Source organism: Aeromonas sp. 6P, from assembly GCF_051919525.1.
Taxonomy (GTDB): domain Bacteria; phylum Pseudomonadota; class Gammaproteobacteria; order Enterobacterales; family Aeromonadaceae; genus Aeromonas; species Aeromonas veronii.
This window is the reverse complement of record NZ_JBQBEO010000002.1, coordinates 182,672-239,649: the sequence shown is the minus strand read 5'-3', so window position 1 is coordinate 239,649 and position 56,978 is coordinate 182,672. Positions and strand designations below refer to the sequence as shown.

53 protein-coding genes, 1 tRNA gene and 3 pseudogenes (1 of these 57 cut by a window edge) are annotated in these 56,978 nt (G+C 58.7%); 23 read left to right on the top strand and 34 right to left on the bottom strand.

Annotation, left to right across the window (positions count from 1 at the left end; translation table 11 throughout):
- Positions 1–112: 112 nt before the first annotated feature.
- The 6 genes from ACTG2J_RS01165 to yqhD form a co-directional block, all read right to left on the bottom strand.
- Positions 113–1,414, bottom strand: a complete 1,302-nt coding sequence (locus tag ACTG2J_RS01165; RefSeq protein ID WP_439997093.1) for an L-cysteine desulfidase family protein — start codon at positions 1,412–1,414, stop codon at positions 113–115.
- Positions 1,415–1,435: 21 nt separating this feature from the next.
- A complete protein-coding gene (locus tag ACTG2J_RS01160) occupies positions 1,436–2,104 on the bottom strand; it encodes a helix-turn-helix transcriptional regulator (RefSeq protein ID WP_439974522.1) in 669 nt (222 codons plus the stop codon).
- Between the two features lie 147 nt (positions 2,105–2,251).
- Complete coding sequence (locus ACTG2J_RS01155) at positions 2,252–3,031, bottom strand: substrate-binding periplasmic protein (protein WP_439974523.1); 780 nt, start codon at positions 3,029–3,031, stop codon at positions 2,252–2,254.
- 98 nt (positions 3,032–3,129) lie between these two features.
- Positions 3,130–4,614 carry a Re/Si-specific NAD(P)(+) transhydrogenase subunit beta gene (gene pntB, locus ACTG2J_RS01150; RefSeq protein ID WP_005339759.1) on the bottom strand — a complete coding sequence of 495 codons (1,485 nt, stop codon included), beginning with the start codon at positions 4,612–4,614 and terminating at the stop codon, positions 3,130–3,132.
- A gap of 11 nt (positions 4,615–4,625) precedes the next feature.
- A complete protein-coding gene (pntA, locus tag ACTG2J_RS01145; protein WP_421322318.1) occupies positions 4,626–6,152 on the bottom strand; it encodes a Re/Si-specific NAD(P)(+) transhydrogenase subunit alpha in 1,527 nt (508 codons plus the stop codon).
- Positions 6,153–6,659: 507 nt separating this feature from the next.
- Complete coding sequence (gene yqhD / locus ACTG2J_RS01140) at positions 6,660–7,823, bottom strand: alcohol dehydrogenase (protein WP_439997092.1); 1,164 nt, start codon at positions 7,821–7,823, stop codon at positions 6,660–6,662.
- Between the two features lie 157 nt (positions 7,824–7,980).
- Between yqhD and ACTG2J_RS01135 the strand changes: the two genes are divergently transcribed.
- Both ACTG2J_RS01135 and ACTG2J_RS01130 read left to right on the top strand, forming a co-directional pair.
- Entirely contained in the window at positions 7,981–8,883 is a 903-nt protein-coding gene (locus tag ACTG2J_RS01135; protein WP_439997091.1) for an AraC family transcriptional regulator, read from the top strand.
- A gap of 17 nt (positions 8,884–8,900) precedes the next feature.
- Positions 8,901–9,413 carry a lipocalin family protein gene (locus ACTG2J_RS01130; RefSeq protein ID WP_421299429.1) on the top strand — a complete coding sequence of 171 codons (513 nt, stop codon included), beginning with the start codon at positions 8,901–8,903 and terminating at the stop codon, positions 9,411–9,413.
- A gap of 65 nt (positions 9,414–9,478) precedes the next feature.
- Here ACTG2J_RS01130 and ACTG2J_RS01125 read toward each other — a convergent pair whose 3' ends face one another.
- Together ACTG2J_RS01125 and ACTG2J_RS01120 are read right to left on the bottom strand one after the other, a co-directional pair.
- Positions 9,479–11,371, bottom strand: a complete 1,893-nt coding sequence (locus ACTG2J_RS01125; protein ID WP_439997090.1) for a methyl-accepting chemotaxis protein — start codon at positions 11,369–11,371, stop codon at positions 9,479–9,481.
- 207 nt (positions 11,372–11,578) lie between these two features.
- Positions 11,579–12,076, bottom strand: a complete 498-nt coding sequence (locus ACTG2J_RS01120; protein WP_201990916.1) for a lactoylglutathione lyase family protein — start codon at positions 12,074–12,076, stop codon at positions 11,579–11,581.
- Positions 12,077–12,176: 100 nt separating this feature from the next.
- On the opposite strand from ACTG2J_RS01120, the gene ACTG2J_RS01115 reads away from it, so the two are divergent.
- Positions 12,177–13,049, top strand: a complete 873-nt coding sequence (locus tag ACTG2J_RS01115) for a LysR family transcriptional regulator (RefSeq protein ID WP_439997089.1) — start codon at positions 12,177–12,179, stop codon at positions 13,047–13,049.
- 145 nt (positions 13,050–13,194) lie between these two features.
- Here ACTG2J_RS01115 and ACTG2J_RS01110 read toward each other — a convergent pair.
- A tRNA-Trp gene (locus ACTG2J_RS01110) sits at positions 13,195–13,271 on the bottom strand.
- A gap of 201 nt (positions 13,272–13,472) precedes the next feature.
- Between ACTG2J_RS01110 and ACTG2J_RS01105 the strand changes: the two genes are divergently transcribed.
- The 5 genes from ACTG2J_RS01105 (at position 13,473) to ACTG2J_RS01085 (ending at position 16,382) form a co-directional block, all read left to right on the top strand.
- Entirely contained in the window at positions 13,473–14,015 is a 543-nt protein-coding gene (locus tag ACTG2J_RS01105) for a hypothetical protein (RefSeq protein ID WP_416004445.1), read from the top strand.
- Between the two features lie 99 nt (positions 14,016–14,114).
- A complete protein-coding gene (locus tag ACTG2J_RS01100) occupies positions 14,115–14,309 on the top strand; it encodes a hypothetical protein (protein ID WP_133249581.1) in 195 nt (64 codons plus the stop codon).
- Positions 14,290–15,210 carry an aspartate carbamoyltransferase gene (pyrB, locus tag ACTG2J_RS01095; RefSeq protein WP_005339735.1) on the top strand — a complete coding sequence of 307 codons (921 nt, stop codon included), beginning with the start codon at positions 14,290–14,292 and terminating at the stop codon, positions 15,208–15,210. Before ACTG2J_RS01100 ends, pyrB begins: the two co-directional genes overlap by 20 nt.
- A 15-nt stretch (positions 15,211–15,225) precedes the next feature.
- Positions 15,226–15,690, top strand: coding sequence for an aspartate carbamoyltransferase regulatory subunit (gene pyrI / locus ACTG2J_RS01090; RefSeq protein WP_416004444.1), 465 nt, complete (start codon positions 15,226–15,228; stop codon positions 15,688–15,690).
- Between the two features lie 200 nt (positions 15,691–15,890).
- A complete protein-coding gene (locus ACTG2J_RS01085; RefSeq protein ID WP_005339728.1) occupies positions 15,891–16,382 on the top strand; it encodes an arginine repressor in 492 nt (163 codons plus the stop codon).
- 131 nt (positions 16,383–16,513) lie between these two features.
- Here ACTG2J_RS01085 and ACTG2J_RS01080 read toward each other — a convergent pair whose 3' ends face one another.
- The 4 genes from ACTG2J_RS01080 to arcA form a co-directional block, all read right to left on the bottom strand.
- Positions 16,514–17,920 (bottom strand): YfcC family protein, encoded by a 1,407-nt coding sequence (locus ACTG2J_RS01080; protein ID WP_005339725.1) that lies wholly within the window; start codon positions 17,918–17,920, stop codon positions 16,514–16,516.
- Between the two features lie 123 nt (positions 17,921–18,043).
- Positions 18,044–19,048 carry an ornithine carbamoyltransferase gene (gene argF / locus ACTG2J_RS01075; protein ID WP_005339721.1) on the bottom strand — a complete coding sequence of 335 codons (1,005 nt, stop codon included), beginning with the start codon at positions 19,046–19,048 and terminating at the stop codon, positions 18,044–18,046.
- A 79-nt stretch (positions 19,049–19,127) separates the two neighbouring features.
- On the bottom strand, positions 19,128–20,054 hold the full coding sequence (arcC, locus tag ACTG2J_RS01070; protein ID WP_005339719.1) for a carbamate kinase: 927 nt from the start codon (positions 20,052–20,054) through the stop codon (positions 19,128–19,130).
- Between the two features lie 62 nt (positions 20,055–20,116).
- Positions 20,117–21,337: an arginine deiminase gene (arcA, locus tag ACTG2J_RS01065; protein WP_005339718.1), complete on the bottom strand. Its 1,221-nt coding sequence runs from the start codon at positions 21,335–21,337 to the stop codon at positions 20,117–20,119.
- A gap of 747 nt (positions 21,338–22,084) precedes the next feature.
- Between arcA and ACTG2J_RS01060 the strand changes: the two genes are divergently transcribed.
- From ACTG2J_RS01060 to ACTG2J_RS01050, 3 genes and pseudogenes are all read left to right on the top strand, one after another.
- Positions 22,085–22,261: a hypothetical protein gene (locus tag ACTG2J_RS01060; protein WP_005339717.1), complete on the top strand. Its 177-nt coding sequence runs from the start codon at positions 22,085–22,087 to the stop codon at positions 22,259–22,261.
- Positions 22,262–22,358: 97 nt separating this feature from the next.
- Positions 22,359–23,007: pseudogene (locus tag ACTG2J_RS01055) on the top strand (AAA family ATPase).
- 1 nt (position 23,008) lies between these two features.
- Positions 23,009–23,377, top strand: coding sequence for a hypothetical protein (locus tag ACTG2J_RS01050; protein WP_005339715.1), 369 nt, complete (start codon positions 23,009–23,011; stop codon positions 23,375–23,377).
- Between the two features lie 736 nt (positions 23,378–24,113).
- On the opposite strand, the gene hemN is transcribed toward ACTG2J_RS01050, so the two are convergent.
- The 4 genes from hemN to ACTG2J_RS01030 all read right to left on the bottom strand — a co-directional run bounded on the left by hemN (position 24,114) and on the right by ACTG2J_RS01030 (position 28,013).
- Positions 24,114–25,487 (bottom strand): oxygen-independent coproporphyrinogen III oxidase, encoded by a 1,374-nt coding sequence (gene hemN, locus ACTG2J_RS01045; RefSeq protein ID WP_113740325.1) that lies wholly within the window; start codon positions 25,485–25,487, stop codon positions 24,114–24,116.
- A gap of 31 nt (positions 25,488–25,518) precedes the next feature.
- Positions 25,519–25,959 (bottom strand): DUF2489 domain-containing protein, encoded by a 441-nt coding sequence (locus ACTG2J_RS01040; RefSeq protein WP_005339712.1) that lies wholly within the window; start codon positions 25,957–25,959, stop codon positions 25,519–25,521.
- Positions 25,960–25,970: 11 nt separating this feature from the next.
- Positions 25,971–26,558 carry a Der GTPase-activating protein YihI gene (gene yihI / locus ACTG2J_RS01035; protein ID WP_101530323.1) on the bottom strand — a complete coding sequence of 196 codons (588 nt, stop codon included), beginning with the start codon at positions 26,556–26,558 and terminating at the stop codon, positions 25,971–25,973.
- 837 nt (positions 26,559–27,395) lie between these two features.
- On the bottom strand, positions 27,396–28,013 hold the full coding sequence (locus ACTG2J_RS01030; RefSeq protein WP_005339710.1) for a c-type cytochrome: 618 nt from the start codon (positions 28,011–28,013) through the stop codon (positions 27,396–27,398).
- 142 nt (positions 28,014–28,155) lie between these two features.
- On the opposite strand from ACTG2J_RS01030, the gene yihA reads away from it, so the two are divergent.
- Positions 28,156–28,812, top strand: a complete 657-nt coding sequence (gene yihA / locus ACTG2J_RS01025) for a ribosome biogenesis GTP-binding protein YihA/YsxC (RefSeq protein ID WP_042657324.1) — start codon at positions 28,156–28,158, stop codon at positions 28,810–28,812.
- A 776-nt stretch (positions 28,813–29,588) separates the two neighbouring features.
- Here yihA and ACTG2J_RS01020 read toward each other — a convergent pair.
- From ACTG2J_RS01020 to ACTG2J_RS00980, 9 genes and pseudogenes are all read right to left on the bottom strand, one after another.
- Positions 29,589–29,849 (bottom strand): DUF1488 domain-containing protein, encoded by a 261-nt coding sequence (locus ACTG2J_RS01020; RefSeq protein WP_019445781.1) that lies wholly within the window; start codon positions 29,847–29,849, stop codon positions 29,589–29,591.
- Positions 29,846–30,667: a shikimate dehydrogenase gene (aroE, locus tag ACTG2J_RS01015; protein ID WP_439997088.1), complete on the bottom strand. Its 822-nt coding sequence runs from the start codon at positions 30,665–30,667 to the stop codon at positions 29,846–29,848. The genes ACTG2J_RS01020 and aroE overlap by 4 nt, the downstream gene beginning before the upstream one ends.
- Positions 30,668–30,770: 103 nt before the next feature.
- On the bottom strand, positions 30,771–31,679 hold the full coding sequence (hemF, locus tag ACTG2J_RS01010; RefSeq protein WP_376868928.1) for an oxygen-dependent coproporphyrinogen oxidase: 909 nt from the start codon (positions 31,677–31,679) through the stop codon (positions 30,771–30,773).
- Between the two features lie 112 nt (positions 31,680–31,791).
- Positions 31,792–32,352 carry a Sua5/YciO/YrdC/YwlC family protein gene (locus ACTG2J_RS01005; protein WP_019445779.1) on the bottom strand — a complete coding sequence of 187 codons (561 nt, stop codon included), beginning with the start codon at positions 32,350–32,352 and terminating at the stop codon, positions 31,792–31,794.
- A gap of 135 nt (positions 32,353–32,487) precedes the next feature.
- Positions 32,488–32,991 (bottom strand): 5-(carboxyamino)imidazole ribonucleotide mutase, encoded by a 504-nt coding sequence (gene purE / locus ACTG2J_RS01000; protein ID WP_005339704.1) that lies wholly within the window; start codon positions 32,989–32,991, stop codon positions 32,488–32,490.
- Positions 32,992–33,065: 74 nt separating this feature from the next.
- Positions 33,066–33,623, bottom strand: coding sequence for a DNA topoisomerase family protein (locus ACTG2J_RS00995; RefSeq protein ID WP_064338964.1), 558 nt, complete (start codon positions 33,621–33,623; stop codon positions 33,066–33,068).
- 55 nt (positions 33,624–33,678) lie between these two features.
- Positions 33,679–34,152: a DUF494 family protein gene (locus ACTG2J_RS00990; protein WP_005339699.1), complete on the bottom strand. Its 474-nt coding sequence runs from the start codon at positions 34,150–34,152 to the stop codon at positions 33,679–33,681.
- Positions 34,145–35,259: pseudogene (gene dprA, locus ACTG2J_RS00985) on the bottom strand (DNA-processing protein DprA). The gene ACTG2J_RS00990 and the pseudogene dprA overlap by 8 nt, the downstream one beginning before the upstream one ends.
- A gap of 1 nt (position 35,260) precedes the next feature.
- Positions 35,261–36,352 carry a LysM peptidoglycan-binding domain-containing protein gene (locus ACTG2J_RS00980; protein ID WP_257686828.1) on the bottom strand — a complete coding sequence of 364 codons (1,092 nt, stop codon included), beginning with the start codon at positions 36,350–36,352 and terminating at the stop codon, positions 35,261–35,263.
- Positions 36,353–36,460: 108 nt separating this feature from the next.
- On the opposite strand from ACTG2J_RS00980, the gene def reads away from it, so the two are divergent.
- From def to ACTG2J_RS00955, 5 genes are all read left to right on the top strand, one after another.
- The gene (gene def / locus ACTG2J_RS00975) at positions 36,461–36,973 is read left to right on the top strand and encodes a peptide deformylase (RefSeq protein ID WP_005357510.1); all 513 of its coding nucleotides are present in this window, start codon (positions 36,461–36,463) and stop codon (positions 36,971–36,973) included.
- A gap of 12 nt (positions 36,974–36,985) precedes the next feature.
- Positions 36,986–37,930, top strand: coding sequence for a methionyl-tRNA formyltransferase (fmt, locus tag ACTG2J_RS00970; RefSeq protein WP_179902770.1), 945 nt, complete (start codon positions 36,986–36,988; stop codon positions 37,928–37,930).
- A 60-nt stretch (positions 37,931–37,990) separates the two neighbouring features.
- Positions 37,991–39,283, top strand: a complete 1,293-nt coding sequence (rsmB, locus tag ACTG2J_RS00965; RefSeq protein ID WP_005356215.1) for a 16S rRNA (cytosine(967)-C(5))-methyltransferase RsmB — start codon at positions 37,991–37,993, stop codon at positions 39,281–39,283.
- 87 nt (positions 39,284–39,370) lie between these two features.
- Entirely contained in the window at positions 39,371–40,747 is a 1,377-nt protein-coding gene (gene trkA / locus ACTG2J_RS00960; protein WP_005339689.1) for a Trk system potassium transporter TrkA, read from the top strand.
- 96 nt (positions 40,748–40,843) lie between these two features.
- Positions 40,844–42,286 carry a TrkH family potassium uptake protein gene (locus ACTG2J_RS00955; protein WP_005341967.1) on the top strand — a complete coding sequence of 481 codons (1,443 nt, stop codon included), beginning with the start codon at positions 40,844–40,846 and terminating at the stop codon, positions 42,284–42,286.
- A 241-nt stretch (positions 42,287–42,527) separates the two neighbouring features.
- Here the strand turns inward: ACTG2J_RS00955 and typA are convergent, their stop codons facing one another.
- A complete protein-coding gene (typA, locus tag ACTG2J_RS00950; RefSeq protein ID WP_005339679.1) occupies positions 42,528–44,339 on the bottom strand; it encodes a translational GTPase TypA in 1,812 nt (603 codons plus the stop codon).
- 351 nt (positions 44,340–44,690) lie between these two features.
- Between typA and glnA the strand changes: the two genes are divergently transcribed.
- From glnA to add, 5 genes and pseudogenes are all read left to right on the top strand, one after another.
- Positions 44,691–46,100 carry a glutamate--ammonia ligase gene (gene glnA, locus ACTG2J_RS00945; RefSeq protein ID WP_005339672.1) on the top strand — a complete coding sequence of 470 codons (1,410 nt, stop codon included), beginning with the start codon at positions 44,691–44,693 and terminating at the stop codon, positions 46,098–46,100.
- Between the two features lie 115 nt (positions 46,101–46,215).
- Positions 46,216–46,794 carry a DUF4124 domain-containing protein gene (locus ACTG2J_RS00940; protein ID WP_005339670.1) on the top strand — a complete coding sequence of 193 codons (579 nt, stop codon included), beginning with the start codon at positions 46,216–46,218 and terminating at the stop codon, positions 46,792–46,794.
- A gap of 86 nt (positions 46,795–46,880) precedes the next feature.
- A complete protein-coding gene (glnL, locus tag ACTG2J_RS00935; protein ID WP_139444367.1) occupies positions 46,881–47,936 on the top strand; it encodes a nitrogen regulation protein NR(II) in 1,056 nt (351 codons plus the stop codon).
- A gap of 9 nt (positions 47,937–47,945) precedes the next feature.
- Positions 47,946–49,365, top strand: a pseudogene (gene glnG, locus ACTG2J_RS00930) (nitrogen regulation protein NR(I)).
- A 141-nt stretch (positions 49,366–49,506) separates the two neighbouring features.
- Positions 49,507–50,508 carry an adenosine deaminase gene (gene add, locus ACTG2J_RS00925; RefSeq protein ID WP_257686829.1) on the top strand — a complete coding sequence of 334 codons (1,002 nt, stop codon included), beginning with the start codon at positions 49,507–49,509 and terminating at the stop codon, positions 50,506–50,508.
- Positions 50,509–50,658: 150 nt separating this feature from the next.
- Here add and rmuC read toward each other — a convergent pair whose 3' ends face one another.
- Together rmuC and ACTG2J_RS00915 are read right to left on the bottom strand one after the other, a co-directional pair.
- Positions 50,659–51,999, bottom strand: a complete 1,341-nt coding sequence (gene rmuC / locus ACTG2J_RS00920) for a DNA recombination protein RmuC (RefSeq protein WP_257686830.1) — start codon at positions 51,997–51,999, stop codon at positions 50,659–50,661.
- Positions 51,996–52,211: a hypothetical protein gene (locus tag ACTG2J_RS00915; protein ID WP_103250690.1), complete on the bottom strand. Its 216-nt coding sequence runs from the start codon at positions 52,209–52,211 to the stop codon at positions 51,996–51,998. Before ACTG2J_RS00915 ends, rmuC begins: the two co-directional genes overlap by 4 nt.
- A 140-nt stretch (positions 52,212–52,351) precedes the next feature.
- Between ACTG2J_RS00915 and ACTG2J_RS00910 the strand changes: the two genes are divergently transcribed.
- The gene (locus tag ACTG2J_RS00910) at positions 52,352–52,873 is read left to right on the top strand and encodes a ferredoxin-type protein NapF (protein WP_005339657.1); all 522 of its coding nucleotides are present in this window, start codon (positions 52,352–52,354) and stop codon (positions 52,871–52,873) included.
- Between the two features lie 72 nt (positions 52,874–52,945).
- Here the strand turns inward: ACTG2J_RS00910 and ACTG2J_RS00905 are convergent, their stop codons facing one another.
- The 5 genes from ACTG2J_RS00905 to ACTG2J_RS00885 all read right to left on the bottom strand — a co-directional run.
- The gene (locus ACTG2J_RS00905; protein ID WP_005339654.1) at positions 52,946–53,398 is read right to left on the bottom strand and encodes an Rrf2 family transcriptional regulator; all 453 of its coding nucleotides are present in this window, start codon (positions 53,396–53,398) and stop codon (positions 52,946–52,948) included.
- A 344-nt stretch (positions 53,399–53,742) separates the two neighbouring features.
- Entirely contained in the window at positions 53,743–54,582 is an 840-nt protein-coding gene (locus ACTG2J_RS00900) for a PfkB family carbohydrate kinase (protein WP_335820205.1), read from the bottom strand.
- A 106-nt stretch (positions 54,583–54,688) separates the two neighbouring features.
- The gene (locus tag ACTG2J_RS00895) at positions 54,689–55,660 is read right to left on the bottom strand and encodes a LysR substrate-binding domain-containing protein (RefSeq protein WP_005356189.1); all 972 of its coding nucleotides are present in this window, start codon (positions 55,658–55,660) and stop codon (positions 54,689–54,691) included.
- Between the two features lie 183 nt (positions 55,661–55,843).
- Positions 55,844–56,572: a glutamine amidotransferase-related protein gene (locus ACTG2J_RS00890; RefSeq protein ID WP_069527013.1), complete on the bottom strand. Its 729-nt coding sequence runs from the start codon at positions 56,570–56,572 to the stop codon at positions 55,844–55,846.
- 83 nt (positions 56,573–56,655) lie between these two features.
- Positions 56,656–56,978 carry the end of a CoA-acylating methylmalonate-semialdehyde dehydrogenase gene (locus ACTG2J_RS00885; RefSeq protein ID WP_439997087.1) on the bottom strand. The gene runs 1,174 nt beyond the window's last position, so the window shows 323 of its 1,497 coding nt (coding positions 1,175–1,497); the start codon falls outside the window, past its right edge; it ends in the stop codon at positions 56,656–56,658.

The following is a 56,978-nucleotide window of genomic DNA, read 5'->3' as shown; positions in this document are numbered from 1 at the left end:
GGCTTGCGCCCGAGAAACAAGAGCAAGCGCCATGCTTGCCCTGGCAACCGTGTCAGACGGTCTGCGCCGTCGTGACAAGAACAAGGGGGTCTATCGCCCCCTTGTCACAGATTCACTGCTTCTGCTGTTTCGCTCGCATGATGTTGATGATTTCGATATCCGTGTCCAGCATCCCCTGTTTGGAGAGCTGCCCCAGGTTGGCGATGGTCTGATCCACGTCGTCAGAGACGATCCCCTCGCTCTGGGGAATACGGAGATTGTTGATGGCCATCAGCGACGACTTCACCGCCGCCGAGGTGGAGGTGGAGACCTTCATGGAGCAGGCACTGCCGGCGCCATCGCAGATGATGCCGGAGACATCGCCAATCATGTTGTTGATGCAGTGGCTGATCTGCTCGAACTGGCCGCCCAGCAGCCAGGTGATGGCAGCCCCCGACCCCATGGCGGCGGTGCTGGCGGCGCACAGGGCCGACAACTTGTTCTGATAGGTCTTGATGTAGATGGCCACCAGATGACTCATCACCAGGGCGCGGGTGAGCTGCTCGTCGCTCGCCTTGAGGAAGCGGGCGGCGGCGACCACCGGCATGGTGGCGGCGATGCCCTGGTTGCCGGAGCCCGAGTTGGACATGGCGGGCAGCATGGCGCCATCCATCCGCGCATCGGAGGCGGCGGAAGAGAGGCGCATCGCCAGCGTCATCAGATCGTCGGAGAGCAGCTTGCGCTCCACCTGCTCGGTGAGGATCTTGCCGATGCGCAGGCCGTAGCCCTGCAACCCTTCGTCCGCCAGCGCCTGATTCATGGTGGCGGCCTCGCGGATGAAGTCGATCTCGGCAAGGGGCACCTGCAGGGCAAAGTCGACGATCTCGCGCAGGCTCATAGTGGGCTTGTCGGCCTTGGCGGGCTGGATCTGCACGCCCGGGGCGCTGTCTTGCGCCATCAGCACCTCGCCATCCTTCTCCATCAGGATGATGCGGGTGTGGTCGGTGCAGATCACCACCCGGGCGCTATGGCCCTCCACTTCGGCCAGCACCTCGGCGTAGAGCACGTCCGGCACATCCTTCACATCCACCTTGATCACCGGCAGCAGCGCCTTGGCCGCTTCCACCAGTTCTGGTGTGAGGGTCTTGAGCACCTCCAGCCCGGCATCGGGATTGCCGCCGGTGATGCCGACCGCAGCGGCCACCGGCAGACCGATCATGCCGGTGCCCGGCACCCCGACCCCCATGCCGTTCTTGAACAGATTGCCACTGACCCAGACGCTGATGCGGGTCGGGGTCTCCCCCAGCAGCTTGCGGCAGTTTGCCGCTGCCAGCGCCACCGACATCGGCTCGGTACAGCCCAGGGCCGGCACCACTTCACGCTTGAGCAGGGTAATAAAGTCGGTCCATTGTGCTTTCATCGCAGTGTTTCTCATGTTCAGGGTGCCCGCAGGCAGTTATTGCTTGTTCAGATCCGCTTTGTGATTACGGATATGCAGATAAACAGTATGACGGGAGATGCCGAGCATCCGGGCAACCAGCTGGGCCGCCTCCTTGATCTCGAAGATCCCCATGTCGAAGAGCCGGGTCACTATCTCCTTGTTGCGCACCGTGCAGGAGAGCGAATCGTCCCGATCCACCTTCTCAATCACTTGAGTCACCAGATCATCCACCGAGCTGGCAAAGGTCTCGTTGTTGAGCGGCGCCGGTGCCGCTGGCAGCGCAAAAGTATCGAGCAGGCTGCCAAGGGAGGTATCCAGACTGAAGTTCACGTAGAGCATGCCGATGGGCTTGCCCTGCCGGTTGCTGATGGTGATGGAGGAGGACTTCATCAGCGTCCCGTCGCGGGTACGGCTGAAGTAGCTGCTCCACTGGCTGCCCGCCTCCCCCTGCAAGCGGTTGAGGGCAAAGTCGGTGACCGGCGCCCCCTCCCGACGACCGGTGACATGGCCGTTGGCAATCTTGATGACCGATGCATCCAGCGTATCGAACGCATGCAACACCACCTCGCACCCCGCGCCAAACAGCGCGGCCAGCGCCTCGACTGCGGGCTCGAAACTGGCGATCAGATGACGTTCTTCATCCGTTAACGAATTGATCTGGTCAGTGGTGGCTGCTGTGGACATATATGAGTAACTTTGAGTAAACCGCAGTTGATTCTACTATCAACAAGATCAACTAATGTTGAGCGGCATCCCCTTTTTGTTCGCCATTATGCCCACCTTTTAACAAAGTGCGACAAATTGTGAAGCGGCGCACAGCAGGGCGGCAACTCAGTGGTGATAGCGGGCCAGCAGCTGCTTGTAGGCGGGGGTCTGTTTGAACGCCTTGAGGGCAGAGGAGAAGCGGATAGCCAGCTGGTCGTGGCCGGGCTTGTGGGTAAACGCGAGGAAGTTGCGGTTGTCGTCGGTCAGCAGGCGCGAGCCGTGGTTCACCTGATCCTGCAACCCCTGAGTGTGCAGCAAGTAGCGACCGACCCGCTCGTTGAGCACCACCCCGTCCAGACGACCGGCCATCATCAGATGCAGCTGTTTGATGGCATTCCCCTCCCCCGTCATCGGCATCCGGAGCACCTCGGGATCGGTCAGAAAATCGGGGCTGTAGGCATAATCTTCCTGAATACCTATCCGCAGACCCTTGAGGTCGGAGAGCTGCTTGAAATCCACCGGACGAGCCGTCGGATAGAAGAGCACCTCGCCGCTGTAAGAGAGCGGCTCTTCGGGGTAGTGGAGCCAGTGCTGGCGGGAAGGTTCAAAGAAGACATCGAGCACCGCATCCCCCTGCCTGAGACGGGCCTGCTGCAGAACCCGCTTCCAGGGCAGCACCCTGATTTCAGTGCGATAACCCATCTGGCGCAACACGGCGCAGGCCAGATCGAGATCGGCGCCGGCCAGCTCGCCATTGTCACCACGCATCACATAAGGGGGCCACAGCTCGGTCAGCAGCGTCAGTGTCGGCGGCTCGTCCGCTGCTACGGCCGAACCAGCACCAAACAGGGAGACGAGCAGCCAGCCGTACAACCCGATCCTTCGCCAACCCTGACACCACATCATGGAGATCCCTCATGGTCCGTATGGATTGAGGATATACAAGGGATGAGCAATAAAAAAGGAGGCCGAAGCCTCCTTGATATCCACTCTCTGAATGGCACTTACAGTGCTTTCAGGATTGCCTCGACGCTGGCCTTGGCATCGCCAAACAGCATCTGGGTATTTTCCTTGAAGAACAGCGGGTTCTGGACACCGGCGTAGCCAGTGTTCATGGAGCGTTTGAAGCCGATGACGTTCTGCGCTTTCCACACTTCCAGTACCGGCATACCGGCGATCGGGCTGCCCGGATCTTCCATAGCGGCCGGGTTGACGGTGTCGTTGGCACCAATCACCAGCACGGTATCGGTATCGGCGAAGTCGTCGTTGATCTCGTCCATTTCCAGCACGATGTCATACGGGACTTTCGCCTCCGCCAGCAGCACGTTCATGTGGCCAGGCAGACGACCGGCAACCGGGTGGATACCGAAGCGCACCTTGACGCCACGATCACGCAGCTTCTGGGTGATTTCAGCCACCGGATACTGGGCCTGAGCCACCGCCATGCCGTAGCCCGGGGTGATGATGACGGAGCTGGAGTTCTTCAGCAGGTCAGCAACTTCCTCGGCGCTGGTTTCGCGGTATTCGCCCATCTCCTGATCAGCCGTGGAGGCCACGCCATCGGAGCCGAAGCCACCGGCGATCACGGAGATGAAGGAGCGGTTCATCGCCTTGCACATGATGTAAGAGAGGATCGCACCGGAGGAACCTACCAGAGCACCGGTGACGATCAGCAGGTCGTTGGAGAGCATGAAGCCCGCAGCTGCTGCTGCCCAACCGGAGTAGGAGTTCAGCATGGAGACCACGACCGGCATGTCGGCGCCACCGATGGAGGCAACCAGATGCCAGCCGAAGGCGAAGGCGATCAGGGTCATCACCAGCAGGGCGAAGGTAGAGCCGCCCGCGTTGACAAAGTAGACCATCAGCGCCAGAGAAGCGACCACGGCCAGCAGGTTCAGCTTGTGGCGGTGTGGCAGCATCAGCGGCTTGGAGGAGATCAGACCGCGCAGTTTGCCGAAGGCAACCACGGAACCGGTAAAGGTTACGGCACCGATGAAGACGCCCAGGAAGATCTCGACCAAGTGGATGTTCAGCATGGCGCCGGTCAGGTGCTCGACCTGAGCAACGCTGTTGGCCTGCTCGAACGCCGCACGGGCGGCTGCCAGGGTGGCATCCAGATTGGAACCGACGGAGACGACCACCTCAGCAGGTGCAGAGGGGTGCAGATCGATGAAGCTGTTGAAGCCCACCAGCACTGCCGCCATACCCACGAAGCTGTGCAGCACGGCCACCAGCTCGGGCATCTCGGTCATTTCGACCTTGAGTGCCAGACGCACGCCGATGGCACCGCCGATCACCATGGCCAGAATGATCCAGTGAACACCACTGGTCTCCGGGTTGAATACGGTGGCGAGCAGGGCGATAGCCATACCCGCAATACCGAACAAGTTGCCATGCTTGGCCGTTTCTTGCTTCGACAGTCCCGCGAGACTGAGGATGAAGAGCACGGCGGCAACGATATAGGATGCTGTTACCAGTCCTTGAGACACGTTAAACCCCCTTAATCCTTACGGAACATCTTCAGCATGCGCTGAGTGACGGTGAAGCCGCCGAAGATGTTGATACTGGCAATCAGCACGGCGATGAAGGCCAATGCGGTAACCAGAGTCGACCCTTGCCCGATCTGCAGCAGGGCACCGACCACGATAATGCCGGAGATGGCATTGGTGACCGACATCAGCGGCGTGTGCAGGGCGTGCGATACGTTCCACACCACGTAGTAACCGACCACACAGGCCAGGATGAATACGGTGAAGTGGGAGAGGAAGGCTGCCGGGGCAACGGAGGCGATCCAGCCGAAGGCGGCGATGCTGAGGGCACCGAACACGAACTTCTTGTTGGAAGGCTTGGCCTCTTCCTTCTTGGCTGCCGGTTTGGCGGCGGCCGGTTTCTGCGGGGCGGCAGAGACGGAGATGGCGGGCGGCGGGAAGGTCACTTCACCGGCCTGGATCACCGTCATGTTGCGCTGAACCACGTCCTCGAAGTCGATGGCGACGTTGCCGTCCTTCTCCTTGCACATCAGCTTCATCAGGTTGACCAGGTTGGTACCGTAGAGCTGGGAGGACTGGGCAGGCAGACGACCCGGCAGATCGGTGTAACCGATCACCTTGACGCCGTTGGCGGTGACATGCAGTTCACCCGGCACTGTGTATTCACAGTTGCCGCCAGCCTGAGCGGCCATGTCCACGATGACGGAGCCCGGCTTCATGCTGTCGACCATCTCTTTGGTGATCAGCTTGGGAGCCGGCTTGCCCGGGATCAGGGCGGTGGTGATGATGATGTCCACCTCTTTGGCCTGCTGGGCGAACAGCTCCATCTCGGCCTTGATGAACTCATCAGACATGACTTTGGCGTAACCATCACTGGATGCGCCGTCTTCGCCACCGAAGTCCAGCTTGAGGAATTCCCCACCCATGGATTCGATCTGCTCGGCCACTTCCAGACGGGTATCGAACGCACGCACGATGGCACCGAGGGAACCGGCCGTACCGATGGCAGCCAGACCGGCAACACCGGCACCAATCACCAGTACCTTGGCAGGCGGCACTTTACCGGCTGCGGTGATTTGACCGGTGAAGAAGCGACCGAACTGGTGCGCAGCTTCAACCACGGCGCGATAGCCACCGATGTTGGCCATGGAGGAGAGGGCATCGAGGGACTGGGCACGGGAGATCCGCGGCACCATATCCATCGCCATCACATTGATGTTGCGCTCGGACAGCTTCTTGACCAGCTCAGGGTTCTGGGCAGGCCAGATGAAGCTCACCAGAGTGGCGCCATCTTTAATTTGTGCGATCTCGGCATCGGTCGGCGCATTGACCTTGAAGATAAGGTCGGCTTGCCAGACATTCGGCACCACGCTGGCACCGGCAGCCTCGAAGGCGGCATCATCGAAGCTGGCCGACAGGCCTGCGCCGGTCTCGATGGCGACCTCGAAGCCGAGCTTTTTCAGCTGCTCGACGGTAGCCGGGGTCGCTGCGACCCGGGTCTCACCGGCGAGACTCTCTCTCGGTATTCCAATCTGCATGACTATTCCCTGATGGTTAATAAACAATCGCTGCCCAGTGTCTCACTTCTGACGAAACAAGACATGACCAAAGTGCAGGTCCAGGGCTCTTTGTTATGAAAATCAGTAGGCTTTACCTCAACCTCCTGTCATGGTCAGGCCCCCGCTTTTCAGGCGCGAAGGTGATTAGTATCAAATTTTGGAGTTTTATTACAACCGCAGTCCCGACGGCACTCGTACAGAATTCAGCCCATCCCTGGCTACGATTAAAAAAAACAAACCAAATTAGAGGCTTATACCAGTAAAAACGGCTGAAAAAAGTGATCCAACCAGTCAAAAAAAATGTTTTACCGGCCCTCTATCTTAGCGTTTTTTGTTCTTACGAAATCCGCTTTCGTCTCACTTCTCGCAGCGAAACGCCGAAAAGTAACATTTTCCCAACAAAAGCGGGGCCGCTCAGCCGCCAGATGGCGGGAGAGGGCCCCGGCAATTCAATCGTTTCGCCCGTTTGGCACCGATTGGCGGCCCTTACCAGGCCGCTTCATAAATATGCTGGCTCTGCACCAGATCGATATCGCCGTGCTCGCCCAGACGGGTCATGCCGTGCTCACCCAGCTTGCCGATCAGAGTGTCGATACCCAGATCTTTCAGACCGTAGTCGCGCAGTCGGGTCTTGACCCCCATCCGCTCGAAGAAGTCGCGGGTCGCGGCGATGGCATCATCGATGCGCTCCGCTTCGCTGCCGCTGTTCAAGCCCCACACCCGCTCTGCGTATTGCAGCAGCTTGGCATGTTTCTGTTTGCGCTTGGCCTGCAGCAGGGCAGGCAGCACCACCGCCAGAGTCTGGGCGTGGTCGAGGCCGTGCAGGGCAGTCAGCTCGTGACCCAGCATGTGGGTGGCCCAATCCTGCGGCACACCGGCGCCGATCAGGCCGTTCAACGCCATGGTGGCGCTCCACATGATGTTGGCGCGCACCTCGTAGTTGTGCGGCTCGGCCAGCGCCTTGGGGCCCTCTTCGATCAGGGTCAGCAGCAAGCCTTCGGCGAAGCGATCCTGCACCTTGGCATTGACCGGATAGGTGAGGTACTGCTCCACGGTATGGACGAACGCATCCACCACTCCATTCGCCACCTGACGCTCGGGCAGGGTGTAGGTGAGCACCGGATCCAGCACGGCGAAGCGCGGCATCACGAACTGCGAGAAGAAGTGCACCTTGTCGCCACTGCTGCGACGGGTGATGACGGCGCCCATGTTCATTTCGGAACCGGTCGCCGGCAGGGTCAGCACGGAACCGAGCGGGATGGCGGAACGCACTTCTCTGCCGACGGTCTCGAGAATGTGCCAGGGATCCTTGGCCAGATCGTAGTGCGCGGCAGCGGCGATAAACTTGGTACCATCGAGCACGGAACCACCGCCAACGGCGAGCAGGAAGTCGACCCGCTCGGCACGGGCCAGCTCCACTGCACCCATCAGGGTCTCGTAGGCCGGGTTCGGCTCGATGCCGCCAAATTCAAACAGGGTCATGCCAGCCAGCTCGTTGCGGATCTGCTCCAGCAAGCCGCTGCGTACCACGCTGCCGCCGCCATAGGTGATCATGACGCGGGCATCGCTCGGGAGCTGCTCGCGCAACTGGGCGATCTGCCCTTGGCCGAACAGGATTTTGGTCGGGGTATGGAGAGTAAAGTTGTTCATCGACATTGCCTTCTTCTGATAGTCAGGGCGGCCTGGCCGCGAAATCGTGATTGCATTTTTCTCCAGAATACCCCTACCATCAAGACAACATCCTGCTTGATTCTTGCCTATTTCTACAAAGCAGCAAAAACCGGAACTATCGAATCAAAGAGCACCCATGCAAAACCGTTACAGCGACCTCGCCGCCAGATTGACCCGCCACGTCACTGCACCCGGCATCACCCCATCACCGGTGAAACAGGTCAACCTCATCTATACCACCGAGCACCATGGCCGCACCCCGGTGCTCTACCAACCGCGGATGATCGTAATCCTGCAGGGGCACAAGGTGGGTTATCTGGCGGATCAGGTGTTTCGCTACGACCCCAACCACTATCTGCTGATGACCCTGCCGCTCCCCTGCGAGTGCGAGTGCTTCGCCTCCCCCGAGCAGCCGCTTATCGGTTTTACCATCGAGATCGATCTGGTCACCCTGCAAGAGCTGCTGCTGGAGCTTGGCGATGCCCTGCCCGCCCCCGCGCCGCAAAAGAGCGGCGTCCACTCGGTCCCCCTGTCCGAAACCATGTTCTGCGCTGCCGAGCGACTGATCGAGCTGATGGACAACCCGCTGCACGCCAGGGTGCTGGGGCCGCAGACGGTGCGGGAGATGCTGTTCCACGCCCTCACCGAGGGGGGCGGCCCGGCGCTGCAAGCGCTCGCCAATCGCCACAACCATGTGGGCCAGATCGCCCGGGTGCTGCATATGATAGAGTCCCGTTATGCCGACAACCTCACCATGGAGGAGCTGGCGCGGGAGGTGAACATGAGCGTCTCCGCCTTTCACCACCACTTCAAGGCGGTCACTGCCACCTCGCCGCTGCAGTACATCAAGTCGTTTCGCCTGCACAAGGCCCGAATGATGATGCTGCACGACGGCATCAAGGCGGGCACCGCGGCATCCAGAGTCGGTTACGAGAGCAACTCCCAGTTCAGTCGGGAGTACAAGCGCTTCTTCGGCAGCACGCCGACGGATCAGGCCTCCCGCTTCCGGGATGGCCAGCTGCGCATCATCGAGGGATAACAAGAGAGGGATTACTTATGCGTTCACTGCTTTGCCTTTTCACCGCTTTACTGCTGACGGCCTGTACCGGGATTGCCGATGGCATCCGCCCCGTTACCGGCTTCCAGCTCGATCGTTATCTCGGTACCTGGTACGAAATCGCCCGCCTCGACCACAGCTTCGAGCGGGGGCTGGAGCAGGTGAGCGCCACCTACAGCCTGCGGGACGATGGCGGCGTCAAGGTGCTCAACCGCGGCAAACAGAGCGATGGCAGCTGGCGCGAAGCCGAGGGCAAGGCCTACTTCGTCGGCAACCCGGACGAGGCGCGGCTCAAGGTGAGTTTCTTCGGCCCCTTCTACGGCGGCTACAACGTCATCGACCTCGACCCCGATTACCAGCTCTCGCTGGTGACCAGCTACAACCACGACTACCTCTGGCTCCTCTCCCGCTCACCCAACCCGCCCAAGGCGAAGGTGGATGCGCTGGTCGCCAAAGCGAAGTCGCTGGGCTTTGCCACCGACCAGCTGATTTGGGTCAAGCAGAACCCTTAAGCCAGTCGTGAAATAACAAAGGGCAGCCCGCGGGCTGCCCTTTTTCATGGAGAGTTGGTGGAGGATCAGAGCCGGAAGCGGCCGATCTCCTGCTCCAGCCGCTCGGTCAGCGACTTGAGTTCGGCCGCCTGCGCCGCCTCGTTGCCCGCCTGCTCGGCCAGCTCTTGCGAGACGTGGCGGATATTCTCGGTATTGCGGCTGATCTCGCCGGTCACCGAGGTCTGCTCTTCGGCAGCCGCCGCGATCTGGGTCGCCATGTCGCTGATGGAGCCGATCGCTTCGTTGATCCGGGCAAGGCTCTGGTTGGCCGCTTCCGCATCCTCGACGCTGGTACCCGCCAGCTGACGGCTGGTCTCCATGCCACCCACGGCGCGACGGGTGGTCTGCTGCAGGGTCTCGATCATCTGCTGGATCTCGTCGGTAGAGTCGTGGGTACGGCGCGACAGCACCCGCACCTCGTCCGCCACTACCGCGAAGCCGCGGCCCTGCTCACCGGCCCGGGCCGCCTCGATGGCGGCGTTGAGCGCCAGCAGATTGGTCTGCTCGGCGATGCCGCTGATGGTCGCCAGAATGCCGCTGATCTTCTGGGCATGGCTGTCGAGCTCATTGATGATCTGGCTGGCATCGGCCACTTCGTCCGCCAGACCGGTAATGCTGCGCTGACTCTGGCCAACCTGGGATTGGCCGGCGACCGCCAGTGCGACCGCATCGGTGGCGGTGGTGGCGGCAAACTCGGCGTTGCCGGCGATCTCCTGGGTAGCGGAAGCCATCTCGGTCACCGCGGTCGCCACCATCACGATCTCGTCCTGCTGCTGGCGCACCCGCTGACTGCGAGCCTGCGCCCCGGCCGCCTGGGCGCGAGACTGTGCCGCCAGCTCGACGGTCACATCCCGCAACCGGCTGACGATACCGTGCAGCCGCGCCACGAACTGGTTGAAGTTCTGGGCCAGCTGACCCACCTCATCCTTGCTGTGGGTGTTGATGTGAACGGTGAGATCCCCCTCGCCGTGGGCGATGTCGTGCAGGGCGTGCGCGACCCGGCCGAGATCGGCGAACAGGTATTTGAAGGTGGCGGTGAGCAGGGCGCTGAACACCAGCATCAGCACCAGGGTCAGCCCCACCAGCTCCCACAGCAGACTGCTGAGCGGCGCCTCCAGCACATCGCGATACATCACCATGGCCAGCAGCCAGTCGGTGCCCGGCACCGATTGTACTGCCAGCAGCACATCCCGCCCGTCGAGGGTGGCGGCGTGCAGCTCGCTGTTTTCGCGGCCCCACTGCTGGAAGGTGGCGGCAGAGAGTCCCGGCGCCAGCTCGGCGATGGGCTTGAGCGCCAGATCCTTCTGCGGATGGCCGACGATGAGGCCGCTGCTGTCGAGCAGCATGGCGTAGCCCTCACCCTGCACCTTCATCGCCAGCACCTCGTCGATCAGCTTGTCGAGCGCCAGGTTGGCCCCCACGGCACCAACCAGCTCGCCCTGATGGCGCACCGGCTCGGAAAGAGTGACCACCAGCTTCTGCATGGTGACGCTGACATAGGGGGCAGTGACGATCAGCTGACCCGCTTTCACCGCATCCTGATACCAGGGGCGCTCGCGCGGGTCATAGTTGCCGGTGTTGAGGGAGGGGTCCTGCCGGGTCATCACCCCCTGCGCGGAGCCAAAATAGGTGAGGCCGAAGCCGCCGGAGGTGTAGGCCTGCTTCAGGTGCGGCACCAGCTCGGCTTGGGGGTTATCGCTGATCAGATTGACCAGCGCATGGACGGTGTTCTTGCGATCCGTCATCCATTCGCCGATGGCGACCGAGTAGGCGTGGCCATAGTTGACCGCCTCGCTCTGGATGGCGCTCATGGTGCGGGATTTTAGGGTGTGAAAGGCAACGATGCCGAGCAGTGATGCCATCAGCAGCACTACGCCAAGACTGGTGGCCAGCAGCTTGCCGCGCAGAGAGAGGGTCATGATGACGAATCCTTGTTGTTGTGTCAGGCAGGGAAAACCCTGATGTATCAAAGGCTATCGGCCGCAATATGAACAGACTTTAGTGAATCTGTATATTTTCCCATCTATCAACAACAGAACGCGCTATTCGTGTGAACCAGATCGCTATTCCATGCTACTGACTCTTGTAACAACAAAGCAGCAGGCCGCCCGAAGGCGGCCTGTCACCTACCCCTGATATGCACCGGCGGAGTAGGTCAGCTCATAGCTGTGGCTGTAAATCTCGACGATATTGCCGAATGGATCTTCCATGTAGACCATGCGGTAGGGCTTCTCGCCCGGGTAGTACTCGCGCACCGGCATCCGCTGCTTGCCGCCCGCCGCGACGATGCGCGCCGCCAGCCCCTCGACATCCGGATCCTGCACGCTGAAGTGGAATACCCCGGTCTTCCAGAATTCGAAGTTGTTCTCACGGCGCTCGCTGTTGGGAAACTCGAACAGCTCGATGCCGATCTTGTCGCCGGTAGAGAGGTGGGCGATGCGAAAACAACCCCAGCCCGGGCCGAACACGTCGTTGCACATCACGCCGATGGCAGAGTCATCCTCGCTGATGGTGGTGGCCGGCATGATGAGATACCAGCCCATCACCTTGGTATAGAACTCGACCGCTTTGTCGAGGTCAGTCACCGTGATGCCGATGTGGGAGAAGTTGCGCGGGTAAGTCATACGTCACCTTGAAATTGTGTGTGGGAAACAGGTGACATGATAGGAAGGGGCGACATAATGAAAAATAAGGTCAAACTAATGGAAGGCATAAATTAAATTTATGGTTAATCCACTCTGGCTCCACACCCTGGTGGTGGTGCATGAAACCGGCAGCTTTACCCGTGCCGCCGAGCGGCTGGATCTCACCCAGGCCGCCGTCAGTCAGCATATCTCGCGTCTCGAGGCCGAATTTGGCCCCCTGCTGCTGCGCAAGCCTCGTCAGCTGGAGCTCACTCCGCGCGGGCTGGTGCTGCTCGACTTCGCCCGCCAGCAGGCGCAAGCCGCCGAACAGCTGCGAGCACGCCTCTCGGACGATGACCCTCACCGCGGCGCCATCACCCTCACCACCCCCGGCAGCATCGGCCTGCTGCTCTATCCCCTGCTGCTCGACCAGCAACAGGAGCACCTCGGACTCACCATCCAGCACCGTTTCGCCCCCACCCCCGACATAGTGCAGGCGGTACTGGCAGGGCGCAGCGATCTGGGACTGGTGGATCAACCACCGGAACACCCCAGCATCGCCGCCGAGCCCTTCGCCCGCGAGCCCCTCTGTCTGGTGGTACCCAACGACGGCGAGGAGCAGAGCTGGCAGCACCTCTGTCAGCTCGGCTTTATCGACCACCCGGATGGCCGCAGCATGGCACAACGCCTGTTGGGACGACGCTACCCCGGCCAGCGTGTTGACGAGATCCCGCTGCGCGGCTTTACCAACCAGATCGGCCTGATCCTGGAGCCGGTCGCCCGCGGCCTCGGCTTTACCGTGCTGCCCCGCTTCGCCGTCACCGCCTTTGCCCAGCAGGAGAAGATCCGGGTGATCCAGAGCAGCATTGAAGTGATCGACACCCTCTGGCTGATCTACCGCGCAGAGTGGCCGCTCCCCGCCCGCCACCAGCGGCTGGTCACCATCCTGAAACAGCGGGTTGCAGCACACTGAACGCTCTTGCGGCAGACATCGAGATCAATGTGGCCACAGTCACCGGACTGCTAACGGCAAGAAGGAGAAGAGAAAGGAGAGAGGGATAAATTGGCGAACACCGGAAATGCGAAAGGCCAGCTCAATGAGCTGGCCTTTCTGAAAATGGCAGGGGCGGCAGGACTCGAACCCGCAACCATCGGTTTTGGAGACCGCTGTTCTACCAATTGGAACTACGCCCCTGCAACAAACGAGGCGTAGTATACAAAGCGGGTTTCAAAGGTAAAGGCTTTTTTCACATTTTTAATGCGATTGCACAAATCCCGAACAAGTCGCGGTTGTTTGTGCAGCAAAGCGGGATAACTTGCTGTATTTGCAGCCCTGCCGGGGTAGGAATGGAACATAAATGGGGGTAGGGTGAAATCAGGTACCGGGAGGCCACTTATGCTCAATTACCGATTGCTCCAACAACTGGCGCCCCTCAACTTCAGGGATGAACGCAAGACAGAGTCCCTGCCCGCCTATCTTGAACGGGTCGCGCCGCTGGTGCCCTTTATTCCTGAAAATGTGCTCTCCCAGTGGATTTACCGCCATTGGCGCGGTTTTGAGTCCAACTGGAGCTTTATCGATCTCGCCAGCCATCAGTTCACCTGTGAAAGCTGGCCCACCGCGCAACTGGTAGAGCAGGTGGACTCCCGCCATATGGAGGTGATCGAGCGCTGGGGGGAGATGCTGCGCAGCAACCGCTATGTGCGCCGCTCCTGGCTCGGCGAGAAGATGCTGAGCGACGGCACCTGGCCCGAACCTGTCATCGTACTGGCGCCGGAGGAGGGAACCAGCTACCCGAACGGCCATCCCCTGCCCCGCCCCTACTGCCTGCTGGAAGGGCACCACAGACTCGGTTATTTGCGCGCCATGGCCCGCGATGGGGAATCGCTGCAAGAGACGCACAGAGTGTGGATTTGTCGTCATATTCCCGCCACTTAAACGTTTTTCACGCTGAAATTGGCATCGGAAATAAAATTTTGACAATTAAAAAAGCGGCCCTATAATCTGTCCGGTTTTGAAAAAGGTCGGGACGAAACGATGCAGTTTTTGATTCAGAAAACAGCCTTGCAGACGGGTGGTGCGCACCAGAGCGGCCCCGTTGTTTCCGGTTCCCACCCCAAAGATCCCCAGTTATTTTTAAAAAAAGCCCCTGTTTCAGGGGCTTTTTTTTGTGCCCGAAAAACCTCCAATGATGTCAAAGGGAATGCAGACGATGACCAATCCACTCTATAAGAAACATGTCATCTCCATTTCGGACCTGACCCGGTCAGAAATGGAACTGGTAGTCTCAACCGCACAACGGTTGAAGGCTGAACCTGACACCAGCCTGTTGAAAGACAAGCTGGTTGCCAGCTGCTTCTTCGAAGCCTCCACCCGCACCCGCCTCTCGTTCGAGACCGCGGTACAGCGCCTTGGCGGCAACATCATCGGCTTCGCCGACGGTGGCAACACCAGCGCCAAGAAGGGCGAGACGCTGGCTGACTCCATCAAGATCATCGGTTCCTACTCGGATGCGGTGGTGATGCGCCACCCGAAAGAGGGCGCGGCCCGTCTGGCCTCCGAGTTCTCCCGCGTGCCGGTCATCAACGGCGGCGACGGCTCCAACCAGCATCCGAGCCAGACCCTGCTCGACCTGTTCACCATCCATGAGACCCAGGGCCGTCTGGACAACCTCAACGTCGCCTTCGTCGGTGACCTGAAATATGGCCGCACCGTGCACTCGCTGGCCCAGGCCCTCAGCCTGTTCAACTGCCGCTTCTTCTTCATCTCCCCGGAAGCGCTGGCGATGCCGGACTACATCTGCGAAGAGCTGGAAGAGAAGGGTATCCAGTTCAGCGTCCACCAGACCATGGAAGAGGTGATGCCGGAGCTGGACATCCTCTACATGACCCGCGTCCAGAAAGAGCGCTTCGACGAGACTGAATACAAGCACATGGCCGCCAAGTTCATTCTGGAGCTGGCGACTCTGGAAGGTGCCAAGCCCACCATGAAGATCCTGCATCCCCTGCCCCGCGTCGACGAGATCGATGTGGCGGTCGACAAGACCCCCCACGCTTGCTACTTCCAGCAGGCGGAGAACGGGGTCTATGCACGCCAGGCGCTGCTGGCATTGGTACTGAACGAAACTGTCTGAGCTTAGGGGAATATCATGTCTGACAAGAACCAACTGCAAGTCGAAGCCATCCGTCACGGCTCCGTCATCGATCACATCCCCGCTGGCCAGGGCATCAAGATCCTCAAGCTGTTCCAGCTGGTCGAAACCCAGGAGCGGATCACCGTCGGCTTCAACCTGAAATCCGGCGCACTGGGCAAGAAGGATCTCATCAAGATTGAGAACACCCGTCTGACCGAGCAACAGGCCAACCAGCTGGCACTGTTCGCCCCGAAAGCTACCGTCAACATCATTGAAGACTTCAATGTGGTGAAGAAGCACCAGCTGAAGTTGCCGGAGTTCATTGCCGGGGTGTTCCACTGTCCCAACTCCAACTGCATCTCCCACAACGAGCCGGTGGACAGCTACTTCCGGGTGCGCGAAGTGAAAGGCGTGGTACGGATGAAGTGCAAATACTGCGAGAAGTCCTTCACTCAGGACATCGTCAGCGAGCGTTACTGATATCTGATTGGGCCCTGCTGGGCCCATTTTTGAACCCTGTCACATCACCAAATTTCCAGTCAGCTATAATTTGCCATCGCAAGATGGTAATGCCCGCTCATTCCCTGCATATAGATGGATTATCAGTGTTTTTGCCTGATAACTGACTGCTATGGCAGATATCGCGCGTTTACCTCCGGTCATCATCAAAGGAATTCGCCGTGGTCAAAACCCTCAGTCGTCCCGTTGCCCAAGAGCCCGATCTGGCCCAGCTGGATGCCTGTCGCCAAATCATCGGTCAGCACTGCTACAGCACCCAGGAAGAGATCCGCCGCGAGCTGTCGGAGCGCGGCTTTGCCGACATCAGCCAGTCCACCATCTCCCGCCTGCTGCGCCGCCTCGGCGTGGCCAAGGCCCAAAATGCCAACGGCAAGAAGGTCTACACCCTGGTCGACGAGCAGCTGGAACCCGCCGGCAGCACCCGCTCGATCCACGACATGGTGCGCGAAGTGGTACACAACCAGCAGATGGTGCTGATCCACACCACTCCGGGGGCCGCCACCGTGGTGGCTCGCCTGCTGGATCGCAACGCCAATCCCGAGATCATGGGCGCCGTCGCGGGCAACGATGTAGTGCTGGTCGCGCCGCGCCATATCAGCCGTACCCGTCAGGCCCACGCCGCCGTGGTGCGCACCCTGGCGCAGGCCCGCTAACCCCTTTCATCGAATGCATCGAGGCGACCTGCGGGTCGCCTTTTTGTTGCCTGCGACTTTGTGTCCATCACTTCTTGCGCCCATAAAAAACGGGAGCCCGCAGGCTCCCGTTTCATCTTGCTTGTTATCCCTCAGGAGAGCACGGCGCCCAGGCTCAGGCAGACCACGATCAGCACGGTCAGGATACCGAGCAGCGGAGCCACCCACTTCAGCCAGCGCACATAAGGCACCTTGGCGATGGCCAGACCGCCCATGACCACGGCGGAAGTCGGGGTCACCAGGTTCACCAGACCGGAGGCAGACTGGTAAGCAGTCACCACCAGATCGCGGCCCACGTTGGCGAAGTCGGCCAGCGGCGCCATGATCGGCATGGTCAGTACAGCCAGCCCGGAGGAGGACGGCACCAGGAAGGAGAGCACCACTTCCAGCACGAACATCACGTTGATAAAGACGATAGTGGAGAGGCCGGTCACGATCCCTTCTGCACTGTGCAAAATGGTGTGAGTGATCATGCCGTTATCCATCACCACCACGATACCGCGGGCGATACCGATGATCAGCGCCACCCCCAGCAGGTCACGGGCACCGTCGATAAAGTTGGAGGTCAGCTCCTCCTCGCTCATGCGGGAGATAAGACCAACGATGATGGCGGCAGCCAGGAACACGCCGGAGATCTGTGCCATCCACCAGCCCAGCACAGCCACACCATAGATCATCACGGCAAAGGCGGCGACGAAGATACCCAGCACGATTTTACGGGTCAGGGTGAACTCCAGCATCTGGTCGCTCTTGTTGCCGAGGAAGTGGGCACGGTTCTCTTCCCACTTGTCAGCTACTAGGGATTTGCTCGGATCGCTGCGCACCATCTTGGCGTAACGCATGACGTAGGCAACACAGAGCAGCCAACCGGCGACCAGCATGGCAACGCGCAGCCAGATACCGTCGGTGAAGGAGATACCGGCAGCGTTGGCGGCAATAACAGTCGCAAACGGGTTGATGGTAGAACCGAGAGTACCGATACCGGCGCCCAGCAATACGGTTGCCGCCGCCACCACAGGGTCAAAACGGGCGGCCATCATCACCGGCACCAGCAGGGTGTAGAAAGGCAGCGACTCTTCGGCCATCCCGTAGATGGTGCCGCCTGCGGCGAACAGCGCCATCAGGATCGGGATCATCCACTCTTCCCGGCCGCGCAGGCGGTCGGTCACACGTTCAATACCGGCATCAATGGCACCTGTCTTGGTCACAATGCCAAGAAAACCACCGATGATCAGGATAAAGAGAGAGACGTCGATGGCGCCTGCCTCATAGGTGTCGTGGTTGTAGAGGCCATCGATAGGTGCCAGCAGCACGTCGACGATCCCCTGGGGATTCCCCTCCACCAGTTTGTAGGTACCTGCCACCGGCACTTCTTTGCCGAGGGCTTCGTTCATGGTCATCTCATATTTGCCGGCCGGCACAATCCAGCTCAGGGCGGCCACCAGGGCGATCAGCACAAACAGTATCGTGTAGGCTGACGGGAACTTGAATTTGGTCATGGTCCAGCTTCCTTCTGTGGGTGTGGTATCCATGCAGGCTGCGGGTTGTAGGGTTAGAGGTATTATGCCGCTGTCACATGGTCGAAAAGCCGGGGGTCGCCCCCCGGCACCACTACTGCGACCTTAGTCGCCCAGCGTAGCAACCATCACTGCCTTGATGGTGTGCATCCGGTTTTCGGCCTCGTCGAACACGATGCTGTGCTCGGATTCGAACACGTCCTCGGTCACTTCCAGGCCTTTCATGCCATATTTGTCAGCCACTTCCTTGCCCATGGTGGTCTCGTCGTTGTGGAACGCCGGCAGGCAGTGCATGAACTTCACATCCGGGTTCTTGGTGGCGTTGATGACATCCATGTTGACCTGATACGGGGTCATCAGTTTGACGCGCTGATCCCAGGCTTCTTTCGCTTCACCCATGGATACCCAGACGTCGGTGTAGAGGAAGTCAGCACCCAGCACACCCTCTTTCACATCTTCGGTCAGGGTGATGCGTGCGCCGGTCTCTTCGGCGATCAGGCGACACTTGGCAACCAGCTCCTCTTCCGGCCAGAAGGCTTTCGGTGCGACCAGACGGATGTCCATGCCCATTTTGGCGGCGCCGACCATCAGGGAGTTACCCATGTTGTTGCGGGCATCACCCAGGTAGGCGAACTTGATTTGATCCAGACGCTTGCCCTTGCCGTGCTCCAGCATGGTCATGAAGTCAGCCAGGATCTGGGTCGGGTGGAATTCGTTGGTCAGGCCGTTCCAGACCGGGACTCCAGCGTAGGCGCCCAGCTCTTCCACGATCTCCTGACCGTAGCCGCGGTATTCGATACCGTCATACATGCGACCCAGTACACGGGCGGTGTCCTTCATGGACTCCTTGTGACCGATTTGGGAACCGCTTGGGCCAAGGTAGGAGACCTGAGCGCCCTGGTCGAAGGCCGCTACTTCAAACGCACAGCGGGTACGGGTGGAGGTCTTCTCGAAAATCAGGGCGATGTTCTTGCCGACCAGATGCTTGCGCTCGTAGCCACCGTATTTGGCTTTCTTCAGGTCGATGGCCAAGTCGATCATGTATTGGATTTCGCGCGGGGTGAAGTCCAGCAGTTTCAGGAAGTTACGGTTACGCAGATTAAAAGCCATGATGAGTTCTCTCTATATATGTTTCAGACCAGTTCGGGCAGTAGTGTTGACTACGCATTCTCAGTACAGATGTCGGTAATTACGCATGTACGGTGCGGGTGGCGACGATATTGGTGCCGGCTTCCCCTTTGAGGATGGCGAGGCCATCTTCCAGCGAGCCGATGCCGACCATGCCGCCGGTCGCTTTGACAAATTCACAGGAGGCTTCGACTTTCGGTCCCATGGAACCTGCATCGAACTTGACCCCTGCCAGCTCGTCCGGGCTGGTGACCCGCAGCGGACGCTGGGTCGGTTTGCCCCAATCCAGATAGACGGCATCGGCATCGGTCAGGATCAGCAGGGCATCGGCCTTGATCTGCTTGGCCAGATAGGCGGCAGACATGTCCTTGTCGATGACGGCTTCGATACCGGTCAGGCTCTGGCCATCCCAGGTCACAGGGATACCGCCACCACCGGTACAGATGATGAGGTGGCCCTGGGCAATCAGGGTTTCGATGGCATCGCCTTCAACGATGCGCTGAGGCAGCGGGGATGGCACTACACGGCGGAAGAACTTGCCGTCAGCCTTGACCACCCAGTGTTTCTCTTCTGCCAGGGTGCGGGCTTCAGCCTCTTCGTAGACGGGGCCGATAAATTTGGTCGGGTTGGCGAATGCCGGATCCTTGGGATCGACCTGCACCTGAGTCAGCAGCGCGGTGACGTTGCGGCTCGGCATCAGATTTTTCAGTTCCTGGATCAGCATGTAGCCGATCATGCCCTGGGACTCGGCACCCAGCACATCCAGCGGATAGGGGGACACCTTGGTGTAGGCGCTGTTTTGCAGGGCCAGCAGGCCGACTTGCGGGCCGTTGCCATGCACCAGCACCACGTTGTACTCCTGAGCGATGAGGGCGATGGTCTTGGCGGCAGTTGCAATGTTCTTGCGCTGGATATCCGCTTCCAGTGGCTCACCACGACGGAGCAGTGCATTGCCACCCAGAGCGACGACGACAGTTGGTTTTTTCATAGTGGTTAATCTCGAGTTTGGTTCTGTGTGGCGCCAGCTTCTGCCAGCGCCACGCCGTCTCATCAGATGCTGTCGCGTTCCATCGGGCAGCTCATGCAGCGGGCGCCGCCGCGGCCACGGCCCAGTTCATCACCCGGGATGGAGAGGACTGTGATACCTGCTTTGTCATATTTCTCATTGGTGTAGGTATTGCGCTCGTAACCCACCACCACGCCGGGACGTACGGTCAGTACGTTGTTGGCGTCGTTCCACTGCTCGCGTTCGGCTTCGAAGCTGTCACCGCCAGTGGTGATGATCTTCAGCTGATCGACGCCCAGTGCTTTCTCGATAGCAGTGACGAAGTAACCCTCTTCCTTGATGTTCATGCCGGTGGCGCCGCCCGGAGTCAGGCTCCAGCACTGCACGTCCTTGCGGATCACTTCCGGATAGACGGAGAAGGTGTCGATATCCATGTGGGTCATGACGGTATCCAGGTGCATGCAACTGCGGTGTTTCGGCAGCTCCATGGCGATGACCTGTTTGGCCTGACCATGTTTGAACAGGCTGCGAGCCAGGTGCTCGACACCTTGCGGGGTGGTGCGCTCGGACATGCCGATCAGCACGGCGCCGCGGCCGATAACCAGTACGTCGCCACCCTCGATGGTGGAGTTGTCGTAGTCACGCTCCTCGTCACCGAAGTACTTGATGAAGTCCTGACCGGCAAACATCGGGTGCCAGCGGTAGATAGCCTTCACATGGTTGGTCTCGCGGCGACGAGCCGGCTTGGCCATCGGGTTGATGGAAACGCCACCGTAAACCCAGCAGGAGGTGTCACGAGTGAAGAGGTGGTTGGGCAGCGGCTCGATGATGAAATCGGTCGGAGCGTGCATGCCCACTACCATGTTGACGCCGCTGTAGGGCATCTCGGAGTAGGTCAGGCCGCCGGAGAGAATGCGGGCCAGTTCACGGTGCGGCATGTCAGCCAGGAAGCAGCGCACGTCGTTGGCAAAAGAAGAGCCGAGGCGGTAGTCGGAGACCTGGTGTTGCAGCAGCCAGGTTTTGGCTTCCGGCACATCAAGTGTTTCGGCCAGCAGATTGGTCAGCAGGAAAACTTCGACATTCTGATCGCGCAGTACCTGAGCGAATTTGTCATGCTCCTGACCGGCACGTTCAACAGACAGGACGTCATCGAACAGCAGATCCTGGCAGTTGGAAGGAGTCAGACGCTTCAGACTGAGGTTGGGGCGGTGCAACATGACACGGCGCAATTGGCCAACTTCAGAACCTACATAAAATTTGCTCATGATTATATTCCGTCTAGCAGTGGTCCCTGCGAGTGATTGAATAGATTCCTTCTATTCATGCTCGTGGCTAAGGCGGGATATTCTTTATGTAGGGTAATCGGCTTATGTTCTATCCTGCCCTTGCCTTTCGAGACCGAGGTTAGCCCTGCGAATCACGACAAACTTAGACATTGATCACATTCACTCAGAACTGAATATATTCACCATCCAATCTATGACCCCGGTAGCAAATTGCGCATTTTCCACGCAAAGCGCACCGAATAACCATGCAAAACCACCCTGCTATATTTCAGATTGATTCATTTTTTATTCATGCCAGTTCACTGGAGTGATTAAATGCAAATAACAAAAACCGTTAAAAATCATCACTATAAATAACGTTACAAATATAATTTGAATATTACTCCCTAGGTATTGAATACATCACCGTGACGGGAGGAACGCGGGAGAAATAAATACTCACATCGACCACATTCACTGCATAAATCTTTTCTTGTTCCAGATCATGGCATTGATGCCAACCCCATCAGGCTCGGCCTCATAAGTCACCACCTCTTTGTGCAGTTCAACTTAATATGCACAAAGTCCGCATCAAGGTGGGCAGCCATCCTCGTCGGTCACCACAACGCCTTTTGATACTTTTTTCATTAATTGAATTTATTCGTCTCACCTTGCGCTGGCGCCAACCTCGACTTAACTCAGAAAGTGATCCAGATCACACAGGAATGGCACTACCAAGGAGTTGTTATGAAAATGAAACCCATGCTGTTGCTCGCGACTTTGCTGCTCTCTGCGCTCCCCACCCTCAGTCAGGCTGAAGGAGCCCCTGCCATGCCCATGGTGGTATGCCATGTCGACAAGGCCCCCCAGATGCTGGTGCCTGACTATGTCTGCCGCTGGCAGGGAGGCAGCGTTCATTACTAGTCGAAACAACGAGAGGAGCATCACTCCTCTCGCCTTGTGATGAGACAGGCCCCTCCTATACTGAAATCAGCGGTTTTCTCATGGATAGGGGAACGTCATGATCTTGTTGGTCGGTGGAGAGAAGGGGGGGGAGTGGCAAGAGCTGCCTGGCACAAAATCTGGCGGTCTACCTCAGATCCCAATTTCAGGGGGAGGTGTTACTGGTCGACTGCGACCCGCAGCGCACCACCTCTGACTGGATTCAGGAGCGCAACGACAACCCGGAGCTGCCACAAATCAACTGCGTACAGCTCTATGGCAATATTCGCAACGACCTGCTCAGCCTGAAAAACCGCTACGACTACGTCATCGTCGATTGCGGCGGGCAAGACAACCGGGCGCTGCGCTCTACCATGGCTGTCGCCACCCACGCCCTGATCCCCTTGCGTCCGAAACGCCGCGACCTCAAGACCCTGCCCCACATGGAAGATCTCATCACCACCTGCAAGATGGTCAACCCGACCCTCAATGCAGCAGTAGTGCTGACCCAGTGCCCCGCCCTGCCCAATCAGGTAAAACGCATTCTCGAAGCGAAAGAGGTTTGCTCCTCGTTCGGTGTCGACGTCCTGAACGCCATCACCTATGGTCGCAACGTCTATGACGACAGCGAAGAGAAGGGACTGTCGGTGATGGAGATCGAGCCGGATGGCAAATCCGCCGAAGAGATCCGGGCCATCGCCAAAGAGTTCCTGCAAGTGGGGGTGTGAGATGGGTCTGGCCGATCTGAAGAAAAAGCACCAGCTGCATCACCAGAAGAAGTTCACCGTCGACGAATTTATCGAAGATGCGGAGTTCTACGCCAAAGGCAAACCCAAGGTGGTCAGCCTTGAACTGGGCCTGCATCGTGACGAAGCCCTGTCGGCGCTGGCCTTTATCGAGAGCGGCGAGCACCTGAAGCCCAGCTACAAAAAAGCCACCTTCTCCATGAGCACGGTGGCCATCGACGAGCTGGGTAATCTGACCCAGCAAGACGGCATGAACAAGTCCCTGTTGCTGCGCCTCTTTACCCACTACTTCTCTTCGCTGACTCCTGAAGAGCGCCAGACCATCTATGAGCGGCTCAACCAGCGCTCATAATTTCTCCATTCAACCGCTCTTGTGTGCCTCGCCAACTCACCCCGAATGACCATCATCAGACTGCAAAATCTGTTTCTGAAGCAACCAAAACGCCATGTAAGAGATCTGCCATCCCAGGTGTAAGCCAACAGCCGAAAAGATCCCCGAGATAATCGGAAGATAAGATCTTAAAACATGAAGATGAACAGCTTAACTAGCTGTTTATAAATGAATAAATCGAAACTAACCACTTTCGAAATAGCTAATGACAAAAACGTTTTCCAATCTGGCGTTGTAGCCGGTTAGAAAATCCTTATAGTTACTCATGCACGGACGCAATGAAGTCGGTCAGGAAGATTGGCTGCCAGGGTTGGGCAAATGGACTCACCACAGGATGTGGTAAAGGACACCTCCCAGGACGGAGAAAGTGCGACGGGACAGGATGACTCGTCAGGCCAAGATGGCTAAAGGACACCCCAAAGGATTGGGAAGGGGAAACCTAAAGGAAGAGGTAAACAGTCAGGGATTGCAGGGAGCAACTTCGTTCAAGGATCTGAGCGATACGACTACCGGGGGCGACGCAAGTCGCCCCCATCTTTTTATCTGCGTTTCACCACGACCATTGCTTGATTCCCAATTGCTTTCCTCAGCGCAGAGACTTCTTACCAGAACCTTCGCGACCCGCTGCATAAGCAAAAATACATATGAAAGGGCGCCACGATGGCGCCCTTCTCTGTTTTCTAATCGGCAAACAAGCTTATATCACGCGAGAGAACTGCTGCTGACGCGCCTTGTTGCGCAAGTACACGTCGAAACACATGCAGATATTGCGGATCAGCAGCTGCCCCGTGGAGGAGACCTCCAGACCATCCTCCGTCATACGCACCAATCCATCGTTGATGAAGGTCTGCAGCAGCTTGAGATCGTCGGCAAAATACTCTCTGAAATTGAGCCCGTGCGCCTGCTCGACAGCGGCAAAGTTCAGACGGAAATCACAGATAAGCCGCTTGATCACCTCACGGCGGATCAGGTCATCCTGATTGAGCGAGCAGCCTTTCCATTGGGCATGACCCAGCTCTGCAACCTGTGCGTAATAAGTCTTGAGCTCTTTCTGGTTCTGGGAGTAGGCATCACCGATCATGCTGATGGAGGAGACCCCCAGCCCCAGCAGATCGCAATCACCTTGAGTGGTATAGCCCTGGAAGTTGCGGTGCAGCTTGCCCTCGCGCTGCGCGACCGCCAGTTCGTCATCGGGTTTGGCAAAATGGTCCATGCCGATGAACTGGTAACCCTGACCGGTGAGGAAGGCGATGGTGTCCTGCAGCATGGCCAGTTTCTCCTGCGGCGCAGGCATGTCGTCTTCTTTCAGCTTGCGCTGGGCGGCAAAGCGACTCGGCAGATGGGCATAGTTGAAGATGGAGAGGCGCGCCGGAGCCGTTTTGAGCACCTCTTCCAGCGTATGATGGAAGCTGGCACGATCCTGATGCGGCAGGCCATAGATAAGGTCGAGGTTGGTCGAGCGGAAGCCTAGTTCACGGGCCCGTTCCAACATGGCTTTAATAAAGTCGTTGTCCTGCTCGCGGTTGACCGCAACCTGCACATCCTTGTTGAAGTCCTGCACCCCGAGGCTGATGCGGTTGAAGCCGACGTCTCGCAGCACATCCAGCATGGTAATGGCAATCTCGCGCGGATCGACCTCGATGCTGAACTCCCCCTCTTCGGCGAAATGGAAGTGCTCACGCAGCATGGCCATCAGACGGCGCGTTTGCGCTTCATCCAGATAGGTGGGTGTACCGCCACCCCAGTGCAGCTGGGTAACCAGACGATGCTTGAAGAGCGGGGCTTGCGCCTTGATCTCCTGCTCCAGGTAGTCGAGGTACTCGTCAGCCTTGTGCTGATGACGGGTAATGACCTTGTTGCAGCCGCAGTAGTAGCAGAGCTTGTGACAGAAAGGGATGTGCACGTAGAGCGACAGATTGCGCTCGGGATACTGGCCGGCAGCGCGGACAAAATCCGGATAGCCGAAGCTCTCGTTGAACTCCAGCGCAGTGGGATAAGAGGTGTATCGCGGGCCACTGTAGTTATATTTTTCGATCAGGGCCTGATCCCACACAATCTGTTCTGCTTGCACGCTCGCTTCCTCTCTTGTTGTTATTGTTGGCTCACCGACCTAACTGAAAATCCTTCAGCTGGGCCACATCCTTGAGGATCTGAGCCTCCAGCTCGGCCTCGTAGCCGCTGCGTTCGAGATCCATCTTCATCACTTCATTGCGCTTGAGGGCGCGTCTGGCCTCATGAGTCGGCATATCTTTCACCTTCTCATACAGCCCGTACAGACCCGGGAACTCGGCAACGAACGCCCGCCCCCCCTTGATCTGCAACGCATCCAGCAGATTGGTCAGCCGAATGGCGCCTTCGGAGTAATCGCACTGCCCCTCCTGCACCGCATGAGCAATGACCCGCACGCTCTCCAGAATTCGTTCATTGCGAGCGGTAATCGCCTGCCACTGCATCGCTTGCTGTCGTCTCAGCCTGGCCAGCAGCATGCCTGCATAGATGGCCAATCCTGACAAAATCAGGCCGCCCAACAGGGCGGCCAGCATCCATCCACTCATCACTTTTTCTTCGGCTCAGGCTTGGGTTCCGGCTTGAAATCGACCTGGTTGAAACGGTCCCACAACTCCTCTTCGGAGGCCGGTTTCTGCTCGTCGAACTCGGCGTCATCGCCATCATCAAACGGCAGATCATCATCTTCATCATCGTCGTTGTCGATGATGCCCAGCTCATCCATCAGCTCCTGATAACGGTCGACACGCTGATCAACCCAGGCCTGCTCGGCCGCTTCCAGGGTTTCACCGGCATCAAGACGATCCAGCAGATCATTCAAGCGGTCATCGTTTTCGATGGAAGCCAGCTCCTGCTCGGGCGTCATCACCAACTTCTTCTCTTTCACCGCCTTGGGTGCTGCCGGCTTCTTCTGTTTGTCATCCACCACCAGAACTACCGGCTTGCGGGAACCGATACGCGGATCTTTGGACTGGCTGTTGCCAGACTTGTTCTTCGGCTGTTCAACTTGCTGACGAGAACCAGCCTTCAGGCCCTTGCGCTTGGCAGCCCGTTTACGCTCACGGCCTTCCTGAGCACTGACATCAGATTCTTTGCGCTTGCCAGTAGGCTTGCGAGTGGGTTGTTTGGCAGACATGAATGGCTAACTCCGAAAAAAAAACTGGTTTGACCCGTACCCGGGATGATCTCACCCGGTGGGATACGATGCGAGGAACAGTAAGGCTGGAACAGAGCAGGATCCCGCACCAATCAGGCCCAATCAGGCCACTGAACACCGCAGGATCGGTATCCTCTGGGCATGTTGCTGGTATTTTGACACAGAATGGCTAATCGGGTTAATGACCCAAAAGAAAAAAGGCAGCCGAAGCTGCCTTGATATGTTCATGCGTGCGCCATCCTGAATGGCAAAACAATCTGTTTCGTCCTCTCCGTGACAACTTGTCGCCGCATCATATCGTTGTGTGGTCATCCTGACCTTATATTGGTCGTTCCTGAATGTGCGTGTGCCTGTTTGACCCGTCTCGACCGCATCCTGCCATCGTGCCGGGGAGTCTGCATCCCGCAACCCCATCCCGCTCCGGAGATGGTCACCATCCTGATCCTTCAATCCTTTGCCAGCTCATCCGAGCCCATGGCATCCCGCCACGCCAGCCATCCTCTGCTCACAACACCCTGTCGTGAAACCGCCACCCAATCCGTGGATGAATCCATTAAGCCTACTGTACCAACTCTATAAAGCGGCTCAATCCACTCAAAACATTCTCAACATGTCGAAAAATATCAATACTTATATAATCTGTTGATAAATAATGATTATTTAATATTTTATGCAATTTTATGAGCCTTGGCCTGCCTTGAGAATGGGAGATCTCTTACAGAACGGGGGGATTAAACCGAGAATTATCTGAAAGCCATAAAAACAACGGGGAGCCCAGGCTCCCCGTTTCAACTTAAATCGACCGTATCGACTATATCAGTGCAGACCCGCCACATATTTGGAGAGGGCTTCGATATCCTGATCAGTCAGTTTCTTGGCAACGTCCCGCATCATGCCATTCGGATCGTTGTCACGCGTCCCGGCACGGAATGCGGTGAGCTGAGCCTTGATATAGGCAGGATGCTGGCCGGACAGGTTTGGATACTTCGCCTGTTCGACACCCGAGCCACGGGGACCATGGCAAGCCGTACAAGCTGCCAGACCGCGACTCATGTCACCACCCATATAGAGTGCCTTGCCCGCTTCGACCACGTCGTCAGGGACAGCGATAGGGGTAACCTTCAGGCTGGAGAAATAAGCCGCCAGGTCATCCATGTCCTGTTCCGACAAAGGTAACGCCATCGGCCCCATCACTGGCGCAACCCGGCCAATTTGACCAGAAGCGGCAGCCTTCAGTTCAACTAACTGCTTTTTGATATATGATGCGTGCTGACCAGCAATTTTGGGGTACATATCAACCAGGCTGTTTCCGTCCGGTCCATGACAAGCCGCACAAACGGCAGCCTTGGTCTGTCCCGCAGCGGCATCGCCCTTGGCTTGTGCCATCCCCGTTACGCCAACCATCAGAGCAAGAGTAATGACTAGGTTCTTCATGGCGTTCCAACTTTTCGTTATTAGGCTTCCAGATCCCATGCCGCTGAAGGCATGTTAAAATAAACGCGTTTAAGCGACGCTATTTTACACCATTTTACAAAAAAGTAACTCTATAACCCTCTATCTCCATGGGGAATTTACGTTGGATACACAAACTCTGAATTTCAATAAGGTGCATTTTGTGACCAGCGCACCCGACATCCGTCACCTGCCAAATGATGGGGGTGTCGAGATCGCGTTTGCCGGCCGTTCCAACGCCGGTAAGTCATCTGCATTGAACACCTTAACCAAACACAAGAACCTGGCGCGCACCAGTAAGACACCCGGTCGTACCCAGCTGATCAACCTGTTTGAGCTGGAACCGGGCAAGCGTCTGGTCGACTTGCCGGGTTATGGTTATGCGCAAGTTCCGCTGGAAATGAAGCTCAAGTGGCAAAAGTCACTGGCAGAGTATCTGCAGCGCCGTGAGTCATTGAAAGGTCTGGTGATCCTGATGGACATCCGCCACCCGCTCAAAGATACCGACATGAACATGCTGGAGTGGAGCTCGCACCGTCAGTTGCCCGTCATGCTGCTGCTGACCAAGGCTGACAAATTGAGCCCCGGCCCGCGCAACAACCAGGTGATCAAGGTGCGCCAGGCTGTTGCCAACCTCGGTTCCCAGATCCAGGTTGAAGCGTTCTCCTCCCTCACCAACATCGGTGTGGAGAAGCTGGCGCAAACCCTGACCGAATGGTACGTCAGTGGTGACGATACCGACCTGCTGGACGCTGATGAACAACAACCTGTCGAGGAGTAATCCACTCCTCGCTCTCCTTGCAATTGGCGGAGAACTCCTCCGCTGATTGAAAGGGTTTCAGATTGCCGCTTTCACCTGCCTCACGACAAACACCCCGCATTCGCCTCCCCAGTTATATCCATTACCGCTTACAGTTCATATAGATAGGCAGTTAATTCACGAGAGAAATTAACCTCTAAAGACGTTGAGAGCGTTTTCAAATTCGTTCTTTCAAAACGAACCAGAATTACAAAAAGAGACAAAGATGAAATTTAATTACAAGGCCTAACCGAAAGGGATAAAAATGAGGCCGGACGACAGTGATGCCATCCAGCCTGAAATAATAAGTTCAAAAAATTGGGAAGAAGCTGAATCTTGAGTACCAGACGACAGGTATTCCTCAAGAAGCAGCCTCATTCTATCAAATGCATCGCCAATTTAAAGCATTTACTCTAAATGATGTGCATAAAAAAACACCCCGACGAGAACCTCATCGGGGCAGCTATTCAGCCACATTCAATTACGTGAAATAAAAGGTCTGAAAGATAGAACATCTTACCTCTGTACCCTACGCAGACAACTGTACAGCAAAGCAGCAGAAAGTGAAAGTAATTTATGTAATTTAGTTTCACAACTTACAGATTAAGAAAAAATCTTTTATCTTCATACAGATAAAAAAATCCCCAGTACGAATACCGGGGAGTTATAAAGGTGACTAGCTAGCACTTCCTCAACTATCTAGTTAGTCAGCGTCATTTCAAAGTAGTTCCGCTACAAAACAAAAAAACTTTGAAAAATCAGAGATAGATAGCGCCATCTTCAGCAAACTCTTGTTCTTCAATGAGTTTTTCAGCCATGTCTTCAATATCAAAACGTACACTTTCGAAGGCTCTGACGATGTCATCCTCTCTCGTCAGCGCCAGACCTGTCATTCTCTCCAGTCGCCGCTGGCTGATGTAACAATCTATCAGCGCCCCCATCTGCTGGGCAGGAAAACGCACCCGCTGTTCGTCAGCCTGCCACTCCATCAGGTCGGGAAACAGAATACCCTGGTTCATATCACCCCCAAGTTACGCTTCAACTCTCTCAATACCTGTTTAGTCCCGGGACGAATTCCGCGCCACACGGTAAACGCTTCGGCGGCCTGTTCCACCAGCATGCCGAGTCCATCCATGGTTTGACGGGCCCCATGCTGTTTGGCCCAACTGATAAAGGCCGTATCCGAGGCGCCATACATCATGTCGTAGATGGCAATATCAGTGTGGATCAGGGCGGGAGTCAACGGCGGCAGCTCCCCTTGCAGGCTGGCAGAAGTCGAATTGATAACGAGATCGAACGGACCAGCCAACTGCTCATAGGCCTGGGCAGTCACAGGCCCCAGATCGTGGAATTCGGCAGCCAACTGTTGCGCTTTTGTGTGGGTGCGGTTGGCGATCACCAGCTCGCTCGGCAACTCAGCCAGCAGCGGCGCCAATGCACCACGAGCCGCGCCACCGGCCCCCAGCAGCAGGATCCGGCTATCCGCCAGCGTCACACCATGGGACTTGAGATCGGCGACCAATCCGGCGCCATCGGTATTATCCCCCAGCAACACGCCATCATCGGTCAGCTTGATGGTATTGACCGCGCCCGCCCGCTTGGCCCTCGGGCTCAAGCGATCGACCAGAGTGAATGCCTGCTCCTTGAAGGGAACGGTGACATTGCATCCCTTGCCCCCTTGGTCAAAGAAGGTGCGCAGGGCTTGGGCAAACTCGTCGACGGCGGGTTCAACCAGCCCATACTCCAGCTCTTGCTGGGTTTGTCTGGCAAACAGGGTGTGAATGAAGGGGGACTTGCTGTGGCGCACCGGGTGGCCAAAAACCAGATAACGATCCATCAAAGAGTTCCATCAGAGGGCAATATTCCGATTTAACGGGTTTTCGCACTCGGGAACAAGCCGAATAACGGCCAGTAAAAAGGGACCATCATGGCCCCTCGGGTCACAGCCACTCTCGCGGCGTGAGGTAATCGGTGTAGAGCAAGGCTTCAGGAGTGCCCGCTTCCGGCTGCCAGTCATACTCCCAACGTGCCAGCGGTGGCATCGACATCAGGATCGACTCGGTACGTCCGCCGGTCTGCAGCCCGAACAGGGTGCCACGGTCATACACCAGATTGAACTCCACATAACGGCCGCGACGATAGAGCTGGAACTCCCGCTCCCGCTCGCCATAGGGTAGAACCTTGCGTCGTTCAATGATCGGCAGGTAAGCATCGAGATATCCCCGACCTACCGCCTGCATAAAGGCAAAGCAGTCGGCAAAGGGCCAGCGATTCAGATCGTCGAAGAAGAGACCGCCCACCCCCCGCGTCTCGTTGCGGTGTTTGAGGAAGAAGTAGCGATCGCACCAGGATTTGAACTCGGGGTAGATCTCATCACCAAAGGGCCGGCAGAGATCACGGGAGACCTGATGCCAGTGCAGCACATCCTCGGCAAACGGGTAGAAGGGCGTCAAATCGAAGCCACCGCCAAACCACCAAATGGGCTCTTCACCCTCTTTCTCGGCGATGAAGAAACGGACGTTGGCGTGGCTGGTCGGCACATAGGGGTTGTGCGGATGGATCACCAGCGACACGCCTATCGCCTCAAACTTGCGACCGGCCAACTCTGGCCGATGGGCTGTAGCAGAGGCAGGCATGGCATCGCCATAGACATGGGAGAAGTTGACGCCCCCCTGCTCGATCACCGCGCCGTGGCGCAGCACACGGGTGCGACCACCGCCACCGCCTTCACGGCTCCATGCATCTTCCACAAAGTGTCCACTGCCATCGGCCTGCTCCAGACCACGGCAGATCTCGTCCTGCAACTGCAACAGGAAGGCCTTGACCTGGGCCACATCCGGTTTGCTCATCTTGTCTCCAGTCAGGCAGGATCGTGAACGCCCTGTCCATTTTTATAGTTAAATCAATCCGGTGAGCTCACCACTCAGCAGATTGATAGCAAATCATGACGTATCCGCCTGCTCAGGAGGGGCGAATAATGGCGCCGGTTCGGGCGTCCTTGATCTCGGAGGGGTTAGCTTGACCACCCACTTCACCGGGCAGGATATAGGCCAACTTGCTTGCCAGCCGCTCACCAATATCGGCCACCCGACGGGCAGGCTCCTCACCGGTCAGGTTGGCGCTGGTAGAGACCAGCGGCTTGCCAAAGGCACGGCACAACGCCTGCACCTGAGGATGAGCCGTCACGCGCACCGCCAGGGTCTCGAACTGCCCGGTCAGCCAGGCCGGCGTCGTTGCACGGGCAGGCATGATCCAGGTAAAGGGACCGGGCCAGCTGGCTTCAACCCGAGCCAGTTGCTCACCGCTAAGTTGGCTCAGATCGATGTAGTCCTGCAATTGCGCCAAATCGGCAGCAATCAGGATCAACCCTTTCTCCACCGGACGCTGCTTGATGGCCAGCAGTCGCTGCACCGCCACTTCGGAGTCGGGATCACACCCCAGACCAAACACGGCCTCGGTCGCATAGGCAATCACCCCTTCCTGTTGGAGGGCGGCAACTGCCTGTTCAAATTCATTTGGCATAGGAAAAATGCGGCAGCCTGGCTGCCGCCTCGTCACTTAGTAGCAAGTTGAATCCATACGGCGGCGACCACAACAAAGTGACGTTTTGCTGTAGCACAGGAAAAATACGACACATCCGGATCGCCACCCGTTCACTTACTTGAGTTGAGCCTGCAGGGCGGCATCCTTGGCCATCACCTCTTCGGCATTCTTCTGGCGTTCGGCCCGAACCTTGGCCGCCAGTTCATCATCGGCTACTGCCAGCATCTGGGCTGCCAGATAACCTGCGTTCTTGGCACCGGCTTTGCCGATCGCCACGGTCGCCACCGGTACACCACCCGGCATCTGCACGGTGGAGAGCAACGCATCCAGCCCCTTGAGCGGGCCACCATCGATGGGCACCCCGATCACGGGACGAGTCGTGATGCCGGCTACGGCACCCGCCAGATGTGCCGCCAGACCGGCAGCACAGATAAAGACCTTGCAGCCACGGGCCTCGGCATCGGTCACATACTGATGGGTCGCAGCCGGCGTGCGGTGCGCGGAGGTGACTTTGACTTCCACTGCGATATCAAATGACTTGAGCACCTCGAGGGTAGTCTGCATCACGGGGAAATCAGAATCAGAGCCCATCAATACGGCAACAAAGGGTTTATTCATGGTGGGAATTTCCTTACTCCAAGTGGGGGGTTGAAGTTCACCGAAAACGTTTCAATCCGGTTGCGGCGGCGGGATTATACCTGCTCACTTTGGTGGCCGCATTTCTTTTGCGGACAGACCCAACGCAGAGTTCCCCTCACTTTTTTCTCAACCATGATGCCCCAGCCACACTCGGGGCAGGGCATGGGGATCGGTTTGTCGTTCACCACATATTTGCAGTGTGGATAGCCATCACAGGAGTAAAACTGCTTGCCGTAGCGGGAAGTGCGGCTCACCAGATGACCCTTGCCGCACTCGGGGCAGAGGATCTGGGTATCATCGCTCTCCTGCAGGGATTCGATGTGCTGACAGGCCGGATACTGGGTACAACCGACAAACAGACCGTAACGCCCCTTCTTGATCGCCAGCGGCTCTCCGCAATCGGGACAGGCAGAGCCTTCGAGCACCTTTTCGATGTCGCGGCCGGATGGCGTCAGGGAGCGTATGTAATCACAGGCAGGATAGGCAGAACAGCCAAGAAAGGGGCCATGTTTGCCCTGGCGGATCACCAGCTCGGCCCCGCACTGCGGGCACGGCTCGCGCTCGAAGGCATGTTCGTGGGCTGAAAAGAGGTGATGATCGATTTTTGACATGGGCCGCGCCTTGAAATCCAGATGGCCTGAATTCTACCAGCGCGGCACCGGACTGTCAGTGAATGACGCCGTCTGACTCATCAAACACCAGCTCTTCCATCTGCTGGTAGGCATTTTCACTGCCCGGTACGTTGAACAGCACCATCATGACGACCCACTTCAGGTCATCCAGCTCGATATCCGGCTTGTCCAGCTCGAGCAGGCGCTCGATACAGATCTCGCGGGTTTCGGCATTCAGCACCTGGGCCTGTTCCAGAAAGAGCAGGAAGCCGCGGCACTCGGTGCTGAGGCGTGCCAGCTCTTGCGGAGCATAGATACGCATCGAGCCTTGCGCACTGGCGGTGACATAGACCTCCCGCTCGCTATCGTGCAGATTGGCCAATCGCTCCAGCCAGTCGAGCGCCTTGTCGATCTCTTCTTTATCGAAACCGGCCCGGCTCAACTCGTCGGTGAGCTCATCCTGCTCGACCATCACATCTGCATCGCTGTGGATGTAGGTCTCGAAAAGGTACATCAATACATCAAACATGATTCGCCCTCCTCGCTCTGACGTATCCACCGGCTACCGCCATCACTGCACCGGCCAGCTCCAGCTCTACCAACCTGCCCAATACCACTTCGACAGGAAGCTGGGCCCGCTCGGCAACGGTATCCACGCTCGTGGTCTCATAATCTACGTTATCCAACAAATCGGCATAAGGCAATTCGCTATTATGCGGTTGCTCAGATGGTATGACCGACGGATCTGGCCGTGCGACCCACTCTGGCAGCTCTTCCACTATATCGGCCGCACTCAGCACAAGTTTGGCCCCCTGCTGAATTAATCTGTTGCACCCTATCGCCTGGGCATTTTGCGGGGCGCCGGGTACCGCAAACACTTCGCGCCCCTGTTCAAGCGCATAGCGAGCGGTGATCAGCGAACCGCTCTGCTCGGTCGCCTCCACCACCAGAGTTCCCAGCGACAGACCACTGATAATACGGTTGCGACGAGGAAAATGTTCAGCCAGCGGTCCTTTATCCGGCGCCAGCTCGGAGATAAGCAAACCACCGCTCTCCAGAATCTGGCCTGCCAGCCCCTGATGACGTTTGGGGTAGAGGCAATCCAGCCCGGAACCCAACACGGCAAGGGTGATACCGCCACCAGCCAGCGCTTGCTGATGGCAGACACCATCGATACCGAGCGCAAGGCCCGAGGTGATGGCCAGCCCGCATCCAACCAGCTCGCTACAGAGGCGGGAGGCATTATCTTTGCCTGCATAGGTCGGATGGCGTGTCCCCACCATTGCCAGCTGGGGTCGCGACAGCACAGCAAGATCGCCACGACAGTAGAGCAACAGGGGGGCCGCGGGAATTTCTCGCAACAAGGGTGGATAAATCGGGTGATCTTGCGGAATAAGGAGATTGTCAGGCAAAGCAGCCCAAGCCAGGCTCTGCTCAACCACTGGCGAGGGCCAGCGCAGTTGCTTGATCTGCTCTGACGATAACCCCATACCATGCAATTGCGCTTCATCGCTCTGGAACAGGGCACAATACTTCCCCCAGCCCGTTCCAACAGACGTGCAGCGGTCACCGGACCGATACCGGTGACCGCATCGAGAGTTAGCCAGAGCGCCAGACGCGCGTCGGGGTAGTTCACGTCAGAAGTGAGTGACCTGATAGCCCGCACTCACCATGTCGTTACTCTGCATGATGAGACCGTAACTCAGCTTGTCATACACCTTGAACAACATGACGCGGGCAATCGCTTCAGAGGGCAGTGGTGCCTTCTTGTTGCTGCTGTAAAACACCCGGTTAAAAACCGACGAGAGCTCCTTGTACTGTACATCGCCATTCTTGGTAACCAGAGCAGCACCGGGTCGTCTGACATCCAACACATCCCCGGCGACCAGTTGATCACGGCCACCTCGGTTGATCAGCACCACATCAAACTTGCCACCGCCCCGGGTCTTGTTCGGCAAATCGATGATATAGCCCGGCGTGATGGCAGGTGCCGCTTTCGGTGTGAAGACGGCGGGCATGTTTTCCTGAGCCGGCAGCGGCATCACCTTGTCGCCCTGCAGCACTTCGCGCTGGTTATGAGTGAGGGTAACTTCAGTCCGCTCGCCATCAAGACGCGCCACGGCCCGCACCACACCGGCAAAGATCGCCTCCTGGCCCAGCAGTTCACCGGTTTCGCGATCCTTGTAGACCACTCCGGGGTGATAAATGCCATAAACCTGCCCCGGCGTCAGGGAGCCCTGCACATAGAGGGTGTCCCCCTCCAGCATGCCGATATGCTTCTGATCCGACCCCAGCAGATAGGGCAAGGTTTTCTGCTGCTGGCTGTCAGCCAGAATATGGTCGGTTTGCAGGAAGGGGCCGATCTCGCTGATAGGCAGGGTCGGAATGGGGTTGGCTTTGTTCTCGTAACGGGTTTTCGGGCCGAGACGGATGACTTGCTTGCCACCCTGCATCGCCTTGCCGAGTCGGGGTTCACCATTGACCCAGCTCAGATGCAGTACATCACCGGGGTAGATCCAGTGAGGATTGGCTATCTGCGGATTGATGTTCCAGAGACGGGGCCAGAGCCAGGGTTCGGAAAGATACTTGCCGGAGATATCCCACAGGGTGTCGCCTTTTTGCACTACATAGCTTTCGGGGTAACCCGCTTTCAGCCTCAGCTGATCGGCCAGTGCTGCCTGACTCACGGTCACCAGCAGGCAGGCGAGGATGGTTTGCTTCAGATACATAACACTCCCTGTTACTTCTGTACGCAAAGTGTTGCTGTTTTTTGTCGGCGTAAATGACTAGAATTACGCCAATATTGACTGCATTTATACGAAACTAAAGAAAAAACTATGGCCATTCTAGATGTATTGCGTTTTCCCGATGAGCGCCTGCGCACCGTTGCAGCCCCTGTCGAGACCTTTACACCCGAGTTACAACAGATTGTAGATGATATGTTCGAAACCATGTACGCGGAGGAAGGCATTGGCCTGGCCGCGACTCAGGTCGACATTCACCAGCGCATCATAGTGATCGATGTCTCTGAAAACCGTGAAGATCCTCTGGTATTGATCAATCCGGAGGTCATCGAGCAGTGCGGCAGCACCGGTATCGAAGAGGGTTGCCTCTCCGTGCCCGGCAGCCGTGCTCTGGTGCCTCGCGCTGAACAGATCAAAATCCGCGCCCTGGATCGCAACGGCAAGCCATTCGAGCTGGAAGCCGACGATCTGCTCGCCATTTGCATCCAGCATGAGATGGATCATCTGGTCGGCAAGCTGTTTGTGGATTACTTGTCCCCGCTCAAGCGCCAGCGCATTCGCCAGAAGCTGGAAAAGATGGCCCGTGAAGATCGCAAAGTCCTCTGAGGATCTGCCCCATTGAATAAGCTGAAACTGATTTTTGCCGGTACTCCCGACTTCGCCGCCCGTCACCTGGCGGCGTTGTTGTCTTCCGACCACGAGGTCGTTGCCGTTTATACCCAGCCTGACAAGCCCGCTGGCCGTGGCCAGAAGCTCACCGCCAGCCCGGTCAAAGAGCTGGCACTGGCCCACAACCTGCCGGTTTACCAACCTGCCTCTCTGCGCAAGGAAGAGGCGCAAGCCGAGCTGGCGGCCCTTGGCGCCGATCTGATGGTGGTGGTGGCCTATGGCCTGATCCTGCCCAAGGTGGTACTCGATACCCCGCGGCTGGGCTGCATCAACGTCCATGGCTCCCTGCTGCCCCGCTGGCGCGGTGCCGCACCGATCCAGCGCTCTATCTGGGCGGGCGATGCCGAAACCGGCGTCACCATCATGCAGATGGATGTGGGACTGGATACCGGTGCCATGATCCGCAAGGTCAGCTGCCCCATCGCCGCTGACGAGACTTCCGCCAGCCTCTATGACAAGCTGGCCGAGCTGGGCCCGCAAGCACTGGTCGACACCATCAATGCCATGGCCGCCGGTGAAACCGCTGCCGAGGTGCAAGATGATGCGCTGGCCAACTACGCCGAAAAGCTCTCCAAGGAAGAGGCCCGCATCGACTGGTCGATGGAGGCGGTTGCCATCGAACGCTGCATCCGCTCGTTCAACCCCTGGCCCATCAGCTGGTTTGAAGTGGCTGACCAGACCGTCAAGGTATGGCAAGCCGCCGTCATTGACAGCGACCACGGCCAACCCGCCGGCACCCTGCTCAAGGCCGACAAGCAGGGGATCGATATCGCGACCGGCAAAGGGGTACTGCGCCTGCTGACCCTGCAACCGCCCGGCAAGAAGGCGATGTCCGTTTCGGATCTGCTCAACTCTCGCCGCGACTGGTTTGAACCCGGCACGCAATTGAATTGAACTGGATTGAATTGACACAAGCGGGGCCCAGGCCCCGACTTGCGCATCTAAGGTAACTCTATGAAAACACGTGCACAGGCCGCTCTCGTTATTCAACAGGTGCTGGATCAGGGTCAATCCCTCTCCGCTGTTCTGCCTGCTGCCCAGGAGAAAGTTGCACCTCGCGATCGCGCTCTCCTGCAAGAACTCTGCTACGGCACCCTGCGCTGGCTACCCCGCCTCGATGCGGCAGTCAACGAGATGATGGACAAGCCGCTCAAGAACAAGAGCCGCATTTTCCACTACCTCATCCTGGTCGGTCTCTATCAACTCATCTACACTCGCATTCCGGCTCACGCCGCGGTGGCCGAGACCGTCAACGCCGTCAAACTGCTCAAGGGCACCTCCCTGCGTGGCCTCATCAACGGCGTGCTGCGCAACTTCCAGCGCAGCGCCGAAGTCATTTTGCTGCGTATCGACCGCGTTCCCAGCATTCGCCTCGGTCATCCGGAGTGGCTCACCAAGCGCCTGCGTCAGGCCTATCACGATGAGTGGGAATTCATCATGGAGGCGAACAACCAGCGCCCCCCCATGTGGATCCGCAACAACAGCCAGCGCCAGAGCCGCGATGCCATGCTGGCTCGCATGGCTGAAGCCGGCATCAATGCCGTGGCCGGTGAAGAGGGAGAGGATTGCATCCTGCTGGAGCGTCCCTGCGATGTGACCAAGCTGCCCGGCTTCGAGGTCGGTGACTGCTCGGTACAGGATGGTGCAGCACAACAGGCCGCGGCACTGCTCGACCCGCAACCGGGTGAGTGGGTGCTGGATGCCTGCGCCGCCCCCGGCGGCAAGACCGCCCACCTGCTGGAGCGTCAGCCCAAGCTGGCCGGGGTGGTCGCCGTTGATGCCGACGAGAACCGCCTCAAGCGGGTGCAGGAGAACCTGGATCGCATCGGCCTCACCGCCAAAGTGATCCACGGCGATGCCGCGGCACCGGAACAGTGGTGGCCGGAGGGCCAGTTCGACCGCATCCTGCTGGACGCCCCCTGCTCCGCCACCGGTGTTATCCGTCGCCACCCCGACATCAAGTGGTTGCGCCGTGATCAGGACATCCGCGAGCTGGCCGAGCTGCAGCGCCGCATTCTCAATGCCCTCTGGGGCAAGCTGAAAAGCGGCGGCACCCTGCTCTACGCCACCTGCTCCGTCCTGCCGGAAGAGAACCGCGAACAGATCCGCGCCTTCCTTGCCGCGACCAAAGATGCCAAATTGGTACCGTTGCACGAACAGGACACCCCGGACTGCCCGGGTCGCCAGTTCCTGCCGGGTGAAGCCGAGATGGATGGCTTCTACTACGCCAAACTGGTCAAGCTCTGAACCGGGCATGACAAACCTCATTCGGGAGAGCAGCCAGATCCATTCTGGCGCTCCCCTTTACAGCATCAACGTGAGTAGACGTTCCCTATGAAAATCATCATTTTGGGAGCCGGCCAGGTCGGCGGCACTCTGGCCGAGAACCTGGCCGGAGAGAACAACGACATCACCATCGTCGATACCGACAGTGAGCGCCTGCGCGAACTGCAGGACAAGTTTGACCTGCGAGTGGTCAACGGCCATGGCGCTCACCCCAAGGTGCTGCGCGAAGCGGGAGCTCAGGATGCCGACATGCTGGTCGCCGTCACCAACAGTGACGAGACCAACATGATCGCCTGTCAGGTGGCCTACTCCCTGTTCAACACCCCGAACAAGGTGGCGCGGATCCGCTCGCCAGCCTATCTGACCGAGCGGGATCGCCTGTTCCTGCCGGAATCGGTGCCGGTGGATCACCTGATCGCGCCGGAGCAGTTGGTGACCGACTATGTGCGTCGCCTGATCGAATATCCGGGTGCCCTGCAAGTGGTTGATTTTGCAGGTGGTCGCGTCGGTCTGGTGGCGGTCAAGGCCTACTACGGTGGCCCGCTGGTGGGCAATGCCCTCTCCACCCTGCGCGAGCACATGCCTAACATCGAAACTCGGGTAGCGGCCATCTTCCGTCAGGGCCGCCCGATCCGTCCGCAAGGTACCACCATCATCGAAGCGGATGACGAGGTCTTCTTCGTCGCCGCCGCGGGCCATATCCGTGCCGTGATGTCGGAGCTGCAGCGCCTCGAGAGCCCCTACCGTCGCATCATGATCGTCGGTGGTGGCAACATCGGCGCGGGTCTCGCCCGCCAGCTGGAGAAGCGCTACAGCGTCAAGCTTATCGAGCGCAACCAGAAGCGGGCGGAGCAGCTCTCCGAACTGCTGGAGAACACCATCGTCTTCTGCGGCGATGCGGCTGATCAAGAGCTGCTGGCCGAGGAGCATATCGACCAGATCGACGTCTTCATCGCCGTGACCAACGAGGATGAGGCCAACATCATGTCGGCGCTGCTCGCCAAGAAGATGGGTGCCAAGAAGACCATGGTGCTGATCCAGCGCGGCGCCTACGTCGATCTGGTGCAGGGTGGCTCCATCGATATCGCCATCTCGCCGCAGCAGGCCACCATCTCGGCCCTGTTGACCCATGTGCGCCGAGCCGATATCGCCAACGTATACAGTCTGCGCCGCGGCGCTGCCGAGGCGATCGAGGCGATTGCCCACGGTGACGAGAACACCTCCAAGGTGGTCGGCAAGACGGTGGGCGAGCTCAAGCTGCCGCCGGGCACCACCATAGGTGCCGTAGTGCGCGGAGATGAGGTGCTGATAGCCCACGATCGCACCAAGATCCAGCAGGATGACCACGTGGTCATGTTCCTGGTGGACAAGAAGTACATCCCGGAAGTGGAGCGGCTGTTCCAGCCAAGCCCCTTCTTCCTGTAACGTCTTCATGCGCACAGGCTGTCAAACCAGACCCGGCTCAGCTCCCCCAAGGGGATGGTCCGGGTCTTTTGTTAATCAACGACCAGGTTATCGAACATGATCAAGCTGCGTCCCATTATCTTCACCCTCGGGCTGGTGCTCTCCAAGCTGGCGCTCTTCATGTGGCTGCCCACCTTGCTGGCACTGCTCACCGGCTCCGAGGGATTCGTCGAGTTTCTCAAATCGGTGCTGATCACCCACGGCGCCGCCCTGCTCTGCCTCCATTACGGGCGCAAGGCGGAGTTCCACCTGGGGGTGCGGGAGATGTTCCTGCTCACCACCTCGGTCTGGGTGGTGGCCTGCGCCTTCGGCGCCCTGCCTTTTGTTTTCATCACCCACATCAACTTCACCGACGCCTACTTCGAGACCATGTCGGGGGTAACCACCACGGGCTCCACCGTGCTCTCCGGCCTCGACAACATGGCCCACAGCATCCTGTTGTGGCGATCCATCCTGCAGTGGCTGGGCGGGGTCGGCTTTATCGTGATGGCGGTAGCCGTGCTGCCCTACCTCAACGTCGGCGGTATGAAGCTGTTCCAGACCGAGAGCTCGGACTGGTCGGACAAAAGCGCCCCGCGTGCCAAGACGGTCGCCAACAACATCGTCGTGGTCTATCTGGTGCTCTCCATGCTCTGCTTCATGGCCTACTGGGCCAGCGGCATGAACATGTTCGAGGCGATCAACCACGCCATGACCACTCTCAGTACCGGCGGCTACTCCACCTCCGATCAATCCATGTCCCACTTCTCCAACTCGGCACACTGGATTGGCACCCTGTTCATGTTCCTCGGTGGCCTGCCCTTCCTGCTCTATGTGCAGAGCCTCAACCACAGGGACAACAGCCTGTTCAAGGATGCCCAGGTGCGAGGCTTCTTCTGGCTGGTGGTGTGGGTCACCGTCATCATGACCTTCTATCTGTGGGAGAGAGATCTGTTCGGCTTCTGGGATGCCCTGCGCATCAGCTGCTTCAACATCGTCTCGGTGCTCACCACCACCGGCTACGGCCTTGGTGACTTCGGCACCTGGGGGCCGCTCGCCAGCATCGTCTTCATCGTGCTGCTGGCTCTTGGGGCCTGTTCAGGCTCCACTGCGGGTGGTCTCAAGATCTTCCGGGTACAGGTGGCATTCGCCCTGTTCAGAAAGCAGATGCGCCAACTGATGCACCCTTCTGCTGTCTTCCCGCAGAAGTACAACGGCCGGACGGTCAATGACGCCATCATCCGCTCGATGATCTCCTTCGTACTAGCCTACTTCGCCATCATTCTGGTGATAGCTGCACTGCTGGGCGCCATCGGGCTTGACCCCCTGACGGCCATCTCCAGCTCCATCACCGCCGTTGCCAACGTCGGCCCGGGCATGGGCCCGGTGGTCGGCCCCAGCACCAACTTTGCCAGCCTGCCGGAATCGGCCAAATGGCTGCTGTCATTCGGCATGCTGCTGGGACGACTGGAGATCCTGACGGTCGCCGTGCTCTTCTTCCCCTCCTTCTGGCGCCAGTAATCCCTCACTGCAAGCCAGCAAAAAGCCGCAGCGTTCATCCGCTGCGGCTTTTTTATCTCACCCATCCCCACGACCTTCGCTCAACGCTCATCAGCCCCATTACCGGATAGCCTGAACGAGCTCATCAGGATGGCCAGAGCGGATCACAGGCATAAAGAAACGGACCCAAACCAGAGGTTTGGGTCCGTTTATCAGTGAACCATCAGCGGCCGCAAGGGCTGCCGAGACTCAGCACATGGCATTAACCACGGCCAGAGCGCTTACGATCCAGCTCGGTCAGCAATTTCTTGCGGATACGGATGTTCTTCGGAGTCACTTCTACCAGTTCGTCGTTATCGATGAACTCGAGAGCCTGTTCCAGAGTCATGCGGATCGGCGGAGTCAGCACTTGAGCTTCGTCGGTACCGGAGGCACGCATGTTGGTCAGCTGTTTGCCTTTCAGGCAGTTAACAGTCAGGTCGTTGGAACGGGAGTGAATACCGATCACCTGGCCTTCGTACACTTCGGTCGCGTGACCGATGAACAGACGACCACGGTCTTGCAGACCGAACAGGGCGTAGGTCAGGGCCTTACCGGTAGCGTTGGAGATCAGCACGCCATTCTGACGCTCGCCGATGCTGCCACCCTTGTGCGGACCGTAGTGGTCGAAGGTGTGGTACAGCAGACCGGTACCGGAGGTCATGGTCATGAACTCGGTCTGGAAACCGATCAGGCCACGGCTCGGGATCATGAAGTCCAGACGGACACGACCCTTGCCATCCGGCGTCATGTTGGTCATTTCGCCTTTACGCAGACCCAGTTGCTCCATCACGGAACCCTGGTGCGCTTCTTCAACGTCCACCGTTACGGTTTCGAACGGTTCTTGCAGAACGCCATCAACGGTACGCAGGATTACTTCCGGACGGGACACAGCCAGTTCGTAACCTTCGCGACGCATGTTTTCGATCAGGATGGAGAGGTGCAGCTCACCACGACCGGATACACGGAACTTGTCCGGATCATCAGTCTCTTCCACGCGCAGGGCCACGTTGTGGACCAGCTCCTGGTTCAGACGCTCCAGAATGTTACGGGAGGTCACGAACTTGCCTTCTTTACCAGCGAACGGTGAGGTGTTGACCTGGAAGGTCATGTTCACGGTCGGCTCGTCAACGGAGAGCGGCGGCAGGGCTTCAACGGCACCGTTGTCACAGATGGTGTCGGAGATTTTCAGCTCGCCCAGACCGGTGATAGCGATGATGTCACCCGCTTGCGCGTCGGTAACTTCAGTACGGGAGAGACCCAGGTAACCCAGCACCTGACCGACTTTACCGTTACGGGTCTTGCCGTCAGCACCAACGATGGTGACTTGCTGGTTGGTCTTGACGCGACCACGGGTGATACGGCCGATACCGATAACGCCCACGTAGGAGTTGTAGTCCAGCTGGGAGATCTGCATCTGGAAACCACCTTCGGCATCAGCCTTCGGCGCTTCAACGTTGTCAACGATAGCCTGGAACAGCGGCTCCATGTTCTCGGACTCGACGTCCTGATCCATGGTGGCCCAACCGTTCAGTGCAGAGGCGTAAACAACTTTGAAATCCAGCTGTTCGTCAGTCGCGCCCAGGTTGTCGAACAGGTCGAATACCTGATCCATTACCCAGTCAGGACGAGCACCCGGACGGTCAACCTTGTTGATGACCACGATCGGCTTCAGACCCTGAGCAAACGCCTTCTGAGTCACGAAACGGGTTTGCGGCATCGGGCCGTCTACGGCATCAACCAGCAGCAGTACGGAGTCAACCATGGACAGTACGCGCTCTACTTCACCACCGAAGTCGGCGTGACCCGGGGTATCAACGATGTTGATGCGGTAGTCATTCCAGCGGATCGCAGTGTTCTTGGCGAGAATGGTGATGCCACGTTCCCGTTCCAGATCATTGGAGTCCATGATCCGTTCCTGGCCTTCCGTGGAGCGGTCCAGGGTGCCGGACTGCTGCAGCAGCTTATCAACCAGAGTCGTTTTGCCGTGGTCAACGTGCGCAATAATCGCAATATTGCGTAAATTCTCTAACATTCTCGCCTCAATCACCGGGTAAAATTGGGCGCTAATTGTACTCTTGCCTTTGTGATCTGCCTAGCAGAATTGCAGTACATTCGCGCATAACAACAGATCTGGATCATAGACCTCTCTGACAAACCCTGCTTAGATGGGCGGTGACCGTATTTCGCGCACCATTACAGTGCACCAAAACGATCCACCATCGCACTAAATTGATGCAACGCGAGTCGAGATCGCCTGATTTTGGGGAGCCTCTTCAGCGAGATTGCCCTGAAATCAAGCTGTCACAAACTTGGCACGATACTGGCTTATGTGAATACGACGACGCATTCACCCAGAGAGTTTTAACACCGGAGGTTACTTAGCATGTCAGCCCAGAACGTTTTGGCCCTGATCCAGGAACACGAAGTCAAGTTTGTTGATCTGCGCTTTACCGACACCAAGGGTAAAGAGCAGCATGTATCCATCCCTGCTCACCAGGTTGATGAAGATTTCTTCGAAGACGGCAAGATGTTCGATGGTTCCTCCATCGGCGGCTGGAAGGGCATCAACGAATCCGACATGGTACTGATGCCGGACGCAGCCTCCGCCAAGCTGGACCCGTTCACCGAAGAGACCACCCTGAACATCGTTTGTGACGTGCTGGAGCCTGCCACCATGCAGGGCTACGACCGCGATCCGCGCTCCATCGCCAAGCGTGCAGAAGATTTCCTGAAGTCCAGCGGCATCGCTGACACCGTGTTGTTCGGGCCGGAGCCGGAATTCTTCATGTTCGACAACATCACCTTCTCCAACACCATGGGCCACAGCTTCGTGAAAATCGAATCTGAAGAAGCCGCATGGAACTCCGGCACTGCCTATGAGCATGGCAACAAGGGTCACCGTCCGTTCGTGAAAGGCGGTTACTTCCCGGTTGCACCGGTCGACTCCTCCCAGGATATCCGTGCCGCCATGTGTCTGGTGCTGGAAGAGATGGGCCAGGTCGTTGAAGCTCACCACCACGAAGTGGCCACTGCCGGTCAGAACGAGATCGCTACCCGCTTCAACACTCTTACGCTGAAAGCTGACGAAGTACAGGTACTGAAGTACGTGATCCACAACGTGGCCCACGCCTACAACAAGACCGTTACCTTCATGCCGAAACCCATGTTCGGTGACAACGGCTCTGGCATGCACTGCCACCAGTCTCTGGCCAAGAACGGCGTCAACCTGTTCGCTGGTGACCTGTACGGCGGTCTGTCCGAGATGGCTCTGCACTACATCGGCGGTATCATCAAGCACGCCAAGGCCATCAACGCCTTCGCCAACCCGACCACCAACTCCTACAAGCGTCTGGTTCCGGGTTATGAAGCGCCGGTCATGCTGGCCTACTCTGCCCGCAACCGCTCTGCCTCCATCCGTATCCCGGTGGTACCGAGCCCGAAAGCCCGTCGTATCGAAGTGCGCTTCCCGGATCCGGCTGCCAACCCGTACCTGGCCTTCGCAGCCCAGCTGATGGCCGGTCTGGACGGTATCATCAACAAGATCCATCCGGGCGATGCCATGGACAAGAACTTGTACGACCTGCCGCCGGAAGAAGCCGCAGAAGTGCCGACCGTTGCCGGTTCTCTGGACGAAGCCCTGGCCGCTCTGGATGCTGACCGCGAGTTCCTGACCCGTGGCGGCGTGTTCAGCGATGACTTCATCAACTCCTATCTGGAACTGAAACAGCAGGATGTTGACCGTGTGCGCATGACCCCGCACCCGCTGGAGTTCGAACTGTACTACTCCGTCTAAGTCTCAGCAGACTGGCCGTTTAAATCAGGTCAGCTTGCTTAATCGTGACAAAACCCGCCATCTGGCGGGTTTTTTCTCTGATAGGATTAAGCAAAATACCGTCAAGGAGAGATGGATGAACAACAAGCATGGCATAGGGGTGCTCAGCCTCCTGTTGCTGACCTCGTTCGGTACGGATGCGGCCAAGGTCTACTCCTGGGTCGATGGCAATGGCATCACCCACTACTCGGATGCGCCACCACCCGGCAAAAACGCCAAAGAGGTCGATCTGCGGGTCGCCCCGCTGCTGGGCAGCAGCGCGCCCAGATCGGTGCAGGTGGATAACTTCAACAGCCTGACCGGCGCCGATGCCAAGAAAGAGAAAGAGGCGGCCAAGCTGACCATCGAACTGCTCTCCCCGGAACAGGGCAGCACCCTGCGCGACAACACAGGCAACATCGTCTTTCAGGGCACCATCAGCCCCAAACCTCCGACCCAGTATGATGTGCGCCTGACCCTGGATGGCAAAGCCGCCCCCATCGTCAGCAACAGCCTCTCTGTCCGGGTCGAAAACGTCGATCGCGGCGCCCACGAGGCTCAGCTCGAGCTGCTCGCTAAAGACGGTACGATCCTTGCTAAATCCAGTGCAGTCACCTTTTACCTGCATAGAGCGAGCGTGACGCCGGCTCCCAAACCCACCCCCAAAGCCGACTAGGGGTGATATAGCGCACCGATGCGGGTAAACTCTATGCACCATATCGGTGCATAACAGGTGTGTAGCACCGTTTTAGGGAGAAACCTGTGCCAACCCGCTCGGACAACGCCAAAACACTCTTGGATAATTTGCTGACCGCCGTGATCCTGATGGATGAGCGGCTCTGCATCCAATTCGTCAACCCGGCGGCTGAACAGCTGCTCTCCCTCAGTGAACGCAGGCTGATCGGCATCGAACTGCCCCATCTGCTGGAACATATCTCCCTCGATTTGCAGCGGCTCAAGCAGTGCCTCGCGTCAGGGCAAGGCTTTACCGATAGCGAAGTGACTCTGGTGGTAGAGGGAGAACCGCGACTGGTGGAGCTGAGCGCCACCCCGATGGCCGACCACGAACAGCGTCTGCTGGTGGTGGAGCTGCGCAAGATCGACCAGCAGAAGAAGATCAGCCAGGAGCAGCAGCAACATGCCCAGCAGCTGGCAGCCAAAGAGCTGGTGCGCGGGCTGGCCCACGAAATCAAGAATCCCCTCGGCGGCCTGCGCGGCGCGGCCCAGCTGCTGCAAAAAGAGCTGCCGGACCCGGCGCTGCGCGAATATACCGGCATCATCATCGAGCAGGCCGACCGGCTGCGGGTGCTGGTCGATCGGCTGCTCGGCCCCCAGCGCCCCGGCCGTCACCAGATGCACAATGTCCATTCGGTGCTGGAGCAGGTACGCCGACTGGTGGAGCTCGAACTCCCTCCCTCTGTTCGCATCGAGCGGGATTACGACCCCAGCATCCCCGAATTCGAGATGGAGCCGGATCAGCTGCAGCAGGCGTTTCTCAACATAGTGCGAAATGCCGCCGAAGCACTGGGGGATCAGACCGGGCTTATCCGTATCAAGACCCGCACCGCGTTCCAGATCACCATCCACGGCCAGCGTTACCGGCTGGCGGCGGAGATCAAGATCATCGACAACGGCCCCGGTATTCCGGACGCCATTCGCGACACCCTGTTCTATCCCATGATCACCGGCAAGGAGGGGGGAACCGGGCTTGGCCTCTCCATCGCCCAGAACCTGATCGACCAGCACAAGGGGCGGATTGACTGCATCAGCTGGCCGGGTCACACCGAATTCACCATTTTTCTACCGCTTCGCAAGTAAGGGAACCCCATGACCGCCAAAGTGTGGATCGTCGATGACGACAGTTCTATCCGCTGGGTGCTGGAGCGCACTCTCGGCAGCGAAGGCTTCAACTGCGAGAGCTTTGCCGATGGCGAGGCCCTGCTGCACGCCCTTGAGCTGCGCTCGCCCGATGTGATCCTCTCCGATATCCGGATGCCCGGCATCGATGGTTTGAGCCTGCTGGAGCAGATCCACCGCCGTCAGGCCGATCTGCCCATCATCATCATGACCGCCCACTCGGACCTCGACAGCGCGGTCAACGCCTACCAGCGTGGCGCTTTTGAATATCTGCCCAAACCGTTCGACATCGACGAAGCGGTAACCTTGGTGCGTCGCGCCGAGAATCACCTCAAGGAGCAGCGCACCAAGCGCAAGTCTCGCCAGCAAGAGGCCACCGCCACTCCCGAGATCATCGGTGAGGCACCGGCGATGCAGGAGGTGTTCCGCGCCATCGGTCGCCTGTCACGCTCCAGCATCTCGGTTCTGATTAACGGCCAAAGTGGTACCGGCAAGGAGCTGGTCGCCCACGCCCTGCACAAGCACAGCCCGCGCGCCCACAAAAACTTTATCGCTCTCAACATGGCGGCTATCCCCAAAGATCTTCATCGAATCGGAGCTGTTCGGTCACGAGAAGGGGGCCTTTACCGGCGCCAACAACATCCGCCACGGTCGCTTCGAGCAGGCCGACGGCGGCACCCTGTTTCTCGACGAGATCGGCGACATGCCGCTGGATGTGCAGACCCGGCTGCTGCGGGTCTTGGCCGACGGCCAGTTCTACCGGGTAGGCGGCCATCAGCCGGTGCAGGTGGATGTACGGATCATCGCCGCCACCCACCAGAATCTGGAGAAGCGGGTCGCCGATGGCGAGTTTCGCGAGGATCTGTTTCACCGCCTCAACGTCATTCGCATCCACATCCCCGCTCTCAAGGAGCGCCGTGAGGATATCCCCCAGCTGGCCCGTCACTTCCTGCTGCGCGCAGCCAAAGAGCTGAACGTCGAGGCCAAGAGCCTGCACCCCGATACCCAGGCCTATATCAGCCGCCTGCCCTGGCCGGGCAACGTGCGCCAGCTGGAGAACGTCTGCCGCTGGCTCACCGTGATGGCCTCGGGGCAAGAAGTGCTGGTCGGCGACCTGCCTGCCGAGCTGCTCACCCCCATCACCAACAGTGCCGAACCGGGTCAACCGGCGATGCCAGGTTGCTGGCAGCAGCAGTTGCAGGAGTGGGTGGCCAGCAAGCTGGCGCTGGGAGAAACCGACATCCTGGCCGATGCCATGCCCCAGTTCGAACGGATCATGCTGGAGACGGCGCTGGAGCACACCCACGGCCACAAGCAGGAGGCGGCACGCCTGCTTGGCTGGGGTCGCAACACCCTGACCCGCAAGCTGAAGGAACTCGATCTCTCCTGAGTCCCGGGGAAAAACGATTCCCATCACGCCCTGACAAATCACCGCCTGCCAGAACCCCGTTTAACCATAAACGGGGTATCTTTTTTGAAAGCCCCGCCTAGAATGGCAGGCTTTCAAACCTGACTCGACGAGGGCGCCCCCATGATTGACAGATCTCTCCCCCTGACCGACCTGCACCGCCATCTGGACGGCAACATCCGCCCGCAAACCATCCTCGAGCTGGGTCGCCAACACAATATCCAGCTGCCCGCATTCGAGCTGGAAGCGCTGCGCCCCCACGTACAGATCGTCGAAAACGAGCCGAGTCTGGTTGCCTTCCTGAAGAAACTGGACTGGGGTGTGGCCGTGCTGGCTGACTATGAAGCCTGCCGCCGGGTCGCCTACGAGAACGTGGAAGATCTGCTGCGCGCCGGTATCGACTATGCCGAACTGCGTTTCAGTCCGGCCTATATGGCGATGGCCCATAAGCTGCACCCGCAAGGCGTGGTTGAAGCCATCATCGACGGCGTGGCCGCGGGCAGCCGTGACTTCGGCATCAAGGCCAATCTGATCGGCATCATGAGCCGCACCTTCGGCACCGAGCAGTGCAATCAGGAGCTGGCCGCCTGTCTGGCCCACCGCGACAAGCTGGTCGCCATCGATCTGGCCGGTGACGAACTGGGCTTCCCGGGCGAACTCTTTGTCGCCCACTTTCGCAAGGTGCGCGATGCAGGCATGCGCGTCACCGTACACGCCGGTGAAGCCGCTGGCCCCGAGAGCATGTGGCAGGCCATTCGCGAACTGGGTGCCGAGCGTATCGGCCACGGTGTCAAAGCGATTCAGGATCCGGCCCTGATGGCCTATCTGGCTGAGCACCGCATCGGCATCGAATCCTGCCTCACCTCCAACGTCCAGACCACCACGGTGGCGAGCCTGACCGAACACCCGATCCGCCAGTTCCTTGCCGCCGGTGTGCTGGCCTGCCTCAACACCGACGACCCGGCAGTAGAGGGCATCGACCTGCCCCACGAATATGAGGTGGCTGCCCCGGCCGCCGGCATGACCGCAAGCGAAATCCGCACCGCCCAGCAGAACGGCCTGACCCTGGCCTTCCTGAGCGATAGCGAGAAAGCCGAGCTGAGCGCCCGCGCCGCCAGCCGCTGATCCACACCGGCACTGCAAATAGAAACGGCCCACTTCGGTGGGCCGTTTCTATTTACGGAGTTCTGAAGATGGGTAAGCGCTAGGCAGACGGTAGATAGTAAAAGGCCCAAACAGGGTTTGGGCCTTTGCTGATGACGGTGCAGGTAAAAACTACTCCTGCTCCTTGTCGCGCTCCAGCGCCCGCTCCACCAGCGGCTCGGGCAGACTCTTGGTCACCTCCACCCCCAGCTCGCGGAAACGCTCGACCTGCGCAATCAGGTTGCCACGGCCGTTGACCAGCCGTCCCATTGCCTTGTCGTAGCTCTCCTGCGCCTTGTGCAAGCTGCCGCCCATCTGCTGCATCTCCTCGACAAACAGCCGCAGCTTTTCGTAGAGACGACCGGCCCGCTCGGCAATCTGGCGGGCATTCTGGTTCTGCCGCTCGTAGCGCCACAAGTTCTCGATGGTGCGCAGCGCCACCATCAGGTTGGTGGGGCTCACCAGCAGGATGTTGTTGTCGAGACCGTAACGCACCAGCGAGGGATCGGCCTCCATCGCGGTGAGGAAGGCGGGCTCTACCGCCACGAACATCAGCACATAGTCGAGGGTGCGCACCCCGGGCAGCTGCTGGTAATCCTTGCGGCCCAGCTCGCGGATATGGTTGCGCACCGAGGCGACGTGCTCCTTGAGCGCCACCGCCTTCTCCAGCTCGTCCTCAGCGTTGTACCAGCGCTCGTAGGCGGTCAGCGACACCTTGGCGTCGATGATGATGTCCTTCTCTTGCGGCAGGTGGACGATGACATCGGGCTGGTAGCGCTTGCCCTTCTCCCCCTCGATATTGACCTGGGTGTGGTACTCGTGGCCCTCGCGCAAGCCGCATTCGCTGAGGATCCGCGCCAGCACCACTTCACCCCAGTTGCCCTGCTGCTTGCTGTCACCCTTGAGGGCGCGGGTCAGCGCCGCCGCCTCCTCGGTCATGCGGGCGTTGAGCTCGGCAAGACGCTCCAGCTCGAACTTGAGGCTGTGGCGCTGGGCCGTCTCCTGGGCGTGGGTCTCCCCCACCTGACGGCGAAAACCCTCGAGCTGCTCTTTGAGCGGGGTGAGCAGCAGATCGAGGCTGTTCTGGTTCAATTCGCGGAAGTTGCCGGAATTTTGCTCGAAGATCCGGTTGGCGAGATTCTCGAACTGCTGGCTGAGACGCTGCTCCGCCTCCTGTTGCAGTTGCAGCTTCTCGGCGGCGGCCAGCCGTTCGCTGCGCAGGGTCGCTTCCGCATCCTTGAGGCGGGCGGTGAGCTTGATCAGCAGGGTCTGCTGCTGATCAAGCTTCTGCTGGCCCTGCATCCGCTCATCCTGCAACTCGTCGAAGCGATCCTGCAGCGCCTGATAACGCTCCTGCGCCAGCATCAGCTCCTGAGCCTGCGCCGTGGCGGTACGTCGCCCGATCAGCCAGCCAAGCCCGAGGGCCAGCACGGCCGCGGGCAGTAAGATCCCCCAGAGCCCGGGGTCGATCATTTACGGCTCCGCTGACGCAGGAAGAGTTCGAGATAGCGGTTAACCAGGATCCAGATCACCACGTAGACGAGGTAGGCGGCCAGCACCACCCACTTGTGGGTGTTGACGCCGGTATCGAGCTCGGTGAACTCGATACCCTTGATGCGGCAGTAGGCCCACATCAGCAGGGGAAAGACATAGAGCAGGGACGCACGCCAGAGAAATAGCCACATATGTTTTCATTCAACCACGTAAAAAGACCCGCCTAGCTTACACAAGGGCAACTGCGCTTGCGATCCTGACGGCCGCTATTCTCTGGCCTGCTTCCCGAAACTTCGATAAAATTAACCCCTAATAGGTATCAGGGGCGAGCATGACTCACTATTTCCTCCGTTGGCTGACACAAGGTTGGCAAGCTTCCCGCAAGCCCGCCGTGGTTTGCCATGAAGCGCGCCCGCCGTGGGCCATCGAGGAGTCCCAGTACCTCTCCCTCTGCACCCGCTGTGGCGAATGTTTCAAGGCCTGCCCGCGCGGTCTGCTCAAACCGGCCACCCAGGAGGAGTACGAAGGGAGCCCCATCGCCGGTACGCCGGTACTCGATCTCGCCTGCGGCCAGTGCAGCTACTGCGGCAGCTGCGCCAGAGCCTGTCCCACCGGCGCCCTCGACCTGCAACTGGGTCGGCAGGTGCAGACCCGGGTCCAGATCGAGGAGAGCTGTCAGGCACGGCAGGGCTTCTACTGCCTGCTCTGTGAAGATGCCTGCCCGCAACAGGCGATCAAGGCCACCGCCGACGGCATCAACGTCAATATGGATGCCTGCAATGGCTGCGGTGCCTGTGGCCTCGCCTGCCTGCACGGCGCCATCACCCTGATCCGCCAGCCAGGCAGTCGTTAAAAACCACCTGCGTACAAAAGCAAAAGGGGCCATCAGGCCCCTTTCACATCTTGTTCGATATTCCACGCCCCGTCAGGCCATGGTCACAATAGTCTCTTGCTCGATACCCAGCAGGTGGCAGAGACGATTGGGATCGCGCACCGCATCGGCCAGGGTGTACTCACCCAGCACTTCGAGGAAGGCGTTCATGGCGCGGCGCAGAATGCCCTGAATGCGGCAGCCACCGGAGAGTCGGCAGTTTTCACGCTTGCAATCGACCGGACAGAGCACATGCTCCATGTCCATCACCACATCCCGCAGGTTGATAGAGACTGCAGAGCGACCGAGGCGGATGCCACCGTGCTTGCCGCGTACCGTCTCAATGTACCCCTTGATGCCAAGCTGGTGCACAATTTTGACCACGTGGTTGCGAGAGATGCCGAAGGTATCGGCCACTTCGGTAATGGTCGACAGACGATCCCCCGGCTGAACCGCCAGGAAGGTCAGGGTACGCAGGGCGTAGTCGGTAAATCGTGTCAGTTGCATGGTCGCACTTGCCTCTTACTACAAGCCAGGAATCAGGACGACAACATTGAGCTAAGAGGCAGGAGACAACCGGTTCGCCTCTGTTTGCCAATTGGTTCGCCAGAGGGGGCCTGTCTCTTAATCTGAGTTGCGGAGTGACAGGTTAAGAGCAGCACAACCGGGTGTCGATGAAGATGCACATAAATCGACACTTTCTTTGATTGATCGCAAACTTGCCGGGTTAGCCCGGCGTTTGCCCGCTTTATGGCAGGTAAATCTCCCGAATAGTTCCCCTTACCAAGCCCCTTCGACCAGCAGCCATATGGCCTGCGAACCGCCCCTCAATCGACAGTCAAGGAGGTGGTTCAGTGGGGTTGTTTCAACCAGTTTTTCAGCGCAAACGAGGGGATGGAGCTCTCGGAGGCGACGGCAAACGCGCCCCAGTCCACCGCGCACTGCAACGCATCCTTGATCGCCATGCCCCGCGCCAGACCATGGATCAATCCGCCAGCGAAGGCATCCCCCGCCCCCGTGGTATCGACCACAGATACTGGCCGGGCGGCAACCCGGATCTGCTCATCGCCGTGGATGGCCACTGCGCCCGCCTTGCCCTCGGTCAATACCAGCCATTCGAGCTGCTCCCCCGCCAGCTGGCGGGCATGTTGCCAGGGGTCGTTCACCTCGCCGAGATCGGAGCGGGAGGCCACCAGCACATGACAGGGGCGGCGCGCTTGGCCGCCCTTGGGATACTGGGCTACCACGAAGCTCTTGCCGAGCATCTGGCGCATGTAACTGATGATGGCGGTACCGGGATAGTTCACATAGAGGCAATCCACCCCCTCCAGCGGCAGATCGCCGGGCAGGTCGGGACGCCGCGGGCGGCGCAGTATGGTGCGCTCGCCGGTGGAGTCCACCAGGATCAGCAACTCGCCGGTCTCGCCGCCAAAGCGCTCCACATGGCTGCAATCCAGCCCGTAACCGGCCGCCTGCTCCAGCAGCCAGTCGCCGGTCTCGTCCAGCCCGATGCGGGAGGCAATGGTCACCTCGTGACCTGCCCATACCAGCCCTATGCCGGTATTGGCGGCGCCACCGCCGAGCCTGCGCCCCTGATCCACATATTGCAGCCGGGCCCCCGCCACCAGCGGTTCGGAGAGGGAGAGCACATGATCACAGTTGAGATTGGCAAGCAGCAGAATGCGGGACATAGAGACCTCGGACGATGGAGATAGCCCTAAAGAGACAGGCTGAACCCCGAGTAGAGCCCAGCCTGACAGAAGAGACAACCGGCAGCGATCGGGAATCCGATCGGGATCAATAGATGGGCAGCTCCACCCCGGCCAGCAGCTCGTCGATACGCGCCTGACTCGGCTGCTGCATCACGCTCTGGATCACCTCTTTGGTGAGGTGGGGCGAGAAGGAGCTGATGAAGTCATACATGTAGTTCTGCAGCAAGATGCTCTTGCTGAAACAGATCTGCGCCGGACAGGGCTTGAACAGATGCTCCAGATTGATGGAGACCAGCCCGGGGCTGTCGGTGTCGTTAGCCACCAGCGAGGAGATGATGCCTATGCCAAAGCCCAGCTCCACGTAGCGCTTGATCACCCCGGCGTCCATCACCGTCATGTAGTAGCTCGGGGTGAGACCGGCGGCATGGAACACCTCGTCCTGCACCTGACGGCCAGTGGCGCCACTCTCGTAGCTGAGGATCGGGTAGTGGCAGAGCTGCTCCAGCGTCGGCTTCTTCACCTTGGCCAGGGGGTGATCCTGCGGCACCACCAGCGAGAGGGTCCAGAGGTAGGCGGGCAGCGCGATCAGCTCCTTGTCGAAGCCAATCTCGTGGGCAACGATGGAGAAATCGGAGTAACCCTTGCTGATCTGCTCCTTGCTCGCCGACATTACCGGATGGAGGTGGAACGAGATCTTGGGGTACTTCTTGGTGAAGTAGGTGACCGACTTGGGCAGCAGATAGCGGGCGATGGTGTGGGTAGTGTGGATGTTGAGAGTGCCCACGGTCGGATCCAGATACTCGCGGGAGATCGCCTTGATTTTGCTCTCGATATTGAGCATCGCCTCGGCACACTTGATGATCTCTTCCCCCACCGGCGTAATGCGGTGCAGGTGCTTGCCACGGCGCTCGAAAATCCGCACCCCCAGCTCGCTCTCCAGCAGGCCAATCTGTTTGCTGACCCCCGGCTGACTGGTGAAGAGCGCATCGGAAGCCACGGACACATTGAGGTTGTGGTCCCGGATCGCGATCAAATACTTCAATTGCTGTAGTTTCAAGGCGTCACACTCTCACACTGGTTTGGCTCAGACAGGTTTGGCTCAGGCCGGGACGGCAATCAAGCCAGACAAACAGGCCGCCACATGGGCGGCCAGTGTACCATCCGATCCCGACATCTCAGCGCTTGATCCTTCATTTTGCTACAAAATCTAGCATCCGAAGGGGTGGCTGACAAACCGGGTTCAGGCCGCGCCAGCCCGCAGCGGCAGGATCCCCAGAAACTGCAGCAGCCACTGCATCATGGTCGCCGAATCCACCTCCCCCTCCAGCGAGGAGAGGCTGCTCTGATAACGCTCATCGGGTAGCAGGCCGCGGCGTCGCTCGATCAGCGCCCGGTTATACTCCACCGAGAACTCCGGATGTCCCTGAATGGCCACTATGTTGTTCCCCTGCAGGAACATGAAGTTGGGACAAAAATCGTTGCCCGCCAGCCGGGTTGCTCCGGGGGGCAGCAGGGCCACCTGATCCTGATGACTGGCCAGAATGCGGATCTGATCCCGCGCTGGCGCCATCCAGGGCTCATCTGCCAGCATGGGATGCACCGACACTCCCAGCCCCCATCCCTTGGTGGACTTCACCACCTCGCCACCGAGCGCTTGGGCGATCACCTGATGACCGAAGCAGACACCGGCCAGCTTGACGTCGGCATCGTGCGCCTGACGGATCCACGCCCGCAGTGCCTGAATCCAGGGGATATCGCTGTAAGCATCGTGGCGCGAGCCGGTGATTAGCCAGGCATCGCACTCATGCAGATCCTCCGGCAGCTCCCCATCGAGAGCCGACCAGACCCGAAATTCCAGTTCGGGGGCTAGGGCCGCAAAGCCCCTGATAAACATCTCGGAGTAAACGGGGCCAAAACGATCCGCCAGATCGGGATCGAGCCGGTCACAATCGAGAATTCCCAATCGCATCTGTTGTTCCTTTACAGAGTTCGCCCCCGCCAATCAACGACCGGCGGGGGCAAGAGGTTAGGCCATGAGCACGCGCCAGCGCGTCACTTCATGGTCGGCATGGAGAACTCGGCACCACTGCGCAGGCTCTGGGGCCAGCGCGCCGTCACCGTCTTCATCCGGGTATAAAAGCGAACCCCGTCCGGCCCGTGCATGTTGAGCGGCCCGAAGATGGAGCGCTTCCAGCCACCAAAGCTGTGAAACGCCATCGGCACCGGAATGGGGACGTTCACCCCTACCATACCGACCTGCACCCGCGCCGTGAAGTCCCGCGCGGTGTCGCCATCGCAGGTAAAGATGGCGGTGCCGTTACCGTACTCGTGCTCGTTGATGAGTCGCAGCGCCGTCTCGTAATCCGGCACCCGCA

Bases quoted from the DNA above. Each gene is read 5' to 3' on its own strand.
- ACTG2J_RS00940 (WP_005339670.1), top strand. From the start codon at position 46,216: ATGAACAACAAGCATGGCATAGGGGTGCTCAGCCTCCTGTTGCTGACC.
- ACTG2J_RS01020 (WP_019445781.1), bottom strand. From the start codon at position 29,849: ATGAACCAGGGTATTCTGTTTCCCGACCTGATGGAGTGGCAGGCTGAC.
- purE (WP_005339704.1), bottom strand. From the start codon at position 32,991: ATGAATAAACCCTTTGTTGCCGTATTGATGGGCTCTGATTCTGATTTC.
- rmuC (WP_257686830.1), bottom strand. From the start codon at position 51,999: ATGATCGACCCCGGGCTCTGGGGGATCTTACTGCCCGCGGCCGTGCTG.
- yihI (WP_101530323.1), bottom strand. From the start codon at position 26,558: ATGTCTGCCAAACAACCCACTCGCAAGCCTACTGGCAAGCGCAAAGAA.
- ACTG2J_RS01130 (WP_421299429.1), top strand. From the start codon at position 8,901: ATGCGTTCACTGCTTTGCCTTTTCACCGCTTTACTGCTGACGGCCTGT.
- ACTG2J_RS00900 (WP_335820205.1), bottom strand. From the start codon at position 54,582: ATGTCCCGCATTCTGCTGCTTGCCAATCTCAACTGTGATCATGTGCTC.
- arcA (WP_005339718.1), bottom strand. From the start codon at position 21,337: ATGAGCAAATTTTATGTAGGTTCTGAAGTTGGCCAATTGCGCCGTGTC.
- hemF (WP_376868928.1), bottom strand. From the start codon at position 31,679: ATGAGCAAACCGGATGTGGCCCAGGTCAAGGCCTTCCTGTTGCAGTTG.
- glnA (WP_005339672.1), top strand. From the start codon at position 44,691: ATGTCAGCCCAGAACGTTTTGGCCCTGATCCAGGAACACGAAGTCAAG.
- typA (WP_005339679.1), bottom strand. From the start codon at position 44,339: ATGTTAGAGAATTTACGCAATATTGCGATTATTGCGCACGTTGACCAC.
- add (WP_257686829.1), top strand. From the start codon at position 49,507: ATGATTGACAGATCTCTCCCCCTGACCGACCTGCACCGCCATCTGGAC.
- ACTG2J_RS00910 (WP_005339657.1), top strand. From the start codon at position 52,352: ATGACTCACTATTTCCTCCGTTGGCTGACACAAGGTTGGCAAGCTTCC.
- ACTG2J_RS00995 (WP_064338964.1), bottom strand. From the start codon at position 33,623: ATGTCAAAAATCGATCATCACCTCTTTTCAGCCCACGAACATGCCTTC.
- ACTG2J_RS01125 (WP_439997090.1), bottom strand. From the start codon at position 11,371: ATGACCCTCTCTCTGCGCGGCAAGCTGCTGGCCACCAGTCTTGGCGTA.
- def (WP_005357510.1), top strand. From the start codon at position 36,461: ATGGCCATTCTAGATGTATTGCGTTTTCCCGATGAGCGCCTGCGCACC.
- argF (WP_005339721.1), bottom strand. From the start codon at position 19,048: ATGGCTTTTAATCTGCGTAACCGTAACTTCCTGAAACTGCTGGACTTC.
- ACTG2J_RS00905 (WP_005339654.1), bottom strand. From the start codon at position 53,398: ATGCAACTGACACGATTTACCGACTACGCCCTGCGTACCCTGACCTTC.
- ACTG2J_RS01115 (WP_439997089.1), top strand. From the start codon at position 12,177: ATGGTTAATCCACTCTGGCTCCACACCCTGGTGGTGGTGCATGAAACC.
- ACTG2J_RS01060 (WP_005339717.1), top strand. From the start codon at position 22,085: ATGAAAATGAAACCCATGCTGTTGCTCGCGACTTTGCTGCTCTCTGCG.
- arcC (WP_005339719.1), bottom strand. From the start codon at position 20,054: ATGAAAAAACCAACTGTCGTCGTCGCTCTGGGTGGCAATGCACTGCTC.
- ACTG2J_RS01105 (WP_416004445.1), top strand. From the start codon at position 13,473: ATGCTCAATTACCGATTGCTCCAACAACTGGCGCCCCTCAACTTCAGG.
- yqhD (WP_439997092.1), bottom strand. From the start codon at position 7,823: ATGAACAACTTTACTCTCCATACCCCGACCAAAATCCTGTTCGGCCAA.
- ACTG2J_RS01080 (WP_005339725.1), bottom strand. From the start codon at position 17,920: ATGACCAAATTCAAGTTCCCGTCAGCCTACACGATACTGTTTGTGCTG.
- ACTG2J_RS01165 (WP_439997093.1), bottom strand. From the start codon at position 1,414: ATGAGAAACACTGCGATGAAAGCACAATGGACCGACTTTATTACCCTG.
- aroE (WP_439997088.1), bottom strand. From the start codon at position 30,667: ATGGATCGTTATCTGGTTTTTGGCCACCCGGTGCGCCACAGCAAGTCC.
- ACTG2J_RS01005 (WP_019445779.1), bottom strand. From the start codon at position 32,352: ATGCCAAATGAATTTGAACAGGCAGTTGCCGCCCTCCAACAGGAAGGG.
- ACTG2J_RS01100 (WP_133249581.1), top strand. From the start codon at position 14,115: ATGCAGTTTTTGATTCAGAAAACAGCCTTGCAGACGGGTGGTGCGCAC.
- ACTG2J_RS01120 (WP_201990916.1), bottom strand. From the start codon at position 12,076: ATGACTTACCCGCGCAACTTCTCCCACATCGGCATCACGGTGACTGAC.
- ACTG2J_RS00955 (WP_005341967.1), top strand. From the start codon at position 40,844: ATGATCAAGCTGCGTCCCATTATCTTCACCCTCGGGCTGGTGCTCTCC.
- ACTG2J_RS01050 (WP_005339715.1), top strand. From the start codon at position 23,009: ATGGGTCTGGCCGATCTGAAGAAAAAGCACCAGCTGCATCACCAGAAG.
- ACTG2J_RS00990 (WP_005339699.1), bottom strand. From the start codon at position 34,152: ATGTTTGATGTATTGATGTACCTTTTCGAGACCTACATCCACAGCGAT.
- ACTG2J_RS01040 (WP_005339712.1), bottom strand. From the start codon at position 25,959: ATGCTGGCCGCCCTGTTGGGCGGCCTGATTTTGTCAGGATTGGCCATC.
- ACTG2J_RS01030 (WP_005339710.1), bottom strand. From the start codon at position 28,013: ATGAAGAACCTAGTCATTACTCTTGCTCTGATGGTTGGCGTAACGGGG.
- ACTG2J_RS00915 (WP_103250690.1), bottom strand. From the start codon at position 52,211: ATGTGGCTATTTCTCTGGCGTGCGTCCCTGCTCTATGTCTTTCCCCTG.
- ACTG2J_RS00980 (WP_257686828.1), bottom strand. From the start codon at position 36,352: ATGTATCTGAAGCAAACCATCCTCGCCTGCCTGCTGGTGACCGTGAGT.
- trkA (WP_005339689.1), top strand. From the start codon at position 39,371: ATGAAAATCATCATTTTGGGAGCCGGCCAGGTCGGCGGCACTCTGGCC.
- rsmB (WP_005356215.1), top strand. From the start codon at position 37,991: ATGAAAACACGTGCACAGGCCGCTCTCGTTATTCAACAGGTGCTGGAT.
- ACTG2J_RS01160 (WP_439974522.1), bottom strand. From the start codon at position 2,104: ATGTCCACAGCAGCCACCACTGACCAGATCAATTCGTTAACGGATGAA.
- pyrB (WP_005339735.1), top strand. From the start codon at position 14,290: ATGACCAATCCACTCTATAAGAAACATGTCATCTCCATTTCGGACCTG.
- ACTG2J_RS00890 (WP_069527013.1), bottom strand. From the start codon at position 56,572: ATGCGATTGGGAATTCTCGATTGTGACCGGCTCGATCCCGATCTGGCG.
- pyrI (WP_416004444.1), top strand. From the start codon at position 15,226: ATGTCTGACAAGAACCAACTGCAAGTCGAAGCCATCCGTCACGGCTCC.
- pntA (WP_421322318.1), bottom strand. From the start codon at position 6,152: ATGCAGATTGGAATACCGAGAGAGAGTCTCGCCGGTGAGACCCGGGTC.
- ACTG2J_RS01135 (WP_439997091.1), top strand. From the start codon at position 7,981: ATGCAAAACCGTTACAGCGACCTCGCCGCCAGATTGACCCGCCACGTC.
- ACTG2J_RS01155 (WP_439974523.1), bottom strand. From the start codon at position 3,031: ATGATGTGGTGTCAGGGTTGGCGAAGGATCGGGTTGTACGGCTGGCTG.